This is a genomic window from Mesorhizobium sp. SP-1A, assembly GCF_032460275.1.
GTDB lineage: Bacteria > Pseudomonadota > Alphaproteobacteria > Rhizobiales > Rhizobiaceae > Mesorhizobium.
In genome coordinates this window covers 1-56834 of record NZ_JAVXZD010000010.1, presented here as the reverse complement: position 1 = coordinate 56834, position 56834 = coordinate 1, and the positions used below count along the sequence as shown (strand labels likewise).

The 56834-nt window shown below is 63.2% G+C and carries 56 protein-coding genes and 2 tRNA genes (1 of these 58 running past the window's edge); 28 read left to right on the top strand and 30 right to left on the bottom strand.

Translation table 11 applies throughout. The features are described 5' to 3' along the window. The 8 genes from pdhA to QU595_RS27460 form a co-directional block, all read left to right on the top strand. On the top strand, positions 1–232 hold the end of the coding sequence (gene pdhA, locus QU595_RS27495) for a pyruvate dehydrogenase (acetyl-transferring) E1 component subunit alpha (RefSeq protein ID WP_315928013.1). 809 nt of this gene lie to the left of the window's left edge; only the last 232 of its 1041 coding nucleotides appear in the window; its start codon lies beyond the left edge, outside the window; it ends in the stop codon at positions 230–232. Positions 233–246: 14 nt separating this feature from the next. Continuing rightward, positions 247–1635 carry a pyruvate dehydrogenase complex E1 component subunit beta gene (locus QU595_RS27490; RefSeq protein WP_315928011.1) on the top strand — a complete coding sequence of 463 codons (1389 nt, stop codon included), beginning with the start codon at positions 247–249 and terminating at the stop codon, positions 1633–1635. Between the two features lie 16 nt (positions 1636–1651). After that, a complete protein-coding gene (locus QU595_RS27485) occupies positions 1652–3043 on the top strand; it encodes a pyruvate dehydrogenase complex dihydrolipoamide acetyltransferase (RefSeq protein ID WP_315928009.1) in 1392 nt (463 codons plus the stop codon). Between the two features lie 22 nt (positions 3044–3065). Beyond that, on the top strand, positions 3066–3704 hold the full coding sequence (locus QU595_RS27480; protein ID WP_315928007.1) for an SGNH/GDSL hydrolase family protein: 639 nt from the start codon (positions 3066–3068) through the stop codon (positions 3702–3704). A gap of 14 nt (positions 3705–3718) precedes the next feature. Beyond that, positions 3719–5164, top strand: coding sequence for a dihydrolipoyl dehydrogenase (gene lpdA / locus QU595_RS27475; RefSeq protein ID WP_315928005.1), 1446 nt, complete (start codon positions 3719–3721; stop codon positions 5162–5164). A 69-nt stretch (positions 5165–5233) separates the two neighbouring features. Continuing rightward, on the top strand, positions 5234–5491 hold the full coding sequence (locus QU595_RS27470; RefSeq protein ID WP_315928003.1) for a GlsB/YeaQ/YmgE family stress response membrane protein: 258 nt from the start codon (positions 5234–5236) through the stop codon (positions 5489–5491). Between the two features lie 128 nt (positions 5492–5619). After that, positions 5620–6585, top strand: coding sequence for a lipoyl synthase (gene lipA / locus QU595_RS27465; protein WP_315928001.1), 966 nt, complete (start codon positions 5620–5622; stop codon positions 6583–6585). 12 nt (positions 6586–6597) lie between these two features. Beyond that, positions 6598–7056 carry a type II toxin-antitoxin system RatA family toxin gene (locus tag QU595_RS27460; RefSeq protein WP_315927999.1) on the top strand — a complete coding sequence of 153 codons (459 nt, stop codon included), beginning with the start codon at positions 6598–6600 and terminating at the stop codon, positions 7054–7056. Here the strand turns inward: QU595_RS27460 and QU595_RS27455 are convergent. Next, on the bottom strand, positions 7053–7568 hold the full coding sequence (locus QU595_RS27455) for a CinA family protein (RefSeq protein ID WP_315927997.1): 516 nt from the start codon (positions 7566–7568) through the stop codon (positions 7053–7055). The two genes, QU595_RS27460 and QU595_RS27455, sit on opposite strands and share 4 nt — an antisense overlap. Continuing rightward, positions 7565–8794 (bottom strand): bifunctional 2-C-methyl-D-erythritol 4-phosphate cytidylyltransferase/2-C-methyl-D-erythritol 2,4-cyclodiphosphate synthase, encoded by a 1230-nt coding sequence (locus tag QU595_RS27450; RefSeq protein WP_315927995.1) that lies wholly within the window; start codon positions 8792–8794, stop codon positions 7565–7567. The genes QU595_RS27455 and QU595_RS27450 overlap by 4 nt, the downstream gene beginning before the upstream one ends. A gap of 139 nt (positions 8795–8933) precedes the next feature. Here QU595_RS27450 and dusB point away from each other — a divergent pair, with 139 nt between their 5' ends. The 8 genes from dusB to hflX all read left to right on the top strand — a co-directional run bounded on the left by dusB (position 8934) and on the right by hflX (position 19021). After that, a complete protein-coding gene (dusB, locus tag QU595_RS27445; protein WP_315927993.1) occupies positions 8934–9977 on the top strand; it encodes a tRNA dihydrouridine synthase DusB in 1044 nt (347 codons plus the stop codon). Continuing rightward, on the top strand, positions 9974–11083 hold the full coding sequence (locus QU595_RS27440; RefSeq protein WP_315927991.1) for a nitrogen regulation protein NR(II): 1110 nt from the start codon (positions 9974–9976) through the stop codon (positions 11081–11083). The genes dusB and QU595_RS27440 overlap by 4 nt, the downstream gene beginning before the upstream one ends. Further along, on the top strand, positions 11080–12540 hold the full coding sequence (ntrC, locus tag QU595_RS27435; RefSeq protein ID WP_315927989.1) for a nitrogen regulation protein NR(I): 1461 nt from the start codon (positions 11080–11082) through the stop codon (positions 12538–12540). The genes QU595_RS27440 and ntrC overlap by 4 nt, the downstream gene beginning before the upstream one ends. 192 nt (positions 12541–12732) lie before the next feature. Further along, positions 12733–14943, top strand: coding sequence for a PAS domain-containing sensor histidine kinase (locus tag QU595_RS27430; protein WP_315928137.1), 2211 nt, complete (start codon positions 12733–12735; stop codon positions 14941–14943). Then, complete coding sequence (locus tag QU595_RS27425; RefSeq protein ID WP_315928135.1) at positions 14933–16294, top strand: sigma-54 dependent transcriptional regulator; 1362 nt, start codon at positions 14933–14935, stop codon at positions 16292–16294. Before QU595_RS27430 ends, QU595_RS27425 begins: the two co-directional genes overlap by 11 nt. Positions 16295–16386: 92 nt before the next feature. Next, on the top strand, positions 16387–17250 hold the full coding sequence (locus QU595_RS27420) for a D-amino-acid transaminase (protein WP_315927987.1): 864 nt from the start codon (positions 16387–16389) through the stop codon (positions 17248–17250). Between the two features lie 142 nt (positions 17251–17392). Next, positions 17393–17638: an RNA chaperone Hfq gene (gene hfq, locus QU595_RS27415; RefSeq protein ID WP_315927985.1), complete on the top strand. Its 246-nt coding sequence runs from the start codon at positions 17393–17395 to the stop codon at positions 17636–17638. Beyond that, complete coding sequence (hflX, locus tag QU595_RS27410; protein ID WP_410000584.1) at positions 17639–19021, top strand: GTPase HflX; 1383 nt, start codon at positions 17639–17641, stop codon at positions 19019–19021. Between the two features lie 15 nt (positions 19022–19036). Here the strand turns inward: hflX and mazG are convergent, their stop codons facing one another. Beyond that, positions 19037–19861 (bottom strand): nucleoside triphosphate pyrophosphohydrolase, encoded by an 825-nt coding sequence (gene mazG, locus QU595_RS27405; protein WP_315927983.1) that lies wholly within the window; start codon positions 19859–19861, stop codon positions 19037–19039. An 8-nt stretch (positions 19862–19869) separates the two neighbouring features. Further along, positions 19870–21054, bottom strand: coding sequence for an amino acid aminotransferase (locus QU595_RS27400; protein ID WP_315927981.1), 1185 nt, complete (start codon positions 21052–21054; stop codon positions 19870–19872). 232 nt (positions 21055–21286) lie between these two features. Here QU595_RS27400 and QU595_RS27395 point away from each other — a divergent pair, with 232 nt between their 5' ends. Together QU595_RS27395 and QU595_RS27390 are read left to right on the top strand one after the other, a co-directional pair. Then, positions 21287–21565: a GNAT family N-acetyltransferase gene (locus QU595_RS27395; RefSeq protein ID WP_315927979.1), complete on the top strand. Its 279-nt coding sequence runs from the start codon at positions 21287–21289 to the stop codon at positions 21563–21565. A gap of 57 nt (positions 21566–21622) precedes the next feature. Continuing rightward, the gene (locus tag QU595_RS27390; protein ID WP_315927977.1) at positions 21623–22180 is read left to right on the top strand and encodes an NADPH-dependent FMN reductase; all 558 of its coding nucleotides are present in this window, start codon (positions 21623–21625) and stop codon (positions 22178–22180) included. Positions 22181–22426: 246 nt separating this feature from the next. On the opposite strand, the gene QU595_RS27385 is transcribed toward QU595_RS27390, so the two are convergent. The 9 genes from QU595_RS27385 to QU595_RS27345 all read right to left on the bottom strand — a co-directional run bounded on the left by QU595_RS27385 (position 22427) and on the right by QU595_RS27345 (position 30773). After that, positions 22427–22897, bottom strand: a complete 471-nt coding sequence (locus QU595_RS27385) for a YbaK/EbsC family protein (RefSeq protein ID WP_315927975.1) — start codon at positions 22895–22897, stop codon at positions 22427–22429. 15 nt (positions 22898–22912) lie between these two features. Further along, positions 22913–23731, bottom strand: a complete 819-nt coding sequence (locus QU595_RS27380) for an MBL fold metallo-hydrolase (RefSeq protein ID WP_315927973.1) — start codon at positions 23729–23731, stop codon at positions 22913–22915. 3 nt (positions 23732–23734) lie between these two features. Beyond that, a complete protein-coding gene (locus tag QU595_RS27375; protein WP_315927971.1) occupies positions 23735–24529 on the bottom strand; it encodes a TatD family hydrolase in 795 nt (264 codons plus the stop codon). Next, positions 24529–26082 carry a methionine--tRNA ligase gene (gene metG, locus QU595_RS27370; protein ID WP_315927969.1) on the bottom strand — a complete coding sequence of 518 codons (1554 nt, stop codon included), beginning with the start codon at positions 26080–26082 and terminating at the stop codon, positions 24529–24531. Before metG ends, QU595_RS27375 begins: the two co-directional genes overlap by 1 nt. Before the next feature lie 88 nt (positions 26083–26170). Continuing rightward, complete coding sequence (locus QU595_RS27365; protein WP_315927967.1) at positions 26171–27223, bottom strand: DNA polymerase III subunit delta'; 1053 nt, start codon at positions 27221–27223, stop codon at positions 26171–26173. Continuing rightward, complete coding sequence (tmk, locus tag QU595_RS27360) at positions 27220–27891, bottom strand: dTMP kinase (protein ID WP_315927965.1); 672 nt, start codon at positions 27889–27891, stop codon at positions 27220–27222. Before tmk ends, QU595_RS27365 begins: the two co-directional genes overlap by 4 nt. A gap of 100 nt (positions 27892–27991) precedes the next feature. Further along, complete coding sequence (locus QU595_RS27355) at positions 27992–29155, bottom strand: D-alanyl-D-alanine carboxypeptidase family protein (protein WP_315927963.1); 1164 nt, start codon at positions 29153–29155, stop codon at positions 27992–27994. A gap of 83 nt (positions 29156–29238) precedes the next feature. Next, the gene (locus tag QU595_RS27350) at positions 29239–30462 is read right to left on the bottom strand and encodes a septal ring lytic transglycosylase RlpA family protein (RefSeq protein WP_315927961.1); all 1224 of its coding nucleotides are present in this window, start codon (positions 30460–30462) and stop codon (positions 29239–29241) included. Positions 30463–30685: 223 nt separating this feature from the next. After that, positions 30686–30773: transfer RNA gene (locus QU595_RS27345), tRNA-Ser, on the bottom strand. Positions 30774–30883: 110 nt separating this feature from the next. On the opposite strand from QU595_RS27345, the gene QU595_RS27340 reads away from it, so the two are divergent. From QU595_RS27340 to rimO, 3 genes are all read left to right on the top strand, one after another. Beyond that, positions 30884–31273: a DUF930 domain-containing protein gene (locus tag QU595_RS27340; protein WP_410000583.1), complete on the top strand. Its 390-nt coding sequence runs from the start codon at positions 30884–30886 to the stop codon at positions 31271–31273. Positions 31274–31386: 113 nt separating this feature from the next. Continuing rightward, complete coding sequence (locus QU595_RS27335) at positions 31387–32040, top strand: TerC family protein (RefSeq protein ID WP_315927957.1); 654 nt, start codon at positions 31387–31389, stop codon at positions 32038–32040. A gap of 66 nt (positions 32041–32106) precedes the next feature. After that, positions 32107–33420 (top strand): 30S ribosomal protein S12 methylthiotransferase RimO, encoded by a 1314-nt coding sequence (rimO, locus tag QU595_RS27330; protein ID WP_315927955.1) that lies wholly within the window; start codon positions 32107–32109, stop codon positions 33418–33420. 28 nt (positions 33421–33448) lie between these two features. On the opposite strand, the gene QU595_RS27325 is transcribed toward rimO, so the two are convergent. From QU595_RS27325 to QU595_RS27290, 8 genes are all read right to left on the bottom strand, one after another. Beyond that, positions 33449–34081, bottom strand: a complete 633-nt coding sequence (locus tag QU595_RS27325) for a glutathione S-transferase family protein (RefSeq protein ID WP_315927953.1) — start codon at positions 34079–34081, stop codon at positions 33449–33451. Positions 34082–34227: 146 nt separating this feature from the next. Further along, the gene (locus QU595_RS27320) at positions 34228–35295 is read right to left on the bottom strand and encodes a BMP family ABC transporter substrate-binding protein (RefSeq protein ID WP_315927951.1); all 1068 of its coding nucleotides are present in this window, start codon (positions 35293–35295) and stop codon (positions 34228–34230) included. Between the two features lie 37 nt (positions 35296–35332). Beyond that, complete coding sequence (locus QU595_RS27315) at positions 35333–36307, bottom strand: ABC transporter permease (RefSeq protein ID WP_315927949.1); 975 nt, start codon at positions 36305–36307, stop codon at positions 35333–35335. Continuing rightward, positions 36307–37422 carry an ABC transporter permease gene (locus QU595_RS27310; RefSeq protein ID WP_315928131.1) on the bottom strand — a complete coding sequence of 372 codons (1116 nt, stop codon included), beginning with the start codon at positions 37420–37422 and terminating at the stop codon, positions 36307–36309. Before QU595_RS27310 ends, QU595_RS27315 begins: the two co-directional genes overlap by 1 nt. Further along, a complete protein-coding gene (locus tag QU595_RS27305; RefSeq protein WP_315927947.1) occupies positions 37419–39008 on the bottom strand; it encodes an ABC transporter ATP-binding protein in 1590 nt (529 codons plus the stop codon). Before QU595_RS27305 ends, QU595_RS27310 begins: the two co-directional genes overlap by 4 nt. Before the next feature lie 126 nt (positions 39009–39134). Continuing rightward, a complete protein-coding gene (locus QU595_RS27300; protein WP_315927945.1) occupies positions 39135–40112 on the bottom strand; it encodes a quinone oxidoreductase in 978 nt (325 codons plus the stop codon). Then, positions 40109–40882 (bottom strand): phosphatidylcholine synthase, encoded by a 774-nt coding sequence (gene pcsA / locus QU595_RS27295; protein ID WP_410000586.1) that lies wholly within the window; start codon positions 40880–40882, stop codon positions 40109–40111. The genes QU595_RS27300 and pcsA overlap by 4 nt, the downstream gene beginning before the upstream one ends. Before the next feature lie 38 nt (positions 40883–40920). Then, the gene (locus QU595_RS27290) at positions 40921–41133 is read right to left on the bottom strand and encodes a hypothetical protein (RefSeq protein ID WP_315927941.1); all 213 of its coding nucleotides are present in this window, start codon (positions 41131–41133) and stop codon (positions 40921–40923) included. Between the two features lie 254 nt (positions 41134–41387). Here QU595_RS27290 and QU595_RS27285 point away from each other — a divergent pair, with 254 nt between their 5' ends. After that, positions 41388–42599: a UbiH/UbiF family hydroxylase gene (locus QU595_RS27285; protein WP_315927939.1), complete on the top strand. Its 1212-nt coding sequence runs from the start codon at positions 41388–41390 to the stop codon at positions 42597–42599. On the opposite strand, the gene QU595_RS27280 is transcribed toward QU595_RS27285, so the two are convergent. Beyond that, on the bottom strand, positions 42576–43538 hold the full coding sequence (locus QU595_RS27280; protein ID WP_315927937.1) for an AEC family transporter: 963 nt from the start codon (positions 43536–43538) through the stop codon (positions 42576–42578). The genes QU595_RS27285 and QU595_RS27280 overlap by 24 nt on opposite strands. Before the next feature lie 138 nt (positions 43539–43676). Between QU595_RS27280 and hspQ the strand changes: the two genes are divergently transcribed. Then, positions 43677–44000 carry a heat shock protein HspQ gene (hspQ, locus tag QU595_RS27275; protein WP_315927935.1) on the top strand — a complete coding sequence of 108 codons (324 nt, stop codon included), beginning with the start codon at positions 43677–43679 and terminating at the stop codon, positions 43998–44000. 79 nt (positions 44001–44079) lie between these two features. Here hspQ and aspS read toward each other — a convergent pair whose 3' ends face one another. Then, the gene (gene aspS, locus QU595_RS27270) at positions 44080–45870 is read right to left on the bottom strand and encodes an aspartate--tRNA ligase (RefSeq protein WP_315927934.1); all 1791 of its coding nucleotides are present in this window, start codon (positions 45868–45870) and stop codon (positions 44080–44082) included. 194 nt (positions 45871–46064) lie between these two features. Here aspS and rnd point away from each other — a divergent pair, with 194 nt between their 5' ends. Beyond that, positions 46065–47222 carry a ribonuclease D gene (gene rnd, locus QU595_RS27265; protein ID WP_315927932.1) on the top strand — a complete coding sequence of 386 codons (1158 nt, stop codon included), beginning with the start codon at positions 46065–46067 and terminating at the stop codon, positions 47220–47222. Here the strand turns inward: rnd and QU595_RS27260 are convergent. From QU595_RS27260 to guaB, 3 genes are all read right to left on the bottom strand, one after another. Continuing rightward, positions 47176–47646 (bottom strand): MAPEG family protein, encoded by a 471-nt coding sequence (locus tag QU595_RS27260; protein ID WP_315927930.1) that lies wholly within the window; start codon positions 47644–47646, stop codon positions 47176–47178. The genes rnd and QU595_RS27260 overlap by 47 nt on opposite strands. A gap of 28 nt (positions 47647–47674) precedes the next feature. Beyond that, entirely contained in the window at positions 47675–48190 is a 516-nt protein-coding gene (locus QU595_RS27255) for a hypothetical protein (protein WP_315928129.1), read from the bottom strand. A 79-nt stretch (positions 48191–48269) separates the two neighbouring features. Further along, positions 48270–49772 carry an IMP dehydrogenase gene (guaB, locus tag QU595_RS27250; protein ID WP_315927928.1) on the bottom strand — a complete coding sequence of 501 codons (1503 nt, stop codon included), beginning with the start codon at positions 49770–49772 and terminating at the stop codon, positions 48270–48272. A gap of 253 nt (positions 49773–50025) precedes the next feature. On the opposite strand from guaB, the gene QU595_RS27245 reads away from it, so the two are divergent. After that, the gene (locus QU595_RS27245) at positions 50026–51453 is read left to right on the top strand and encodes an MFS transporter (RefSeq protein ID WP_315927926.1); all 1428 of its coding nucleotides are present in this window, start codon (positions 50026–50028) and stop codon (positions 51451–51453) included. Positions 51454–51465: 12 nt separating this feature from the next. Here QU595_RS27245 and QU595_RS27240 read toward each other — a convergent pair whose 3' ends face one another. Together QU595_RS27240 and QU595_RS27235 are read right to left on the bottom strand one after the other, a co-directional pair. Next, positions 51466–52179: an RlmE family RNA methyltransferase gene (locus QU595_RS27240; RefSeq protein ID WP_315927924.1), complete on the bottom strand. Its 714-nt coding sequence runs from the start codon at positions 52177–52179 to the stop codon at positions 51466–51468. Further along, complete coding sequence (locus QU595_RS27235) at positions 52176–53585, bottom strand: Ppx/GppA phosphatase family protein (RefSeq protein ID WP_315927921.1); 1410 nt, start codon at positions 53583–53585, stop codon at positions 52176–52178. Before QU595_RS27235 ends, QU595_RS27240 begins: the two co-directional genes overlap by 4 nt. Positions 53586–53846: 261 nt before the next feature. Between QU595_RS27235 and QU595_RS27230 the strand changes: the two genes are divergently transcribed. The 3 genes from QU595_RS27230 (at position 53847) to QU595_RS27220 (ending at position 55780) form a co-directional block, all read left to right on the top strand. Then, entirely contained in the window at positions 53847–54779 is a 933-nt protein-coding gene (locus QU595_RS27230) for a lysylphosphatidylglycerol synthase domain-containing protein (protein ID WP_315927919.1), read from the top strand. A 151-nt stretch (positions 54780–54930) separates the two neighbouring features. Continuing rightward, a tRNA-Gln gene (locus QU595_RS27225) sits at positions 54931–55004 on the top strand. Between the two features lie 260 nt (positions 55005–55264). Further along, entirely contained in the window at positions 55265–55780 is a 516-nt protein-coding gene (locus tag QU595_RS27220; RefSeq protein WP_315927917.1) for a hypothetical protein, read from the top strand. Here the strand turns inward: QU595_RS27220 and QU595_RS27215 are convergent. Then, a complete protein-coding gene (locus QU595_RS27215; protein WP_315927915.1) occupies positions 55720–56310 on the bottom strand; it encodes an alpha/beta hydrolase in 591 nt (196 codons plus the stop codon). The genes QU595_RS27220 and QU595_RS27215 overlap by 61 nt on opposite strands. Before the next feature lie 20 nt (positions 56311–56330). Further along, on the bottom strand, positions 56331–56657 hold the full coding sequence (locus tag QU595_RS27210) for a hypothetical protein (RefSeq protein WP_410000582.1): 327 nt from the start codon (positions 56655–56657) through the stop codon (positions 56331–56333). Positions 56658–56834 lie beyond the last annotated feature (177 nt).

Here is a 56834-nt window from a genome sequence, read left to right as displayed (position 1 = left end):
CATGTCCGATCCTGCCAAGTACAGGACGAAGGAGGAGGTGCAGAAGATGCGCTCCGAGCACGATCCGATCGAGCAGGTCAAGGCGCGGCTGATTTCCAAGAAATGGGCCACCGAGGACGAGCTCAAGGAGATCGACAAGCAGGTGCGCGACATCGTGGCCGACTCTGCCGAATTCGCCCAGAACGATCCCGAGCCGGATGCTTCCGAGCTCTGGACCGACGTGCTGATCTGAGGGAGGGCAGGGATATGCCGATCGAAATTCTGATGCCCGCTCTTTCGCCGACGATGGAGGAAGGCAACCTTTCCAAGTGGGTCAAGAAAGAAGGCGACAAGGTCGCGCCGGGCGACGTGATCGCGGAAATCGAGACCGACAAGGCGACAATGGAAGTCGAAGCCATCGACGAAGGCACGCTGGGCAAGATCCTCGTGGCGGAAGGCACGGAAGGCGTGAAGGTGAATACGCCGATCGCCGTGCTGCTGGCGGACGGCGAAAGCGCGTCGGATGTCGGCAAGGCTGCCGCTCCGGCCAAGGCCGAAGGTCCTGGCGCGAAGGCTGAAGCGCCTGAGGCGGCCGCGGCCGAAAGGCCGGCTCCGGTGGCGGCGCAGCCCAAGGCCGAAATCGCGGCCGATCCCGACATTCCTGCCGGCACGGAAATGGTTTCGCTGACCGTGCGCGAGGCCCTGCGCGATGCCATGGCCGAGGAGATGCGCCGCGATCCGGACGTCTTCGTCATGGGCGAGGAGGTTGCCGAGTACCAGGGCGCGTACAAGGTCACCCAGGGCCTGCTGCAGGAGTTCGGCGCCCGCCGGGTGGTGGACACCCCGATCACCGAGCACGGGTTCGCCGGTGTCGGCGTCGGTGCCGCTTTTGCCGGCCTGAAGCCGATTGTGGAGTTCATGACCTTCAATTTCGCCATGCAGGCGATCGATCAGATCGTGAATTCGGCGGCCAAGACGCTCTACATGTCGGGCGGCCAGATGGGCGCTCCGATCGTGTTCCGTGGTCCGAACGGCGCCGCAGCGCGTGTCGCGGCCCAGCACAGCCAGGACTATGCCGCCTGGTACAGCCATATTCCGGGGCTGAAAGTCATCCAGCCCTATACGGCGGCCGACGCCAAGGGACTGCTCAAGGCTGCGATCCGCGACCCGAACCCGGTCATCTTCCTGGAAAACGAGATCCTCTACGGCCAGTCCTTCGACGTGCCGAAGCTGGACGATTTCGTGCTGCCCATCGGCAAGGCGCGCATCCACAAGGCCGGCAAGGACGTCACCGTCGTGTCGTGGGGCATCGGCATGACCTACGCGATCAAGGCCGAGGCCGAGCTGGCCAAGATCGGCATCGACGCCGAAATCATTGATCTGCGGACCATCCGTCCGATGGACCTCGACACGATCATCGCCTCGGTCAGGAAGACCAACAGGCTGGTGACGGTCGAGGAAGGTTACCCGCAATCCTCGGTCGGGGATTTCATCGCCAACCAGGTGTCGCGCCAGGCCTTCGATTTTCTCGACGCGCCGGTCATCACCATCGCCGGCAAGGACGTGCCGATGCCTTACGCGGCCAATCTCGAAAAGCTCGCGCTGCCGAACGTGGACGAGGTGGTCGAGGCCGTCAAAGCCGTTACGTATCGCTGACCAGCGGGAGGACGAAATGCCGATCAACATCACCATGCCGGCCCTTTCGCCCACCATGGAAGAGGGCAACCTCGCCAAATGGCTGGTCAAGGAAGGCGACCATGTTTCGCCCGGCGACGTGATCGCCGAAATCGAGACCGACAAGGCGACCATGGAGGTCGAGGCCGTCGATGAAGGTACGGTTGCCAGGATCGTCGTACCTGCCGGAACCGAGGGCGTGAAGGTCAATGCGCTGATCGCTGTGCTGGCCGGTGAAGGCGAGGATGCAGCGGCTGCCGCAAAATCCGGTGGCGATTCGGCGGCCAAAACAGAAGCGCCGAAGGCAGAGACCGCGAAGCAGGAAACCACGAAAACCGAAGCGGCCGCGCCGAAGGCTGAACCTGCCGCATCGCCGGCTGCCGCACCCAAGCAGCCTGCCGCTTTGAATGGCGCGGCGGTGCCTTCTGCCGGCGGCGAGCGCGTCTTCGCGTCGCCCCTTGCGCGCCGCATCGCCAAGGATGCCGGTGTGGACGTTTCGTCCATCAAAGGCACAGGCCCGCATGGTCGCGTGGTAAAGGCGGATGTCGAGGCGGCGATTGCCGGTGGCGGAGCAAAGACGGCCGCACCTGCGGCCGCTGCGCAGGCAGGGGGAGCGACCCCGGCCGCCGCGCCGAAGCCGATGTCGGACGAGGCGGTGCTGAAGCTGTTCGAGCCCGGCTCCTACGAACTCGTGCCGCACGACAATATGCGCAAGACGATCGCTCGCAGGCTGGTGGAGGCCAAGTCCACCATCCCGCACTTCTATCTCACCATCGACTGCGAGCTGGACGCGCTGCTCAAGCTGCGCACCGAATTGAATGCCGCAGCCCCGGTGAAGAAGACGGAGAAGGGCGAAGCCGCGGCCTACAAGCTTTCCGTCAACGACATGATCATCAAGGCTATGGCGCTCGCGCTGAAGGAAGTGCCGGAAGCCAATGTGTCATGGACAGAAAGCGCCATGGTCAGGCACAGCCATGCCGATGTCGGCGTGGCCGTCTCCATCCCCGGAGGGCTGATCACGCCGATCGTCAGGCGGGCGGACGAAAAGACGCTGTCGGTGATCTCCAACGAGATGAAGGACCTGGCCAAACGTGCGCGCGAGCGCAAGCTGAAGCCGGAGGAGTATCAGGGCGGCACCACCGCGGTGTCGAACCTCGGCATGTTCGGGGTCAAGGACTTCGCCGCGGTCATCAACCCGCCCCATGCGACCATCCTCGCGGTCGGCGCGGGCGAGCAGCGTGCGGTGGTGAAGAACGGCGAGATCAAAATCGCGACGATGATGTCGGTGACGCTGTCGACCGATCACCGCGCCGTGGACGGGGCGCTCGGGGCCGAACTGATCGGCGCCTTCAAGCGCATTGTTGAAAACCCCATGGCCATGCTGGTCTAGCTCAAGGCGCGGCAGGGCCTCGATGAAGACCGTCCTGTGCTATGGCGACTCGCTGACCTGGGGCTACGACACCGCAGGTCCCGGCCGCCATGCGCTCGAGGATCGTTGGCCCAGCGTTCTGCAGGCGAGGCTCGGAGAAGGCGTGCAGGTCATCGCCGAAGGGCTGAACGGGCGCACGACGGCTTTCGACGAATGGCTTTCGGGCGCGGACCGCAACGGCGCGCGCGTCCTGCCGACCATGCTGATGACGCATGCGCCGCTCGACCTGATCGTGATCCTGCTCGGCTCCAACGACATGAAGCCCTGGATTCACGGCAATCCGGCCGCGGCCGCGCGGGGGATCGAACGCCTGGTCGATATCGTCCGCAGCCATGACTATCCGTTCGGCTGGCCGGCGCCGCAAATCCTGATCGTCTCGCCGCCGCCGATCGCGCGCACAGAGAACGTCGAATTCGCCGCCATGTTCGCCGGCGGCACGGAAGGTTCGGCGCAGCTTGCGCCGCTCTATGCCGCGGTCGCGGACCAAGCCGGCTGCGGGTTCTTCGATGCCGGCAGCGCGGTCAGCGTCACGCCCCTGGACGGCGTGCATCTGGATGCGGAAAACACCCGCCGGCTGGGCGAGGCGCTGGCGCCCGTGGTGCGGGTGATGCTGGAACTTTGAACTGGAGAGAAACCGTGGCTGAGAATTACGACGTCATCATTATCGGTTCCGGCCCTGGCGGGTATGTCACGGCGGTGCGCTCGGCGCAGCTCGGTTTCAAGACCGCGATCGTCGAGCGCGAGCATCTGGGCGGCATCTGCCTGAACTGGGGTTGCATCCCGACCAAGGCGCTGCTGCGTTCGGCCGAAATCAAGCACTATGCCGATCATCCCGGCGCCTACGGGCTGAAGATCGACGGTACGGTTTCGGCGGATACCGCCGCCGTGGTCGACCGTTCGCGCAAGGTTTCGCTGCGCCTGAACGGCGGCGTCGGCTTCCTGATGAAGAAGAACAAGGTCGATGTGATCTGGGGCGAGGCGAAGCTCGGCAAGGCCGGCGAGGTCATCGTCGGCAAGACCGCCAAGAAGCCGATGGAGCCGCAGCCGCCGGTGCCCAAGGGCACCAAGGGCGAGGGCACCTATACCGCCAAGCACATCATCGTCGCGACCGGCGCGCGCCCGCGCGTGCTTCCGGGGATCGAACCGGACGGCAAGCTGATCTGGACCTATTTCGAGGCGATGGTGCCGCAGGAGATGCCGAAGTCACTGGTTGTCGTCGGCTCCGGCGCCATCGGCATCGAATTCGCGCATTTCTACCGCACCATGGGCGCGGAAGTCACCGTCGTGGAGGTCCTGCCGCAGATCATGCCCGCGGAGGACGCGGAGGTTTCGAAATTCGCGCAGAAGCAGTTCGAGAAGCAGGGCATGAAGTTCCTGCTCGAAGCCAAGGTCACCAAGGTCGACAAGGGCGCAAACTCGATCACTGCGCATATCGAGAAAAAGGACGGAGCGGTCGAGAAGATCACCGCCGACCGCCTGATTTCGGCCGTCGGCGTGCAGGGCAATATCGAAAATCTCGGACTGGAGACGCTGGGCGTGCGGACCGATCGCGGCTGCATCGCCGTCGATGGCTATGGCCGCACCAACGTGCCGGGCATCTATGCCATCGGCGATGTGGCAGGCCCGCCCATGCTGGCGCACAAAGCCGAGCACGAAGGGGTGATCTGCATCGAGAAGATCGCCAACTTCCCGGGCGTGCACGCATTGGAAAAGCTCAAGGTTCCCGGCTGCACCTATTGCAGCCCGCAGGTGGCTTCGGTCGGCTTGACCGAAGCCAAGGCCAAGGAAACCGGGTACGACATTCGGGTCGGCCGCTTCCAGTTCGGAGCCAACGGCAAGGCGATCGCGCTTGGCGAGGATCAGGGCTTCATCAAGACCATCTTCGACAAGAAGACCGGACAGCTTCTCGGCGCCCATATGGTCGGCGCCGAGGTCACGGAACTCATCCAGGGGTTCGTGCTGGCCATGAACCTGGAAACCACCGAGGAAGAGTTGATGCACACCGTCTTCCCGCATCCGACATTGTCGGAAATGATGAAGGAAAGCGTGCTCGATGCCTATGGCCGCGCGCTGAACGCCTGACCGTGGAACCAGATATCGGTAAGAATCGTTTCAAAATGCGTTTCCATCCAACACAGGAGGAGAGGGCATATGGACGTGAACGGGGTTGGCTGGGTCGCAGCCATTATCGTGGGCGGCTTGGCCGGTTGGTTGGCCGAAATGGTCATGAAGAGCAACATGGGCATCTTCATGAATATCCTGCTCGGCATCGTCGGTGCGATCGTGCTGAACGCCATCCTCGCCGCCTTGAACATCCAGGGTTTCGGGATCGGCTGGGTGGCTTATCTGATCACCGGGTTCATCGGTGCCTGCATATTGATCTTCGTGGGAAGGCTCGTGCGTCGCTAGAGACGCAACTTCCATGCAAAAAGGCCGTGGCGGCTTGCGTTGCCACGGCCTTTTTCTTTGCGCCGAAAAAGCTTAGATGACCACATGAGTGCTGCGCTTCTGCGCGGCACGTAACGGAAGGCAGATACATGGTCACCGTGCTCGATACCGTCGCCAATCCGCCGCGCCCGCGCCATCCTGAAAAGGCGCACCGGCCGGACCAGGAGGTGCTGCGCAAGCCGGAATGGATTCGCGTCAAGGCCCCGGTCTCGAAGGGTTATGCCGAGACACGGGAGATCGTGAAATCCAACCAACTCGTGACGGTGTGCGAGGAAGCCGGCTGCCCGAACATCGGCGAGTGCTGGGACAAGAAGCACGCCACCTTCATGATCATGGGAGAAATCTGCACGCGCGCCTGTGCCTTCTGCAACGTGGCGACGGGCATCCCGCTGCCGCTCGATTCCGGCGAGCCTGAGCGTGTGGCCCATGCGGTGAAGACCATGGGACTGACCCATGTGGTCATCACCTCTGTCGACCGCGACGATCTGGCGGACGGCGGGGCGCGGCATTTTGCCGAAGTCATCCGCGCCATTCGCGCACTTACGCCGTCCACCACCATCGAAATTCTCACCCCGGATTTCCTGCGCAAGGAAGGCGCGCTGGAGACCGTGGTGGCCGCGAGACCCGATGTGTTCAACCACAATCTGGAGACCGTGCCGTCGAACTATCTGACGGTGCGGCCGGGCGCGCGTTATTTCCATTCGATCCGGCTGTTGCAGCGGGTGAAGGAACTCGACCCGTCGATCTTCACCAAATCCGGCATCATGGTGGGGCTGGGCGAAGAGCGCCACGAGGTGCTTCAGCTCATGGACGATCTGCGCTCGGCCAACGTGGATTTCATGACGATAGGACAATATCTCCAGCCGTCGAAGAAGCACCATCCGGTGATACGCTTCGTTACGCCGGAGGAATTCAAGTCCTTCGAAACCATCGGCAAGACCAAGGGCTTCCTCCTGGTGGCGTCCAGCCCGCTGACCAGGTCGTCGCACCACGCCGGCGAAGATTTCGCGCGCCTGCGGGCCGCGCGCGAAGCCCAGCTCGCCAAAGCCGGCTAGACGACTTCCGGCATGCCGAAATTCGAGGCCACACGCCGCGTCGCGCATACGCCTGACGAGATGTTCGCATTGGTCGCGGACATCGAGAATTATCCGCAATTCCTGCCGCTGTGCGAGGCGCTGACGATTCGCTCGCGCAAGGAGAGGGACGGGCGCACGGTGCTGGTGGCCGATATGACCGTCGGCTACAAGGCGATCCGCGAGACGTTCACGACGCAGGTGCTGCTGAAGCCTGAAGACAAGATCATCGATGTCAAATATATCGACGGGCCGTTCAAATACCTGACGAACGAATGGGCTTTCGAGCCGGCGAGCGACGGCTGCTTCGTGCGCTTCTTCATCGATTATGAGTTCAAGAGCCGCATTCTCGGGGTGATGATGGGCTCCATGTTCGACCGCGCCTTCCGCATGTTCTCCGAGGCGTTCGAGAAGCGCGCCGACGTCATCTACGGCAAGCCGGAGATCGGCTAAGCCAGCGCTTTCAGGCCCATCTCGAAAGCATGCTTCACGGTTTCGCGTCGGATGAAGTCGCGGCCTCGATTTTCGAAGACGCGTTTTTCGACGATCACCCGGCTGTCGCTCATCGCCAGTCCGAACCAGACCAGCCCGACCGGCTTTTCGGCGCTGCCGCCATCCGGTCCGGCGACCCCCGTGACCGCTAAGGCGATGCCGGCGTGCGATCGGGCGAGGGCGCCCGCGGCCATCTCTTCCGCAGTCTGCGCGGAGACGGCGCCGAAAGCGTCCAACGTCGCGGCAGAAACGCCCAGCATTTCCATCTTGGCATCGTTGGAATAGGTGACGAAGCCGCGATCGACCATCGAGGACGAGCCCGGAATGTCCGTCATGGCTGCGATGATCAGCCCGCCGGTGCAGCTTTCCGCAGTTGTCGCCAGGATCCTGCGCTGTGCGCATGCCTTGAGAAAGAGATCGGCCAACTCGCCGATCTCGGTTTTCTGCACTTCGCCGGTTCCAGGTTCGTTCATTCCGGCACCTCTCCCGGATAGATGACGCTCGCGGTGGCAATCGCCGCGATGCCCTCCTCGCGCCCGACGAAACCGAGTTTTTCGTTTGTCGTCGCCTTGATGGAAATGCGATCGGGAGCAATGCGCAGCATTTCCGCCAACGCTGCCGTCATCGCCTCGCGATGCGGCCCGACCTTCGGCGCCTCGCAAATCAAAGTGATGTCGGCATTGGCGATGCGCCCGCCGCGCGAGCGCACGAGCCTGGCGGCATGCTCGACGAAGATGCGCGAGGCCGCACCCTTCCACTGCGGGTCGGAGGGCGGAAAGTGCGTGCCGATATCGCCGGCCCCGCAGGTGGCGAGCAAGGCGTCCGTCAAGGCATGTAATCCGACATCGGCATCGGAATGGCCCGACAGCTTCCTGTCGTGCGGAATCCGGACGCCGCAAAGCGTGACATGGTCGCCCGCTTCGAACGCATGGACATCGTATCCATTGCCGGTGCGGATGTCCGGAAAAGTTGAACGAAATGCGTTAAGCCTCTGATCTGCCATAATTATATCTCGTGCCCAGGTGAGCTTTACGTTGTCCGGTGACCCGGGAACCAGCCGCACTGGGATCTGCGCCCATTCGGCGATCGCAGCGTCGTCGGTGAAATCGTGGCGACCGATGGCATGCGCATTCTCATGAGCGGCGAGGATGGGCGCGAACGGGAAACCCTGCGGCGTCTGCGCTACATGCAGACCGGCGCGGGGAACTGTTTCGCTGATCGTGCCGTCATTACCCTCCCGCTTGAGCGTGTCGGTGACAGGCAGGGAGGCGAGGCCGCCCTGCCGTTCGGTCATGGCGGCGATCACCCGGTCGATCAGATCGGGATCGGCGAAGGGCCTGACGGCGTCGTGGATGAGCACATGGGCCGGCCTCATGGCCTGTAGCGCGAGTAGCCCGAGCCGCACGGATTCCTGCCGCGTGGGGCCGCCCGAAACGGTTACGACGCGTTCCGCGTCCGCTCCGGCGGCCTGCTTGAACAGGTGGACGTCATCCGCGTGAATGACGACAACCACGACGTCGATCTTCGGGTGGTTGAGGAAGACGTCCAACGTACGCGACAGGATGGCGCGGCCGCCGATGGGCCGGTATTGCTTCGGACCGTCGCCTTGGCCAGCGCGCTCGCCGCGCCCGGCGGCGACGATTACGGCGGCTACCTTGCCGCCCGCTCCTGTGGCTGTGTCGATGCGCGGTTCCTTCATGCGCAGAGGCTTAGTCGCGGGTGATGCGGAAGGCCAGCCTTTTCCCAAATCCGCCGCAAACTCGGCTTATTCCGCATTGCACAATACCCTGTGTTTGGCTACAGAATGTGCATGATTGAATTTTGCTTGGTTTTTGTGCATGCACGATGAGGTTTCCGGCCTGACATTGCTGGCCGAGCCGCTGCATGTCGGCCCGGTGACGATCCGCAATCGGGTGTTCCTGGCGCCGATGTCCGGCGTTACCGATGAACCGTTTCGCAAACGGGCCTATGCGCACGGCGCGGGGCTTGTGGTGTCGGAAATGGTGGCAAGCGGGGAATTGGCGCGGGGGCGGGCCGGTTTCGACCTGCGCATCCGTCATTCCGGCCTTCCGGTGCATATGGTGCAATTGGCCGGGCGCGAGGCCGTCCACATGGCCGAGGCGGCGCGCATCGCTGCTGGCGAGGGCGCCGACATCATCGACATCAACATGGGCTGCCCGGCCAAGAAGGTGACGGGCGGTTACGCCGGTTCGGCGCTGATGCGCGATCTCGATCATGCGCTGACCTTGATCGAGGCCGTGGTCGGGGCCGTTGAGGTGCCGGTCACCGTCAAGATGCGGCTGGGTTGGGACGAAGAAGCATTAAATGCGCCATTGCTTGCGCGCCACGCGGAACAGGCCGGCGTGAAGATGGTCACCGTTCACGGGCGCACCCGTTGCCAGTTCTACCAGGGCAGGGCCGACTGGCGCGCCATCGCGCGCGTCAAGCAGGCCGTTTCCATCCCGGTGGTGGCCAATGGCGATGTCTGTTCGCCTGCCGACGCCGCCGGCATTCTGGCGCAATCGGGTGCCGATGCAGTGATGGCCGGGCGGTCCCACTATGGCGCGCCCTGGGTGGCGGCGCAGATCGCCGCGACGGCAACCGGCGCGGAAGCCGCCGGCATGCCGAAGACCTCGGCAGCGCTCGCCGATTATGTCGTCGCGCACTACGAAGACATGCTGGCGCTCTACGGCAAGGAAAGCGGTGTTCGGCAGGCGCGCAAGCATCTGGGCTGGTATCTGGATCGCCACGTTGCGAACGTCCCGGGCGAGCTGCGCAAGAGGATCATGACCTCGTTCGATCCGGACGAAGTCGCGGCGGCGCTACGGGAGGCGTTTCGTTACGCGACGCAAGGCGGTGAAAGTTTGCGGAGCGCGGCATGAGCGTGAATTCCCCCCGGATCGCAAATGTCCAGGACGCGGCCCAGATCGTGCTCAACACGATCCGGCGACCGGTCATCATGGTGGGCGCGGACGGGTGCATCAGCTACGCCAATGCCGATGCCGAGGACTTTTTTCGCTCAAGCGCAGCCGTTCTGGCCCGCAGCACGCTCGAAAAGCTCATTCCATTCGGCAGTCCGCTGCTTACGCTCGTTGATCAGGTCCGGGAGCGGTTGACTCCGGTCAACGAGTATCGGGTCGACGTTTCGTCTCCGCGCCTGGGCATCGAGAAGATCGTAGATCTCTATGCGGCGCCGGTTCCGGAGTTCCCGGGCTCGGTGGTGGTAATGTTCCAGGAACGCTCGATGGCCGACAAGATCGATCGGCAAATGACCCATCGAGGGGCTGCGCGCTCCGTGACCGGGCTTGCCGCCATGCTGGCGCACGAGATCAAGAATCCGCTGTCCGGCATCAGGGGGGCGGCGCAGTTGCTCGAACTTTCCGCTTCGGATGAGGATCGCGCGTTGACCCGGCTCATCACAGATGAGACCGACCGCATCGTGGCGCTGGTCGACCGCATGGAAGTGTTCTCCGACGAGAGGCCGATCGACCGTTATCCCGTCAACATCCATGTGGTGCTCGACCATGTGAAGGCCATCGCCCGGAACGGTTTTGCAAGCAGAATCAAAATCCTGGAGGATTATGATCCATCATTGCCTCCAGTCTATGCGAACCGCGACCAACTGATCCAGGTCTTCCTGAACCTGGTAAAGAATGCCGCCGAGGCCATAGGCAGCGACCCGCTCGGGGAAATCGGGCTTTCGACGGCCTTCAAGCCCGGCATTCGCGTTTCGGTGCCCGGAACGTCCGACCGCGTTTCGCTGCCGCTCGAATTTTGCGTGTACGACAACGGCCCCGGCGTGTCGGAAGACATTCAGCCGATCCTGTTCGATCCCTTCATCACAACCAAGCCGAACGGATCGGGGCTGGGGCTCGCGCTGGTTGCCAAGATCGTCGGCGAGCACGGCGGCATCGTCGAATGCGATTCGACCCCGCGTGGGACCACCTTCCGCGTGCTGATGCCGGCTTGGAAGGAGGATCGGGCATGAATCCGCACGGGACCATCCTGGTCGCCGATGACGACGCGGCGATCCGCACGGTGCTCAACCAGGCGCTGTCGCGTGCGGGCCACCAGGTGCGCGTGACCTCCAACGCCTCGACCCTGTGGCGCTGGGTCGCCGCGGGCGAGGGCGACCTGGTCATCACAGACGTGGTGATGCCGGACGAAAACGCCTTCGACATGCTGCCCCGGATCAGAAAGGCGCGCCCGGAGCTGCCTGTGGTGGTGATGAGCGCGCAGAACACGTTCATGACGGCGATACGGGCTTCCGAGGCCGGCGCCTATGAATATCTGCCGAAGCCGTTCGACCTGACCGAACTGCTGAACATCGTCAGCCGGGCGCTGGCGGAGCCGAGACGTCCCAAAAGCGAGGCCCGGCCGGAAGAACAGCCGGAAAACATGCCGCTGGTGGGCCGGTCGGCCGCCATGCAGGATATTTACCGCATGCTGGCGCGCATGATGCAGACCGATCTCACGGTCATGATCAGCGGCGAATCGGGCACCGGCAAGGAACTTGTGGCCAGGGCGCTGCACGAATACGGACGCCGGCGCGGCGGGCCGTTCGTCGCCATCAACATGGCCGCCATACCGCGCGACCTGATCGAATCGGAACTGTTCGGGCACGAGAAGGGGGCTTTCACCGGTGCGCAGAGCCGCTCGACCGGCCGGTTCGAACAGGCAGAAGGCGGCACGCTCTTCCTCGACGAGATCGGCGACATGCCGATGGAGGCGCAGACGCGGCTGCTGCGCGTGCTGCAGCAGGGCGAGTACACGACTGTCGGCGGGCGCACGCCGATCCGCACCGACGTGCGCATCGTAGCGGCCACCAACAAGGATCTGCGGGCGCTGATCAATCAGGGTCTTTTCCGGGAAGACCTGTTCTACCGGCTGAACGTCGTGCCGCTGCGGCTGCCGGGCCTGAGGGAGCGGGCGGAGGATATCCCCGATCTCGTGCGCCATTTCTTCAAGCTGGGCACACGGGAGGGCCTTCAGGCCAAACGTATCGCGCCGGCCGGGATCGAGCTCATGAAGCGCTATCCCTGGCCCGGCAATGTGCGCGAACTGGAGAACCTGATACGGCGCCTGGCCGCGCTCTATCCGCAGGACGAAATCTCGGCAGAGATCATCGAGGCGGAGCTGAAGACGAGCGAAAGCCCGGACGTGCCGGACGCCGCACCGCTCGTTTCGCACGATCTTTCGATCGGACAGGCCGTGGAGCACAATCTGCAGCGCTATTTCGCCTCGTTCGGCGACGAGTTGCCGCCGGCCGGGCTTTACGACCGCATCCTGGCCGAGGTCGAATATCCCTTGGTGCTGGCTTCGTTGACCGCGACTCGCGGCAACCAGATCAAGGCGGCGGAATTGCTTGGCCTTAACCGCAACACGCTGCGCAAGAAGATCCGCGATCTCGGGGTGAATGTGTACAAGGCTTCCCGCCACGGCTGACGCTGCTGGCAGAAATCGTGGTTCATAGCTGTCGAAAGATCTCCGGCGCACTTGCCTTTGTTGCATAATCGCCACAATGCGTTGCATAGATGCGACGCAACCATGGTTCCCAAAGGCGACACAGCGATTCAGAACTTGGCGGCAAAGGTTTCGCTTTTTCGCAGCTCCGGCGTGCAGGACGTGCGCCGGCTCATGGCGCTGCCTGGAATAATCGCGATCGTCGGCGGCTTGCTGGCCGCGGCCATTTCCTTTGCGATTCTGGTCGGCGCCACGCCGATCACGCCCGATCGAACCACCACGCTGGCCCTGATCGGGTTGAATGCGCTTTTCATCGTGCTGCTGGCCATCCTGATCGGTCGCGAGGTGCACCGCATCCTGATGGCGCGTCGGGTCGGCAAGGCCGCATCGCGGCTGCACGTGCGCATCGTCGCCATGTTCGCCCTCGTCGCGGCTATCCCGGCGATCATGGTGGCGATCGTGGCGTCCGTTACGCTGAATGTCGGGCTGGATCGCTGGTTCGAGATCCGCACCAAGACGATCATCAACTCCTCGCTGTCGATCGCCGACGCCTATGTGCAGGAGAACGCGCGCAACCTGCAGGGCACGACCCTGTCGATGGCCTACGATCTCGATAGCGCGCGCACGCTCTATGGCCTGGACCGCACCGGTTTTCTCGACCTGCTCAGCAAGGAAACGGTGGGCAGGGGGCTCGCCCATGCCGCGCTGGTCAAGCCGGATGGTTCCTTCGTGATGAGCGCCAAGACGGATGCCGCCTTCGCCATGCCCGAGCCGCCGGAAGGCTCGGTGCAGGAGGCGGAAAACGGCCGGCCTCTGCTGATAGCGCCGGAAACGCGCAACATCATGGGAGCGATCATCAAGCTCAAGGAACTCGACGGGCTTTTCCTGTACACGATCAAGCTGGTCGATCCAGAGGTCATCAAGGCCCGCCAGATCGTGCGGGCCAATACCGACGAATATCGCGGGCTGGAAGCCAACAGGCGCCCGACCCAGATCGCTTTTGCGCTGCCCTACCTGTCGCTCACGCTCATCATCGTTTTGTCGGCGATCTGGACCGGCATTGCCGTGGCGGACCGGCTCGTGCGGCCGATCCGGCAATTGATCGGCGCCGCGGACGAAGTGGCGACCGGAAATCTGGACGTCTCTGTGCCAGTCCGCCTGTCCGATGGCGATGTCGCCTCGCTCGGCGATACGTTCAACAACATGCTGCTGGAGCTCAAATCCCAACGCAACGAGATCCTGACGGCAAAAGACCTGATCGACGAGCGCCGCCGCTTCTCGGAGGCGGTGCTGGCGGGCGTCACCGCCGGGGTCATCGGCGTCGATCCCGACGGCATCATCACCATCGTCAACCCGTCGGCGGAGGCAATGCTTGCCACCACTTCCGCGGAAGCGGTGGGACAGAACCTTTCCGCGGTGCTGCCCTATGTAGGCCGTGTCTTCGAGATCGGCCGCAAGTCCGGCCGGCCGGCCTATCGGGATCAGGTTACCTTCTATCGTGCCGGCGCGGAACGCACCTTCAATGTGCAGATCACCGTCGAAGCCGACGATGATGACACCGAAGGCAACTCCTACGTGGTGACGGTGGACGACATCACCGATCTGGTGCAGGCGCAGCGCTCGTCGGCATGGGCCGATGTGGCGCGCCGTATCGCGCATGAAATCAAGAACCCGCTCACCCCGATCCAGCTTTCGGCCGAACGCATCAAGCGGCGCTACGGCAAGGTCATTACCGAGGACCGCGAGGTCTTCGACCAGTGCACCGACACCATCATCCGGCAGGTGGGCGACATCGGCCGCATGGTGGACGAATTCTCGTCCTTCGCCCGCATGCCAAAGCCGGAAATGAAGGCCATCGACCTGCGCGATCCGTTGCGCGAGGCGTCCTTCCTGGTCGAGGTCAGCCATCCCGAGATCAGTTTCGAGCGGCTGTTCGGCGACCAGCCGCTGAGGGGAACATTCGATATGCGCCTTCTGGCGCAGGCCTTCGGCAACATCGTCAAGAATGCGGCGGAAGCCATGGAAGGCGTGGAACGCAGCGATGGGTCGCGCCCGGTCATCCGTATCCAGGCCGGACTGGACGACGGCATGATCCGGGTCGACGTGATCGACAACGGCAAGGGCCTGCCGCGGGAAAACCGGCAAAGGCTGCTCGAGCCATATATGACGACGCGCGAGAAGGGCACCGGCCTCGGCCTCGCCATCGTCAAAAAGATCGTGGAAGACCATGGCGGCAGATTGGAGCTCCACGATGCCCCCGCCGACTTCTTCGGCGGACGAGGCGCAATGATAACCCTGATATTGCCGTCCGGCGTGCCTGCGGCGCGCGACAGGGGCGAGGCGGCCAACCCCAGAGAAAATGAAAAGGTCGATGATGGCGTCTGACATCCTTATCGTCGATGACGAGGAAGACATCCGCGAGCTGGTCGCAGGCATTCTGAGCGACGAAGGCCATGAAACCCGTACCGCACACGACGCGGACAGCGCGCTGGCAGCGATCGCGGACCGGGCTCCGCGACTCGTTTTCCTCGACATCTGGCTGCAGGGCTCAAGGCTCGATGGGCTGGCCCTGCTGGACGAAATCAAGACCTTGCATCCCAACCTGCCGGTGGTCATGATTTCCGGTCACGGCAATATCGAAACGGCCGTGTCGGCGATCCGCCGCGGCGCCTACGACTTCATCGAGAAGCCGTTCAAGGCCGATCGGCTAATCCTGGTGGCGGAGCGGGCGCTCGAGACGTCCAAACTCAGGCGCGAGGTTTCCGATCTCAAGCAACGCAGCGGCGAGACCTTCGACCTTATCGGCATGTCTTCGGCGATGAGCCAGTTGCGGCAGACCATCGAACGCGTCGCCCCCACCAACAGCCGCATCATGATCATCGGCCCGTCCGGCTCCGGAAAGGAACTGGTGGCACGGGCCATCCACGCCCTTTCGGCACGCAAGAGCGGACCGTTCGTGACCCTGAGCGCAGCGACGATCACGCCCGAGCGCATGGAAATCGAGCTGTTCGGCACCGAATCCAACGGCACCGAGCGCAAGGTCGGTGCGCTCGAGGAGGCACATCGCGGCATTCTCTACATCGACGAGATCGCCGACATGCCGCGCGAGACGCAGAACAAGATCCTGCGCGTGCTGGTCGAACAGCAGTTCGAGCGGGTAGGGGGCACGAAACGGGTCAAGGTGGACGTGCGCATCATCTCCTCCACCGCGCAGAACCTGGAGGCGATGATTGCGGAAGGCCGCTTCCGGGAAGACCTCTACCACCGGCTTGCCGTGGTGCCGGTGGCGGTTCCGGGTCTTGCCGAGCGGCGCGAGGACATTCCCTACCTGGTCGACAATTTCATGAAGCAGATCGCGCGCCAGGCAGGCATCAAGCCCCGCCGCATCGCCGACGACGCCATGGCGGTGCTGCAGGCGCACAACTGGCCCGGCAACGTGCGCCAGCTTCGCAACAATATCGAGCGGCTGATGATCCTGGCACGCGGCGACGATATCGATGCGCCCATCACCGCGGACCTGCTGCCCTCGGAAATCGGCGACGTAATGCCACGCACGCCCAACCAGTCGGACCAGCACATCATGGCGCTGCCGCTGCGCGAGGCACGCGAGCAGTTCGAGAAGGACTATCTCGTGGCGCAGATCAACCGGTTCGGCGGCAACATCTCCAAGACCGCCGAATTCATCGGCATGGAGCGCTCCGCCTTGCACAGGAAGTTGAAATCATTGGGCGTCTGAGGCCTGCCAGCCGTCCCGGCTGGACCACGCGTTTGTTCATTGCGCGTGGGCCGGAATCACATATGAAATCCAGCGTTTGTTGAGGGGCCCCCATGCCACGCATCGCCTATGTCAACGGCCGGTACGTCGATCACCGGGCTGCAGCCGTCCATATCGAGGACCGCGGCTACCAGTTCGCCGACGGCGTCTACGAGGTCTGCGAGGTGGCGCACGGCCAGATCGTCGATATGCGGCGGCATCTCGACCGGCTGGACCGCTCGCTCAAGGAACTGGGCATCGCATGGCCGATGCAGCGTTCGTCCCTCGTCGTCGTCATGCGGGAAGTCATCCGCCGCAACCGCGTGGCGAACGGGCTGGTCTATCTGCAGGTCACGCGGGGCGTTGCGCCGCGCGACCATGTCTTCCCGCCCGCCGGGACGCGGCCGTCTTTGGTGGTGACGGCCAAGAAGATCGACCCGGCCGCTTCGGCAAGGCGAAGCGAGTCGGGCATAAAGATCATCACCGTGCCCGAAAACCGGTGGGAGAGGGTGGATATCAAAAGCGTCGGGCTTCTGCCGAACGTGCTCGCAAAACAGCAGGCCAAGGAAAACGGCGCGCAGGAGGCGTGGTTCGTCGATCCGGACGGTACGGTCAAGGAGGGCGCCTCCACGAATGCCTGGATCGTCACCAGGGACGGCGTGCTGGTCACGCGTCCGGCCGATCACGGCATCCTGCGCGGAATCACGCGCACGACGTTGCTGGACGTGGCCCGCAAGCACGGCGTGAGGGTCGAGGAGCGCAGCTTTTCCGTAGAAGAAGCCAAGGCCGCGCGCGAGGCGTTCGTCACCTCCGCGACGCAGATCGTTATGCCCGTTGTCGCGATCGACGGCCACGCGATCGCCAACGGCCATCCGGGTTCCATTGCACTTTCGTTAAGGGCGGCATTTTTTGACATTGCGGAAAAAAGTCCGGCCTGATAACCCGCAAGACAGTAGAGTAGTTAATTTATTCTCATTCACCTAGCCGTCGGAGCGGCGAGTTGGCGGCAAGCTTGACATAGCCTGAGTATTTTGGCGCACTGGCTTGTCCACCGAAGGGGATCGGCGAAAGATAAAAACAATGGCAGAGCGTTCGCAAAACCTCCAGGACTTGTTCCTGAATTCTGTTCGCAAGAGCAAGAATCCACTCACCATCTTCCTGATCAATGGCGTGAAATTGACAGGTGTAGTCACTTCGTTTGACAATTTTTGCGTGCTTCTTCGTCGCGACGGCCACTCCCAACTGGTCTACAAGCACGCGATTTCCACGATCATGCCGAGCCAGCCGGTTCAGATGTTCGATGGCGAGGAAGGTCAAGGCGGCTAGTTGGCACGGAACGGCGACGCGGACCGGGGCGACCGCGCAGCGGATTCCGTAGCGAAGCCGGCTGCCGAATCCACTCGTGCTGTGATTGTGGTGCCGGTTCTGCCGGCATCCCAGCGCATCGAGGACGATGCGGGGCGGCCACGCCTGGCCCGTTCGCCGGAAGCCCGGCTCGAGGAGGCGGTGGGCCTTGCCCGCGCCATCGATCTGGACCCGGTCTATACGGCGGTAGTCCCGGTGAACGATCCGCGTCCGGCGACGCTGTTGGGCTCCGGCAAGGTCTCCGAACTCGCAGCTTTGGTGAAGGAACGCGACGCGGAACTCGCGATCGTCGACCATCCGCTCACACCGGTGCAGCAGCGCAACCTCGAGAAGGAACTGAACATCAAGGTGCTCGATCGCACCGGGTTGATTCTCGAGATATTCGGCGAACGGGCGCGCACCAAGGAAGGCGCGCTGCAGGTGGAACTTGCCCACCTCAACTACCAGAAGGGGCGGCTCGTACGCAGTTGGACCCATCTGGAGCGGCAACGCGGCGGAGCTGGCTTCCTCGGCGGCCCGGGCGAGACGCAGATCGAGGCGGACCGCCGCATCCTGCAGGACAAGATCGTCAAGCTGAAGCGCGAGCTGGAAATCGTGCGGCGCACGCGCGACCTGCACAGGGCTAAGCGCAAGAAGGTGCCGTTCCCGGTCGTCGCGATCGTCGGCTACACCAATGCGGGCAAATCCACGCTGTTCAACCGGCTGACCGGGGCTGGGGTGCTGGCGCAGGACATGCTGTTCGCCACGCTCGATCCGACGCTGCGCCGTGTGCGCTTGCCGCATGGAACGCCCATCATCCTGTCGGATACGGTCGGGTTCATTTCCGACCTGCCCACGCATCTGGTGGCCGCTTTCCGCGCCACGCTCGAAGAGGTCGTCGAGGCGGACCTCGTCCTGCATTTGCGCGACATTTCCGATCCCGACACAGCGGCCCAGGCCGAAGATGTGGAGCAGATCCTTGCCGATCTCGGCGTCGATGCGAATGACGACCGGCGCGTCATCGAAGTTTGGAACAAGATAGACCTGCTGGACGACCAGAACCGGACGAGGCTGCTGGAAAGCGACGGCAACAGCCATACGCATGTGGCGGTCTCGGCGGTAACGGGCGAGGGGATCGAGGCACTTCTGGCCCTTATCGAGACGCGCGTGGCCGGCGAGCTTCAGCCTCTGGACGTGACGCTGGAGCCGACGGAACTCGGCCTCATCGACTGGCTGTACCGCAACGGCGACGTTATCGCGCGCACCGACAACGAGGACGGCAGCGTCTCGATCTCGCTGAAGGCGACGCAAAGCGCGCGCGAGGAAATCCAGAACAGGCTGATGCGCGCCAGGAACAAGCGATAGAGGGCACTTTCGCGGTCAGCGGGCCGTTTTCGCCTGTTGCCAGAGCGCTTCCATCTCCTCGAGCGTGGCCTCTTCCAGCGAGCGGCCCGATCCAGCCAGCGCCTGCTCGACATGATGGAAACGGCTCCGGAACTTGTCGTTGGTGCCGGCCAGTGCGGCCTCCGAATCGAGCTTCAGGTGGCGGCCCAGATTGACCAGGGCAAACAGCATATCGCCGAATTCGTCCTTGATAGCCGCCGTGTCGCCACCGGCAAGCGCCTCGCGCAATTCGCCGATCTCTTCCTCGATCTTGTCGAGGATTGGCATTGCCTCGCCCCAATCGAAGCCGACGCGGGCGGCTTTCTCCTGTAATTTCAGGGCGCGGGTCAGAGCGGGCAGGGCGAGCGGAACGCTGTCCAGATAGCCTTTGCCATGATCTTCAGGATCGTGGCCGCGCGCAATGCGGGCAGCGCGCTTTTCGGCTTTCTCCTCGGCCTTGATCTTCTCCCACATGCCCTTGGCCATGCCGGCGCCGCGCGCCTTCTCGTCGCCGAACACGTGGGGATGACGGCGGATCATCTTGGTGGTGATGGCGTCGACGACGTCGCCGAAGGCGAACTCCTGTGCCTCCTCGGCCATTTGCGCGTGGTAGACCACCTGAAGCAGCAGGTCGCCCAGTTCCTCGCGCAAATCGTCGAAGTCGCCGCGCGCAATGGCATCGGCGACCTCATAGGCTTCCTCGATGGTGTAAGGCGCTATCGATGAAAAATTTTGCTCGACATCCCAGGGGCAGCCGGTCGCGGGGTCCCGCAGCGCCGCCATGATCTCGATCAGGCGTGAAATGTCGCTCGAAGGTTTCATTGGCGCAATCAGTCCAGCACGGCAACGATGGCCTTGGCCAGATCGTCAAGCCGGTCTTCGGGAAGCCCTGCGACATTGATGCGGCTGTCGCCAACCATGTAGACACCGTGGTCGTTGCGCAGGCGCTCGACCTGGGCTTCGGTCAGGCCGAGACGCGAGAACATGCCGCGATGGCTGGCGATGAAGTCGAAGCGGTCCGAGTTCGACCGCTGGCGCAGGGCTTCCGCAAATTTCACCCGCAGGCTGAGCATGCGGTTCCGCGTTTCGTCCAGTTCCGCTTCCCAGTCGGCGCGCAATGCAGGGTCTCCAAGCACAATGCGCACGGCGGCCGCACCGTGATCCGGCGGCATGGAATAGAGCGTCCTGGCAGCCGCGAGCATATGGCCCAGGGCAGCATCGGCCTGCGTGCCGTTCGTTCCCATGACCATCGCTGCGCCGACGCGGTCCCGATAAACGGCGAAATTCTTCGAGCAGCTAGCCGCGGCAACCATTTCCGGAACCTTGGCGGCGACGATGCGCAGGCCGGCGGCATCGGCGTCGAGCCCTTCGCCGAAGCCCTGATAGGCGATGTCTATAAAGGGAAGCAGCCGCTTGTCCGCCAGCAGGCCGGCGAGGGCGGTCCACTGCGCCTCGTTCAGATTGGCGCCGGTGGGGTTATGGCAGCAGCCGTGCAGCAAAACGGCATCGCCCGACTCGGCCTTTGCGAGTGCTTCGAGCATGGCCTCGAAGCGCACGGTTCCGGTGTCTGCGTCGAAATAGGGATATTCGCGCACCTTCAGTCCGGTATCGCGCAGGATCGGCACGTGGTTTGCCCAAGTGGGATCGGACACCCAAACGGTTGCTTCGGGACGTGAGCGCTTGATGAGTTCGGCACAAAGCCGGAGCGCGCCGGAACCTCCCGGCGTCTGCGCGGCACGTATACGCGCCGTATCGGCGTTCTCGCCGAAAACGAGACGGATCATGGCCATGTTGAAAGCGGCGTCGCCCACCAGGCCGAGATAGGTCTTGGTTTCCTGCGAGGCAAGCAGGCGCTTTTCCGCCTCGCGCACGGCCCGCATGACGGGCGTCCTACCGTCGCGATCCTTATAGACGCCCACGCCGAGATCGAGCTTTCCCGGCCGTGGATCGGCGCGATAGAGTTCTATCAGGGCAAGGATCTTGTCGGTGGGGGCAGGCGGAAGAGCTTCGAACATCGGCAGTCGTTCCCTGATGTCTTGCAGATTGCGAGTCCGACGGGCAGCGATGTCCGGCCGGCGCGTTTTGATACGCAAACGGGCCGCAATACTCCAGTGTTTTCAGGCCAATCCGGATGCGCCAGGGTCACGATTCGGGCAAGATAACGGGAGATCGAGCCCGCTCGCGCAACGAAGAAGGTCGGTTATAGTGCATGGCACAGGATGAACTCGCCGGGCTTGGAGATTGCGCATGGAAGAAAAGATCGTCGACAATCACTCCATGAATCGCTTCGAACTGCCGGTCGGCGACGCAACGGCCGTTGCGTACTACCGCATCGAGAACGGCCGCGTCGTGCTCGTGCACACGGAAGTGCCGCAGGAGCTTTCAGGGCAGGGCATCGGCACCAGACTTGCGAAAGGGGTGTTCGAAGCAATCCGGGCCAGCGGTCGCCGCGTGATCGCAAAATGTCCGTTCATGGCGGCTTTCGCGAGCAGGCATCCGGAATATCTCGATATGGTGGACGGGTGACCTTTCCAGGGTCGAGGCGGGCGGCAAGAATGTCGCCACGGCGATAGCGGAGGACGAATGACAAGGATAATCGGAATTTCCGGCAGCCTGCGCAGCGGCTCATATAATGCGGCATTGCTGCGCGCTGCGGCGGAACTGGCGCCGCCCGGCACCGAGCTCGTCGTAGAGACCATACGCGGTATACCGCTCTACGATGCCGACCTCGAAGCCCAGCAGGGCATTCCGCCGCGGGTCGCGGAGTTGAAGGAAGAAATCGCGAGGGCCGACGGGCTTTTGCTGGTGACGCCCGAATACAACAATTCCATACCGGGCGTGTTCAAGAACGCCATCGACTGGCTGTCGCGACCCGCTTCGGACATTCCCCGCATATTCGGCAGCAAGCCGGTTGCCGTGATCGGCGCATCGCCGGGCGGTTTCGGCACGCTGCTCAGCCAGAATGCCTGGCTTCCGGTGCTGCGCACCTTGCGGACCGAGCCCTGGTTCGAAGGCCGCTTGCTGGTGTCGAGGGCATCGCATGTGTTCGACGACCACGGAAGGATTACGGACGAGGGTATCCGTGACCAACTCCGCTCGTTCATCGAGGGCTTTGCGGCGTTCTTGAAGGCGAGAGACTGATCGAACATCAGCCCAGGCAGCAGACAGTTCCTTGCAACGATAAGCTACCGATATCGCGAGTCGCAGTCAAAAGTGGAACGCACCCGTACAGGTCGGAGAGTCGCATAAGATAGATTATGGAACTTATACGGACGACAGATTGAGAGAATTGCCGGCGATTGCTTGTGGTTCTACAGGCGCTTGTGCTTTGGCCGCGCGTTTGCCACTTCAGCGTCCCGTAGGGCCAAGGCTCTTTGCGTTCGGGCGTCAACTCGTCAGCGGCGCGACCACCGCCCGGGCGGCATCGACCAAGGCCGCAGGCGCTGCGGCGAAGACCGCATCGTGGGCGCCGGCGGCAGCCCAGACGCGATCGAAACCCAGCAGCGTTTCGTCGGCGAATGCCGGTATCGCAACCAGATGGCCGATTGGCGAAACGCCGCCAATGGCAAAGCCGGTCTCATCGCGGATCTGGCGCGGCTCGGCACGGCTGAGCGCTTCGCCCGCGACACTGGCTGCTTTGTCGATATCCAGACGTTTTGTGCCTGAAATCAGGAACAGATAGAGCTTGCCGCTCGATTCGCCGCGGAAAATCAGCGATTTGACGATCTGCGCTACGCTGCAGCCGCATTGCTGCGCAGCTTCGTCAGCCGTTCGCGTCGAGGCGCCCATGCGCCGAACTTCGATATCCAGACCTGCCTCGGCTGCCGCCCGTGTTACGCGCTCGATGCTGCCTGCCATGAACTATCTCTTGCTTCACTTTGATTCATAAGGGATTTCCAGGATCATCCCGTCATATGCCGGCTCGACATTGGCCGGCGTCTCGGCTATTACCGTGGCATAGTCGAGCGGCACATGCATATGTGTCAGCACCGCCTTTTTCGGTGCCAGCCTTTCGATCCAGCCGAGCGCTTCGCCGAGCGAAAAGTGGCTGGGATGCGTCCGATACTGGAGCGCGTCGATGACGAGGATTTCGAGACCGGCGAGCCGCGCGGCAGTGCCATCCGGAAAGGCGCTGACGTCGGGGCAATAGGCCAGCCCGCCGACGCGGAAACCGAGCGAAATGATGTCGCCGTGAACCTGCGGCAGCGGTTCGAGGGTGAGGGTGCCCCCCTCGCCTTCGACCGTCACCGGCCGATCGTGATCGATGGTGCGCGCCCACAGGATCGGCGGATAGGAGCTGCCGGCCGGGGTTTCGAAGCAATAGCCGAAGGCGGCCTTGAGGCGATCCATCGTCGGCTGGTCTGCATAGATGTCGATCAGGCGTTTTTGCTCGAGCACATAGCCGCGCAGATCGTCGATGCCATGGATATGGTCGGCATGCGGATGCGTGTACACCGCTGCGTCGATGCGTTTGACGCCCGCCATCAGCATTTGCGCACGGAAATCCGGTCCGGTGTCGATCACGACCGTGGTTTTGGCGCCACTGGCGGAAATCCGCTCGACCAGGGCGGCCGAGCGCATGCGGCGGTTCTTCGGATTGGACGGGTCGCAATTGCCCCAGTCGCCAGTGATGCGCGGCGTGCCGGGCGACGAGCCGCAGCCGAGAATGGTGAGGCGCAGCCGGTCAGCCACGGCTCAGGCGCCCCGCGGACTGTTGCGCGGCACCTTCGCGAACAGGCGGAAGAAGTTCTCGGTGGTGATGCCGGCGACCTCTTCCTCGCTCGTTCCGATCGTGTCCGCCAGGATTCTTGCCGTTTCGGTGACGAAGGCCGGCTCGTTGCGTTTGCCACGATGCGGCACCGGGGCGAGATAGGGCGCGTCGGTCTCGACCAGCAGACGCTCGCGCGGCACCTGCTTTGCGATTTCACGCAATTCGGCCGAGTTGCGGAAGGTCAAAATGCCGGAAAACGAGACATAGCCGCCCAGTGCCACGCCGACTTCCGCCAGCCGGCGGCCGGAGGAAAAGCAATGCAGCACGAAGGGGAAAGCGCCCTTCCCTGTTTCCTCTTCAAGAATGGCCGCCATGTCGTCGTCCGCCGAGCGCGCATGGATGACCAGCGGCAGTCCGGTTTCGCGCGCCGCCGCGATGTGCGTGCGGAAGCCCTTCGCCTGCGCCTCGCGCGGCGCATGGTCATAGTGATAGTCGAGCCCGGCTTCTCCGATGGCCACGACCTTCGGATGGGTGGAAAGACGCACCAGTTCCTCGGCGGTCACGTCCAGTTCCTCGGCCGCATTGTGCGGATGCGTGCCAACGGAACAATAAATATCTTCAAAATTTTCTGAGATTTCAATGATCTGCTGGAATTTCCTCACACGCGTCGAGATCGTCACCATGCGTCCGATACCGGCGGCGCGGGCGCGGGCGACGATAGCCTCCCGCTCCTCCGCGAAATCGGGAAAGTCGAGATGGCAATGACTGTCGACCAGCATCAGGCGTTTCCATCCTGCTGCTCGACATAACGCGGAAACACCGGCTGCGGCGCCGGCAGGGGCGTTGCGTATACGAGCGCATGTTTGGCGGAAACATGCTCGAAGTCGCGTTCGTCCGGCGCTGCCGCGAGAATGTCCAGAAGCCTGGAAGCCGAACCGGGGATGAAAGGCTGACAAAGGATGGCGACGCGCCTCACCGTTTCGGCGGTCGTCCACAGCACCGTTTCCATGCGCGCGGGATCACTCTTCTTCAGCGCCCAGGGTTCCTGGGAAGCGAAGTAACGGTTGGCTTCGGCTACTACGCCGAAAATAGCCGCAAGCGCCTGATGGATGGCCTGCTCCCCCATGGCTTTGCGCGCGGTTTCCAGCGCCTCGACGGCCATGTCGAGGATCGCACTGTCGGCCTCGGTCATCTCGCCGCGTTTCGGTACGATGCCGCCGCAATTCTTGGCGATCATGGACAGCGAGCGCTGCGCCAGATTGCCGAGATCGTTGGCAAGATCGGCATTCGTGCGGTTGACGATGGCTTCGTGGCTGTAGCTGCCGTCCTGTCCGAACGGCACCTCGCGCAGGAAGAAATAGCGCACCTGATCGAGTCCATAATGCTCGACCATGGCGAACGGGTCGATGACGTTGCCGACCGACTTCGACATCTTCTCGCCGCGGTTGAACAGAAAGCCGTGCGCGAATACGCGCCGGGGCAGTTCGATGCCGGCCGACATCAGGAATGCCGGCCAGTACACGGCGTGGAAGCGCACGATGTCCTTGCCGATGATGTGCGCATCGGCGGGCCAATAGCTCCAGCGCTCCGCGGCCGTGTCCGGATAGCCGGCGGCGGTGATGTAATTGGTCAGGGCATCGACCCACACATACATGACGTGCTTTTCGTCGCCCGGAACCGGAATGCCCCAGTCGAAGGTGGTGCGCGAGATCGACAAATCCTTCAGGCCCGACCTGACGAAGCTGACCACCTCGTTGCGGCGCTCGGCGGGCATGACGAAATCGGGCTGGCTCTCGTAGAGCGCCAGCAGCCTGTCCTGGTAGGCCGACAGGCGGAAGAAATAGCTTTCTTCCTCGACCCATTCCACCGGCGTTCCCTGCGGACCGTAGCGGACGTTGTCGGCGCGAACCTCGGTCTCCTCCTCGCCGTAATAGGCCTCGTCCCGCACCGAATACCAGCCGGCGTAGCCGCCCTTGTAGATGTCGCCATTGGCGGCCATCGCCTTCCAGATCGCCTGAGAGGCGGCATAGTGGCGGGGTTCCGAGGTGCGGATATAGTCGTCGTTGGACGCGTTCAGCACCTTGGCCATGCGCTGGAATTCGGCGGCATTTCGGTCGGCCAGCTCACGCGGAGAAATGCCTTCCTTGCGCGCGCTCTGCAGCATCTTGATGCCGTGCTCGTCGGTGCCCGTGAGAAAGAACACGTCCTTGCCGTCGAGGCGCTGAAAGCGGGCGAGCGCGTCCGTGGCGATGAGTTCGTAGGCGTGGCCGATATGCGGCTTGCCGTTCGGATAGGCGATGGCCGTGGTGATGTAATATTTTTGGCGGGACATAACGGACCGTGGAAGTCTCAATGAAAATGATATCGCGGGTGGATTATCGCATCGGGACGGCGATTGCCATCCCGGACCACGCGGCGTGTCACATTCGCATCGCAGAATTCAACCGGTCGATCATTGTCAGGGCGTGCTGCTTCTTGTCGAGATTGTAGGTTTCGGTTTCGGATATGGCGTTACGCGCCTCCTGCCAAGCATAGGCCAGCGCCTTCGCCGCGTCGAGTCGGCCGGCGCGGGCCGCGACAGCCGCAGCGTCGGACAGCATATCCAATGCGTTGCGGTTGAAGATGTCGAACTGCACCGTCCGGTCGCGGCCGGAAACCGCTTCCGCAAGCCGGTAAGCCGCAGCGACATCCTGGCCGGATCGCAGCAGCGCTGCCAAGGCCTCGGCGATTTCCAGGCCGCCATATTGCGTGAGCAGTATGGCGTTCCTGACGCTGCCCCCTGCCCGCGCCACCAGGGCGTTTCTGGCGGCCGCGTCTTGAGGCGGCGGCGGTTCGATGCCATCCAGCACCCGCATCAGATCCACGCCGGACAAAGGCGCAAGCCGCACCATCTGGCACCGCGAACGGATCGTCGGCAGCAGGCTGCCCGGTGCGTGCACGATAAGCACGAACAGGGTGCGCTTCGGCGGCTCTTCAAGATTCTTCAGCAACGCGTTGGCAGCGTTGGTATTCATGTCGTCCGCCGGATCGATGATAACCACTCTGTAGGCGCCATCGTGCGAGGTCATGGAGAGAAAGCCGCCGACCTTGCGGATTTCGTCCACCGTCAACATCGTCTTGAACGCCTTGGTCCTGTCGTTGAGCGGCCGTGTCAGATGCAGGACGGAGGGATGCGCGCCCGTGGCTATCTGGCGAAACAGGGAAGAAGCCGGATCGGGAGTTGCGAGCGTCTCCGGCGCCGTATGCGGATCCGGATATTTCAGCAGGTGGTGCGCCAAATGAAAGGCCAGTGTGGCCTTGCCGATGCCCACCGGGCCGCTCAGGATCAATGCGTGCGGCAGCTTGCCAGCCCTGTATGCGGCGGCCAGCATCGCCGCCGTGCCCTCATGGCCGACAAGACGCGGGGTTTCGGCCGGGCTCGGCACGCCGTCCAGCGTGTCGTGCTGCTCGGGGGCCATGCGCTCGAAACTCATGCCGGTGTTGCCTGACGGCCGTTGCGGAGCTTCGTTTCCAGCGCAGCGAAAACGGCCGTTGTGATACGGGCCTCGACCGCTTCGGTATCGCCGGAGGCGTCGATGACCGCACAGCGCTCCGGTTCTGCGGCTGCGATCGCCAGGAACGCCTCGCGGCGGCGCTGGTGGATGGCGAGCGTCTCCTTCTCGTAGCGGTCGGGCCCGTCATCAGCGCCACGACGCGCCGAGGCGCGCTTCAATCCTTCCTCGGCGTCGAGGTCCAGGATCAATGTGAGGTCGGGCACCATGCCGTTCACCGCAACGCGTTCCAGGGCGCGCATGAAGGCCGCATCGAGCCCGCCGGTCACGCCCTGATAGACGCGCGAGGAATCCATGAAGCGGTCGCACAGCACGATGGCGCCGCGAGCGACCGCCGGTCTTATGACCTGTTCGACATGGTCGGAGCGGGCGGCCGCGAAAAGCAATGCCTCCATGCCGGGGCCGAACGGTTCTGCCGCCCCGGACAGCAAGACATGCCGCACCGCCTCCGCGCCGGGAGAGCCGCCCGGCTCACGCGTTTCGAGCACGTCGTATTTCTTGGCGCGCAAACGCTGTGCCAGGCGCTTGATCTGCGTCGACTTTCCGGCCCCTTCCCCGCCCTCGAAGGTTATGAAGAACCCGTTCGCCAAAACCTGAGCCTTTGCTCGCCGTTTTCATTATCGCCGGCTGTCATAATGTCCCCGGCAGAAAAGGTCCACGACCCAGCGGCCGGCCCGGCGATTGCCCGTATCAGCGCAACCAGCCTACGGCCAGTTCTTTCACCGCGTCCAGGGCCCTGCCAGGCAGGGTTCCGACCTCGACCGTCTCGGCCGCATAGAGCGGGGTTTCCTGGCTCAGCGTATCGCCGATCCATACGCGCAGCGACCCGACCCGCTGGCCCTTTTCGACCGGCGCCGGCAGCGGGCCGTCATAGACGATGCGCGCGGTCAGCTTGTCGCGGTTGGTTATGGGCAGGAAAATATCCACCGGGCCCTTTGCCTTCAACGGCACGCCCGAGCGGGTGCCGCCGAAAACCTGCGCCTCCCCGACCACCTCGTCATTGCCGAAGATTTCGGTCTTCTCGAAGGATCGCAGCCCCCATTCAATCAGCTTGCGGGCTTCCTCCGCCCGTTCCTTGTCGCTCGCCAGGCCGCTCATAGCGGCGATCACCCGCTTGCCGCTCTGCGTTGCCGAGCCCACGATACCAAATCCGTTCTGCTCGCTGGCGCCGACCGCAAGTCCGTCGGCGCCGATATCCATGGCCAGCAACGGATTGCGGTTGCGTTGCGTGATCTTGTTCCAGGTGAAGTCCTTCTGGCCATAATTGGCATAGAGATCGGGATAGTCGCGCCAAAGGTGCAGCGCCAGCATCGCGAGTTCCCGTACCGTTGTCTGCTGCCCATCGGCAGGCAGGCCAGTGGCATTCACGAATTTCGACTTTTCGAGCCCGATCTGGCGGGCACGCTCGGTCATCTGAAGCGCGAAATTATCTTCCGATCCGGAAAACCCTTCCGCAAACACGATGCAGCCGTCGTTGGCCGCCTGGATGGTGACGCCCTTGATGAGGTCTTCTAGTCGGATCGCCGACTTCAAGGCGGCAAACATCGTGGACGTGCCCGAGGGCGCGCCGCCCGTGCGCCAGGCGTGCTCGCTCACCACGAAGGTGTCGTCCAGCTTGAGCCGGCCTGTCTTGATGGCGTTGAACGCCATCTCCATGGTCATCAACTTGGCCAGCGATGCGGGCTGGATCAGCTTGTCGGCGTCCTTGGAAAACAGCACGGTGCCGGTTTCGCCATCGATCATGAAGGCTTGCGCGGCCTTGGTCTCGAAGAGCTGGGCGGCTGCCGGAAACACGCAGGAAAGCACCAGAGCCGCGCTGACACATCCGGCAAGAAACGGGCGAAGACTAATCATGGAAAGGACAGCCCGCTCGGCAAATAGGTTTCAAAGCTATCAGGCTTTTGCGGCCGATCAACCGCGATCAGCCGTGGTTTTGCTCAATCCCGTACGGCGATCGCATCCGTGGCGCCATGCGACCATGCCGCCTGCAACATCGTGTCGATGTCGGCGTGCCCGTCCGGATAAAGATTGACCGAGTACCACAGTTTCCCGTCGTGCCTGGTACGTTCGATGCCGACCCGACCGACGTCTCCCAGCACGGCCGCAAGGGTGTTCGCGTCGGCTGCGCTTTCGTAGGTGGCCGCGGCGACATAGTCCTGCGAATAGGTGGCTGCCGCGGCCGGATTCGCCCGTTTCCAGGCATTCGCGATATCGCGCGCCTGCCCTCCCCGGTCGACGGCGTCGAAGACCCGTGCAGCGTTCTGTATGCGCGCGTCGGCATAGGACAGAGACGCCATTGCGAACGGCACGCGCGACGGCTGGCCGCCGATATCGGGACGCTCCTGGACGATCGGGCCGAAATCAGGAAGCGCGGGGCTGTCAAAGGACGGCGCCTGTGCGGACATGACAGGCTGGGGCGCCGAATTCAGATCCGGCGACTGCTGGGGGAACGGCACTGCCGCGGCAGCCGACCCGCTCGGCGTCGAACCGTTCATGGCGATCATGACGCCGGTGGGCAGGCCTACGGACGGATCGAACTTCTTGCCCGGCCGATAGGAAGCCATGAGATACTGGTCGTCGTTGCCGTCTAGCGGTGCGCGGCCGACATACTCGACCTTCACCTGGGCGGTGCCGATATTGGCGTAGTCCAGCATTTCGGCCGCACGGCGGGAAAGATCGATGATGCGTCCCTCGTGGTAGGGGCCGCGATCGTTGACGCGCACGATCACGGAACTGCCGTTCGCCAGATTGGTGACGCGGGCATAGCTCGGCAGAGGCATGGTCGGATGCGCTCCGGTAAGGTGTTCCGTGTCGTAGACCTCGCCATTGGCGGTGAGCCTGCCGTGGAAGGCATCACCATACCAGGATGCAGCGCCTGTCTTGACGTAGCGCTTGTCCTCCTTGGGATAGTACCACTTGCCGCGCACCTGATAAGGCTTGCCGAGCTGATCCCGGCCGCCTCCGCGCGGGATGAAACGGCCGGTGAAGACGCGGGGACTGGCTTTCACGCCATACTCGCTTTCGGCGAAATATTCCTTTGACCGCTTATGGACGGTCGCCTTCGGTTGCGGGGTCGCGCAGGCGGCCAGGAGGCTGGCCGACGCGGCAAGGAGCACGAAACCGGAAGCACGGCGAATACGCAGGCGCGCCGATGTCTGCATCTTCGATTGTCCCCACAGCCCGTTTGCGGCGCCGTTACTCGATACAACTACGAAACCAGGGCAGCCTGCGGCGAACTCCTTCGGCACCCCGAGCCCAGATTTCATCTGCGCAGGAATTGTTTATCAGCGGCTTAATCAATTGTGTCGGCGGGCGGTCGAAATTGTGGCAAAATGCTGTCCGGTTGCCTGGATATCCGACGCAGCTGTAATTCGAGGTGAATGATGGCGGATGGGGTGGGATTCGAACCCACGGAGGCTTGCACCTCGCCGGTTTTCAAGACCGGTGCCTTAAACCGCTCGGCCACCCATCCGGTAGGTGTTCTATGAGCGAAGCCGGCCATCTTTTCAAGCGCCGCTTCCTTTGGGCCGCGGGCGGGTGGAGGGTTGATTTTCCGGTCCGCCTGTGATGGTTTCCCGCCACATGAAAAGACTTTGCCTTGCCGCTTCGGCTCTCCTGGTCCTGGGGGCGCCCGCCGAAGCTTTGGATAGCCGCCTGCGCGCCGGATTGTTGAAGCTCGACCCCGAAACCAGGCTCGAGCAGCGATGCGATGCGGAAGTCCTCGACAGGATCACGCAGGACAACCGCAGTTTCGCCGCTGACCGGGTGGTCGCCTACGCTTTTTCCACGCCGGAAATGAATCAGGATTCCATCAAAAGCGTCGGCGCGGCCTTCCGCAGCAAGGGCGAATGGTATCGGCTGAAGTTCAAATGCGTCACCGCGCCGGACCATATGGAAGTGATAAAGCTTCGCTACAGGATCGGCGACCAGATTCCCAAGGACGACTGGTCCAAATACGATCTCTATCCTTGAACTTGTCGCTGCCTGACCCCTTGCAGGCGTCGCCGCAACGGTCTCCCTCCTTGACGCCTGTCGGGCGGACACGATAGGCGCTTTGTCAGTATCGCAACGCCAGGGCTCGGACGATGGATATCTTCAATGCGGCCGGCATATCCGCCCTTTTGCAGGTCGTGGCGATCGATCTGGTTCTTGCCGGCGATAATGCCATCGTCATCGGGCTGGCGGCCGCAGGTCTCCCGACCAGCCAGCGCCGCAAGGCGATCCTGATCGGCGTCGCCGCCGCTACCGTCCTTCGCATCTGCTTTGCAGCCATTGCCGTCAAGCTGCTCGCCATACTGGGCCTGGTGCTCGTCGGCGGCATCCTGCTTCTCTGGGTGTGCTGGAAAATGTGGCGCGAGCTGCGTACCAGCCACGACGACGAGCGCGAGGCGACAGAGGCGCTTTCATACGCTGACACCGACGGCAAGGCAGCGCGCAAACGGCCGCGCAAGACCCTTGCGCAGGCCTCGATGCAGATCGTCATTGCCGACGTGTCGATGTCGCTGGACAACGTGCTCGCCGTCGCCGGCGCGGCACGTGACCATTTCCCCGTGCTGGTCATAGGCTTGCTGCTGTCGGTCGCCCTCATGGGGCTGGCGGCGAGCTTCATCGCCAAGCTGCTGCACCGGCATCGCTGGATCGCCTATGTCGGCCTGCTGATCATCCTCTATGTCGCGCTCGACATGATCTATCGCGGCGCGACGGAGGTCTGGCCGCACGTCAACGACGCGCTTACCTGAACCCGGAGTAGGCAGGCCGGCGGAAGTGTGATACTGCGCCGCCTTTCGAACTCCCGGAAGATATCCATGCCCGCTCCCCGCGTCAGCTTCGTCAGCCTCGGATGCCCGAAAGCGCTCGTCGATTCCGAGCGCATCATCACCCGTTTGCGGGCCGAGGGATACGAGATCGCGCGTAAGCATGACGGCGCAGACCTTGTCGTGGTCAACACCTGCGGTTTCCTCGATTCCGCCCGCGACGAGTCGCTCGGCGCCATCGGCACGGCGCTGAAGGAGAACGGCAAGGTCATCGTCACCGGCTGCATGGGCGCGACACCGGAGCTGATCCGCGAAAAGCATCCGAACGTGCTGGCGATCACCGGGCCCCAGGCCTATGAAAGCGTGATGGAGGCCGTGCACGAAGCCGCGCCGCCCGCGCACGATCCCTATGTCGATCTGTTGCCGCCGCAAGGCGTCAAGCTGACACCGCGCCACTACGCCTATCTAAAGATTTCAGAAGGTTGCAATAACCGCTGCACCTTCTGCATCATCCCTGCCCTGCGTGGCGATCTGGTGTCGCGGCCGGCAGCGGACGTGCTGCGGGAGGCGGAGAATCTGGCCAAGGCCGGCGTGAAGGAAATCCTCGTCATCTCGCAGGATACCAGCGCCTATGGCGTCGATATCAAGTACCAGACCAGCGTCTGGCAGGAGCGCGAGGTGCGCGCGAAATTCCTCGACCTGGCACAGGAGTTGGGCAAGCTCGGCATCTGGGTGCGGATGCACTATGTGTATCCCTACCCGCATGTCTCGGATGTCATCCCGCTGATGGCCGAGGGCAAGATCCTTCCCTATCTCGACATTCCCTTCCAGCACGCCTCGCCGCAGGTGTTGAAGAACATGCGCCGCCCGGCCCATGGCGAAAAGACACTGGATCGCATTCGGGCCTGGCGCGAGGTTTGCCCGGATCTTGCCGTGCGCTCCACCTTCATTGTCGGGTTTCCCGGCGAAACGGAGGAGGATTTCCAGATGCTGCTGGACTGGCTCGACGAAGCGAAGATCGATCGTGCCGGCTGCTTCAAATACGAGCCCGTCGCGGGTGCCCGTTCGAACGACCTCGGACTGGAAGAGGTGCCGCAGGAAGTCAAGGAGGCGCGCTGGCACCGCTTCATGCAGCGCCAGCAGAAGATTTCAGCCACGCAACTGGCCAAGAAGGTCGGCAAGCGGCTGCCGGTGATCGTCGATGAGGCGCACGGCACTTCCGCCAAGGGCCGGACGAAATACGATGCGCCGGAGATCGACGGTTCTGTCCATATCCAGGCGCGGCGTCCGCTAAGGACCGGCGATATCGTCACCGTGAAGATCGATCGGGCCGACGCCTACGACCTCTACGGGCAGGCAGTCTGACCACCCGCAGGTGGTTTCCGACGCAGTGTTATCTCCTGAACTGGATGGGTGTGACTTGCCTAGCCAGTTCGGCTTCCTTGGCCTGATAGCTGCGATAGGCGGGACGATCGGTGGCGCGCGCCAGATACTGTTCGAAAACGGGAAGTTTTGGCAGTACGTTCAGGATGTTCATGGTGAAATGGATGCCTGAGGCGAGTTGCGTGTCGGCCGCCGTAAAACTGTCGCCGACGGCATAAGGTTCTGCGGCCAGCAATTTTTCGAGATTGGCCACCATGTCTTCGAACAGGCCGAAGGAAAAGCTGTTGCCCGTGTATTCCAGGCCTTGCGCACGTGCGGCGACCGCGGGATCGAATACGGAATCGCAATAGACGAGCCTTGTGAGATAGGCGGCGCGGCGCTTGTCGCCGATGGCCGGGGCGAGCCGTGCTTCCGGAAAGGCATCGGCAAGATAGATGCAGATGGCCGCGCGCTCCGTGACGACGGTGCCGTCATGGTCGATCGCGGGCACTTTCTTGTTCGGCTGGATCGCCCGGTAGCTTTCAGGGACACCGCCCGGGGAACGGGTGTCGACCAACTCGATCTGGTAAGGGCGTCCCAGTTCCTCCAGCAGCCAGAATACGCCGGAAGCCCTGGACCAGGGCAGGCAATAGAATTTGAGCATTCGAGTCTTCTCCGGAGTTTTTCCCGACGGCTTTGGAGCCTGCGACGCCGCCGCGTGCTTTGAATTGGTGCAGTTAAGGTGGGGCCCGTGCGCCAAATAGAAAGGGCGCCGCATGGGCGCCCTTTCCAATTCAGCAAGATGCCTGCTTATTGCGGCAGCTTGTCGTCCACGCCCTTGATGTAGAAGTTCATGCCGAGCAAGGTGGCGTCGTCGGCCACCTCGCCGTCCTTCAGCCACGGCGTGCCGTCCTGCTTGGCGATTGGGCCGGTGAAGGGGTTCCAGCCGCCGGCGATCTTCTTTTCCGTTTCTTCGGCCAGTGCCTTGGTTTCGTCCGACATGTTGGCGAATTCGGCGAGATGGACCGCCTTGTCCTTGATGCCGAGCCACACATTGTCGGGCTTCCAGGAGCCGTCGAGCACAGCCTTGACGCGCTCGACATAATACGGGCCCCAATTGTCGACGATGGCCGTGTACTGGGCCTTGGGCGCGAACTTCATCATGTCCGAAGCCTGGCCGAAGCCGTGCAGCCCGCGTTCCTGCGCGACCTGCAGGGGAGCGGTGGAATCGGTATGCTGGACGATGACGTCCGCGCCCTGGTCGAACAATGCCTTGGCGGCATCGGCTTCCTTGCCCGGATCGAACCAGGAGTTCACCCAGACGATCTTGGCCTTGAAGTCCGGATTCACCGAATGTGCGCCGAGCATGAAGGCATTGATGCCCATCACCACTTCCGGAATCGGGAAGGAGACGATGTAACCGGCGACGCCTTTCTTAGATTCCTTGGCGGCGATCTGGCCGATCACATAACGGCCCTCGTAGAAGCGGGCGTTGTAGATGCCCAGGTTGGCGCCGGTCTTGTAGCCGGTGGCGTGCTCGAACTTCACGTTCGGGAACCGCTTGGCGACCTTCACCTCGGCGTCCATGAAGCCAAAGGAGGTGCCGAAGACGATCTTGCAGCCTTCGCGGGCCAGACGCTCGAAGGCGCGCTCGGCGTCCGGACCTTCGGCGACGTTCTCCAGATAGGCGGTCTGGACCTTGTCGCCGAGTTCCTTCTCGACTTCCAGCCGGCCCTGATCGTGCTGGTAGGAATAGCCGAAGTCGCCGATCGGGCCGACATAGACCCAACAGGCCTTCAGCTTCTCCTGCGCCTCGGCCGTCGCGGCGAGCGAAACCGCGGCAGCCGTGGTCATCAGGGCGATGAGCAGTCTTTTCATGGTAGTTCCTCTCTGTGTTAACCTGAGTTCTTGGTCTTTAGCGGTCCGGCACGAACGGCTGCCCCAGCGAGGCCGGCGTATTCATCATCGTCAGACGCTTGTTGCGCGAGATTAGAACGAGAACGACGACAGTTGCCAGATAGGGCAGCGAAGAAAGAAACTGTGTCGGTACCGATTTGAGAAGCGCTATCGGCTGGTAGACGATCCAGGGCATGCCGGCGAATTGCTGCAGGTCGATCGCCTGCACATGCAACTGGCCGATCCAGATCAGGCCGAAAATGTAGGCGCCGATCAGCACGCGCCATGGGCGCCATGAAGCGAACACCACCAGCGCAAGCGCGATCCAGCCCCGCCCCGCGCTCATGTTCTCGACCCATTGCGGGGTGTAGACGAGCGAGAGATGACCGCCGGCCAGCCCCGCGCACGCGCCGCCGAACATGACGGCGAGGTAGCGGTAGCGGATGACATGAATGCCGAGCGCATGGGCCGAGGTGTGGCTGTCGCCGATCGAGCGCAGGGTGAGGCCGGTGCGGGTGCGAAACAGGAACCACGCCACGCCAATCGTCAGCGCTATCGAGATGTAGAAGACCGGATCCTGGCCGAACAGCAGCTTGCCGACCACGGGCAGGTCCGTGAGCACGGGTATGTAGAGATTGGGCAGCCTTTCGCCGGGCAGCCCGACGAAGCTGGTGCCGATCATTCCCGACAGGCCCAGGCCAAGCAGCGTCAGCGACAAGCCCGTCGCAACCTGGTTCGTGGCGATCGTCAGCGTCAGGAAGGCGAACAGCAGCGAAAACACCGCGCCTACCACGATTGCGGCCAGCAAGCCGATCCATGGAGAGCCGGTGAGATAGCCGACGCCGAAGCCGCCGACGGCGCCCATGATCATCATGCCCTCGACGCCGAGGTTGAGCACGCCCGAGCGCTCGACCACCAGCTCGCCGATCGCCGCGATGAGCAGCGGCGTAGCGGCCGTGGCGACGGTCATCAGAATGTTGATGGCGATATCCATCAGCGTGCCTCCTCCAGTTTCGGGGCCGGTGCGTCGAGTTTGGGAGCACCGAGGCCGATCAGCCGGATGCGGTAGTGAATGAGGGTGTCGCAGCCAAGAACGAAGAACAGCAGCATGCCCTGGAACACTCTCGCCACCTTGTCGGAGATGCCGAGCGCGCTCTGCGCGGCCTCGCCGCCGAGATAGGTCAGCGCGAGGACGAGGCCGGCCGCCACGATGCCGAGCGGGTTGAGGCGGCCGAGGAAGGCCACGATGATGGCGGTGAAGCCGTAGCCGGGCGATATGGACGGCTGCAACTGGCCGATCGCCCCCGATACCTCGCAGATGCCGGCGAGGCCCGCCAGCGCGCCCGACAGCATGAAGGCGAAGAAAACCATGCGGTTGAAGTTGAAGCCGGCGAAGCGCCCCGCCCTTGGGCTGGATCCCAGCACGCGCACCTCGAACCCCTTCAGCATGCGGCTCATGAGAAGCCACACCAGCACCGCGGCCACCAGGGCGAAGACAAAGCCGAGATTGGCTCTGCCGGCAGCCGAATCGAGCATCGGCAATATGGCCGAATCGTTGAACTGCACCGTCTGCGGGAAGTTGAAGCCCTTCGGGTCGCGCCATGGCCCGCGCACCACCCAGTCGAGGAAAAGCTGGGCGACATAGACGAGCATGAGGCTCGTCAGGATTTCGTTGGTGTTGAAGCGGGTCTTGAGGAACGCCGGAATGGCGGCATAGGCGGCGCCGCCGACCATGCCCATGAGCAGCATCAGCGGCAGAACGATCGGGCTCTCATAGGTCGGGTACATGACTGGGATGATCGACCCGACGATCGCGCCGATGATGAACTGGCCTTCCGCGCCGATGTTCCAGATGTTGGCCCGGTAGCAGACCGACAGCCCTACGGCGATGAGGATCAGCGGAGCGGCCTTGATGGCCAATTCATGCAGTTGCCACACCTCGGTGATCGGCGAAATGAAATAGGTGTGGAAGGCCGTGACCGGATTGATGCCGAGCAGCGCGAACAGGATGCCGCCGGCAATCATCGTCAGCGCGAAGGCGATGAACGGTGAGAGGATGGAAAACAGGGCCGAGCGTTGCGGCCGCTTCACGAGTTCGAGGCGCATCAGACCGTCTCCAATCCCTGTTCGCCATGGGCGTGTTCGGCATGGCCGGGCTCCGCGCCACCCATGAGAAGGCCGATCTTCTCGAAAGTCGCCTCGGCGATCGGCATCGGCTTCGACAGTTCGCCGTTGTGCATGACCGCGATGGCGTCGGAAATCTCGAACAGCTCGTCGAGGTCCTGGCTGATGACCAGCACGGCCGAGCCGCTGCGCGCCAGTTCGATCAGCGCCTGGCGGATATGAGCGGCGGCGCCCGCGTCGACGCCCCAGGTCGGCTGGTTCACCACCATCACCGTCGGCTTGCGGTCCAGTTCGCGCCCGACGATGAACTTCTGAAGATTGCCACCCGACAGGGCCGCGGCTTCCGGGTCGGGCGCGCTCTTGCGCACGTCCATAACCTCGATGATGCGCTGCGCTGCCGCGTAGACGGCCGCGCTTTTGACCATGCCCGCGCCGACAAAGGCCTTCCGGTCCGTTCTGTGGCGCGACAGCAGCAGGTTTTCCGACAGTTTCATGCGCGGGGCCGCGCCGTGGCCCAGCCGCTCCTCGGGCACGAAGGCCGCACCCAGCAAGCGGCGGCCGGTGATGTCGAGCGTGCCTGCGTCCCTGCCACGGATCCGGACCGAAGCCGCGTCAGGCTGACGGACCTCTCCCGATACCGCCTCGAAGAATTCCCCCTGCCCGTTGCCGGCAACGCCGGCAATGCCGATCACCTCTCCGGCGCGGACGGTCAGGCTGATGTCCCGCAGCGGAATGGAGAACGGCGTGGCCGGCTTGCGGCTGAGCTTTCGGACCTCGAGCAGCGGCGCGGCGGTCTCGATGCCTTCCACCGGCGCGCGCACCACCGCCTTGACCTCGTTGCCCACCATCATGCGGGCCAGGGACGAGGCGGTTTCCTCGCGCGGATTGCAATGGCCGACCACCTTGCCGTGCCGCAAGACGGTGGCGCGGTCGCACATGCGCTTCACTTCCTCGAGCCGGTGGGAGATGTAGAGGATGGACTTGCCCTCCTGCCGCAGCCTCTCCAGCGTCTCGAACAGCTTGTCGGCCTCCTGCGGCGTCAGCACGGAGGTCGGCTCGTCGAGGATGATCAGTTGCGGCGTCTGGAGCAGGCAGCGGATGATCTCGATGCGCTGGCGTTCGCCAACAGAAAGGTCGCCGACCAGGGATTCGGGATCGAGGGGCAGGCCGTAGCTGTAGGACAGTGCCCGGGCCTTGGCCGCGATGGCGCTGATGGGCGATCCGTCATCAAGCGAAAGCGCGATGTTCTCGGCCGCCGTCAGCGCCTCGAACAGCGAGAAATGCTGGAAGACCATGCCGATGCCGAGCTTCTTGGCGACGCCGGGGCTGGTGATGCGCACCGGCTGGCCATCCCAGAGGATTTCGCCGGAATGGGGCTCCAGCGAACCGAACAGCATCTTAACCAGCGTGGATTTGCCGGCGCCGTTTTCGCCCAGCAAAGCATGAATTTCACCCTTGGCCACGGCAAGGTTGATGTTGTCGCATGCCTTCAGCGTGCCGAATATCTTGGTAAGGCCGCGAACCTCCAGCAGGTTCGCAGAGTCGTGCTGTGTACTCACAGTGCCTCCCATCTGGTATCCCAGACATGTTCTGTGTTCCCGCGGATATGGTAAGCAGCGGCCGCTTCGGCCGCAAAGCTGTGCTCCGTTTGAAAGAGCTTCAATAATTTCAAGGTAAACATGTGGGCATCTATAGCCTCACAGTATAAGGATCGAGGTACCGGTCGTGTGCCTGTTTTCAAGATCCGTGTGCGCCTTGGCAGCTTCTTTCAAGGCGTATTTCTGGTTTATCCTGACCTTTACAGCGCCGGACAGGACGACATCGAACAACGCGGCCGCCGAAGCCTCCAGATCTTCGCGCCGGGCATTATAGGCGAAAAGGCTCGGCCGCGTCGCAAATAATGAGCCTTTCTGCGCCAGCAATCCGATGTTGAAGGGTGGGATGGGCCCGGAAGACTGGCCGAAGCTGACGAACATGCCGAGCGGCCGCAAGCAGTCGAGCGAGCCGGGGAACGTGTCCTTGCCGATGGAATCGTAGACGACATCGCATTTCTTGCCGCCGGTGATCGCGGCAACTTCCTGGACGAAGTCCTGCTTGCGGTAGTCGATGACATGATCGTAGCCGTTGGCATGCGCCAGTTCGATCTTGTCCGGCGAGCCGGCCGTGCCGATCGTGATAGCGCCCAGATGCTTGGCCCATTGGCCGAGGATCAGTCCCACTCCGCCGGCCGCCGCGTGGCAGAGGATGGTGTCGCCTGCCTTCACCTTGAAAGTGCGCCGGAGCAGGTATTCGGCGGTCATGCCCTTCAGCATCATGGCTGCGGCCTGTTCGTCGCTGACGCCGTCCGGCACTTTCACCAGCCGGTCGGCAGCGATCAGACGCGTCTCGGCATAGGCGCCCGTATTGGCCGCATAGGCTACGCGGTCGCCGGGCTTGAGCCAGTCGACCCCTGCCCCGGTTTCCAGAACCACGCCTGCCGCCTCTGCCCCGGGAACGAGCGGAAAGCCATCGGGCGCCGGATACAGCCCTGTACGGTAATACACATCGATGAAGTTGAGGCCGATGGCGGTATGCTTCACGAGGACCTGCCCCTCGCCCGGCCTGCCGGGATCATGATCCTCGAACCGCATGACTTCGGGACCGCCATGGGCGTGTATCAGGATGGCCTTGCTCATGAGGACGACTTTCCGGCACCGAGATTGGGGAAGAACTGCATGATGCCGCCGATGCAGAACAGGTAAAGACCGGTAATCGTTATGCCGATCTTGGTGAAGCGGCTGACGTTTTCGGCCAGCACGCCGATCTGGCTGTAGAATTCCGCCATGGCCGATTCCGCAAGCGCCAGCACCCCGAACGCGCACCACAGCAGCGTGATGGTGAGATTGATCGGGCGCAGCCGCTTCACCCGTACCGGATGCAGGAAATTGATCGGAACGAAGGTCAGCAAGCCGGCGACAACCACTGCCGCGAAAGATATCCATTCGCCGGGCCCGACTACGAAAAGGGTGAACACGACCATGTTCCAGACGACGGGGAAGCCCTTGAAGAAATTCTCCTTCGTCTTCATGCCCGTATCGGCGTAGTAGATCGCGCTCGAGACCACGATGATGGCGGCCGACAGGAACGAAAGCCTCTCTCCCATGAGCCCGAACTGGTAGAGCGCGAAGGCCGGTATCAGCACATAGGTCACATAGTCGATGATGTTGTCGAGCAATTCGCCCGACCAGGTCGGCAAGACTTCCTTCACTTCCAGTTTGCGCGCGATCGGGCCGTCGATGCCGTCGACGAACAGCGCCAGCCCCAACCACCAGAACATCGCCGTCCAGCGTTGCTCGGCGGCTGCGACCAGCGACAGGAACGCCAGGAACGAGCCTGAGGCCGTCAGGAGATGAACGGAAAACGCCCGCGCCTGCGGCCAGGTCACTTTTTTTCGAGGCCGCGGTATGCGCCTGGCGATCTTCTTTGCTGTGTTTGCGCTCTTGCTCACGGGCCCCGCCAATCCAGTTTGCAGATTTCGGCCGAACGGCCGGGTAAATTCCGGTTGCGGCCGAACGCATGCGTCTTGCCACGATCCGACTTCGCCAGGATGACACCGGGCACGATCCACTGTTGCGAATTGCTGATGACCGTGTCGCGATCCCCGCCCTCGCCGGAGAATCCAGGCTCTCCCGCCAAGGGCCAGTTTTGATCGACCATTTCAATCCCCATCGCAGCGAGACCACTGGCAGCACTCCCGCCCTTGTAACCAGTATCGCACCGGTGATGCGGCTGGCAAATCGGCCCTGGCCAGTTTTCCACCAGGCTGAACAGGCCGACAAGCGCGAACGGAAAGGATTATGCTGCTGATCCGCTGGGGTGAAACGCCGCGTTGATCCTGTCGCCTGCAACGCCCTATATGTGGTTGTCCCCAAGCCATTGAGGCGGACTGCCAAGAGGAAGCGAAGGCCGTTTTGAGCAAGCAGGAGCAGGCACGGATTCTTGTCGCCGGAACTGGACCCGCCGGGCTTATCGCGGCGCTGGCGCTCTCAGAGGCCGGATTTGCGGTGACATTGGCCGGACCGGACGTCGCGACGGACGACAGGCGAACCACAGCGCTGATGAATCCTGCGCTCGCGCTGCTCGACCGCGTCGGCGTTCTCGGTGCGGTGAAGCCGAAGGCCGCGCCTTTGCGGGTCATGCGCATCGTCGACGCCACGCAGCGCCTCGTGCGCAGCCCTGTGGTGACGTTCCGGGCGAGCGAGATCGGCGAAGAGCAGTTCGGCATGAACATGCCGAATGCGGTGCTGAACGCGGCTCTGGCCCAGGCCGTAGCCGGAAATTCGCGGATCGAGTGGCGCAAGTCACTTGTCTCGTCATGGAGCCTCGATCCGGACCGGGCGACGGCGAAGCTTGACGACGGCTCCGAAGTTTCCGCCCTGCTTGCGGTGGCGGCGGACGGGCGGCTCTCCCCGGCACGCGAGGCGGCGGGCATCGACACCTCCCGCCGCGCCTATCCGCAGGCGGCGCTGGTCGTAAGCTTCGCCCACCGCAGCGAACATGGCTTCGTCTCCACCGAATTCCACACCGAAACCGGGCCGTTCACCCAGGTTCCCTTGCCGGGCAACCGTTCGAGCCTCGTATGGGTGGTGCGGCCGGAGACGGCGCAGGAGCTGATGGCGCTGAGCGACGACGAACTTTCCTCGCGGATCGAGGAGCGCATGCAGTCCATGCTTGGGCGCGTGGAGGTCGAGCCCGGCAGACAGGTCTATCCGCTGTCCACCTCTACCCCGCGCCGCTTTGCGAAAGGCCGTGTGGCGCTGATCGGCGAGGCTGCGCATGTTTTCCCGCCCATCGGCGCGCAGGGATTGAACCTCGGCGTCAGGGACGTCGCCGATCTGGTCGAAATCGCGGTCATGCATCGCACCGACCCAGGCTCTCCGTCAGCGCTGGCCGCCTATGACCGCAAGCGCCGGCCGGACATCCTGGCGCTCAGCAACGCGGTGAACCTGCTGAACCGCTCGTTGCTTTCCGACATGCTGCCGACGCAGTTGGCGCGCCGCGCGGGCCTAGGCATTCTGGAAGGCTTCGCCCCGCTGCGCGCCTTCTTCATGCGTGAGGGTCTGCGTCCCGGAAGCGGGTTTTCCGCATTCGCGGATGCCTTAAGGGACCATGTTCGCCGTTAGAATGCCGTGCTGGATCAGGTAGAGCAGTCCGGTCACCGTCACGACCGAGGCACAGGTCGTGATCAATATGCTGGCCGAGGCGCGCTCGATCCAGACGCCATATTGCTGGGCGAGGACGAAAACATTCGTCGCCGTCGGCAGGGCTGCCAGAAGAACCGCTGAAAACAGCCAGGTCGGGGGAAAATTGCCGATCCGGCTCAGCACGGCATAGCACAGCAGCGGATGTACGATCAGCTTCAGGACGGCGATGGGCGCGATCTCGTGCGGCACCCGCTTCAGCGGCCTCAGCGCGAGCGTCACCCCCATGGCAAACAGGGCGCAGGGCGCGGCTGCGCCCGAAAGATAGGACAGCAGCCTGTCCACCGGCACGGGCGGACGGAACTGGAAATAGGCTGCCGTGATCCCGGCAGCGGTCGCGACGATGAAGGGGTGCAGCAGAATGCGGCGCACGATTCCCGCCAATAGCTGCGGAAGCGGCCGCTTGTCGCTGCCCGAGAGCGCCATCATCATGGGCGCGACGGTGAAATGCATCATGTTCTCGAAGCAGAAGATCAATGCGACGGGCACAGTCGCCTGCTCGCCGAAGGCCAGCAGCGCAAGCCCGGGTCCCATATAACCGGTGTTGCCGTAAGCGGCCGCCAGGCCCTTCATGGTCGATTCCGCGACATCGCCGCGCGACATCACGAGCGAGCCGGCAAACATGACCGAGAAAATCAGCAGGGTGGAGAACAGCGACCCGGCGACGAAACGCCATTCTGTGAGCTCCTCGAACGGGGTTCTCGCCAAAAGCTGGAAGAACAACGCCGGCAAGGCGACATAGATGATGAAGATGTTCATCCACCCAAGCGCTTCCACGGGTTCGCGGTGGATGCGCGCGACGAGGAAGCCGATGAAGATCAGCCCGAAGAACGGCAGGACAAGGCCGATGACGTTCGTCAACAAAATCTCCGGGCTTGCGAGATTGTCGCCGGTTAATGGCGATGAGCCCGGGCGTCAACCGCCTGCCCGCCCCATTTGGGATTGAACTGGCGCTGCGTCTGCGCCAAATAGAACGAAGTGTTTGAAGTGGTGAGTAAAATGAAAACGGCCAAGTTCTCTATCGGACAGGTGGTGCGCCACCGGCTGTTTCCGTTCCGCGGCATCATTTTCGATGTGGATCCGCAATTCGCCAATACCGACGAGTGGTACGAATCCATTCCGGACGAGGTCCGTCCGCGCAAGGACCAGCCGTTTTATCATCTGTTGGCAGAGAATTCCGAAACCGAATACATCGCTTACGTGTCGGAGCAGAACCTTCTCGAGGACGATTCCGGCGAGCCGGTGCGGCATCCGCAGGTCGGGGAGTTCTTCGAAAGGCGCCCCGACGGCAGTTACGGCCCGAAGCGCCAGTCGCGGCACTGAAAACGGGTTCCGGCAAATGAAAAAGGCCCCGCTGGACGGGGCCTTTTGCGTTTGAAACGAGCAGGTTGAAGGGAAAGGTTCAACCTTCCTTCCTGGGCGCGACGATGCGCAGCGACAGTTCGCGAAGCTGCGTCGGCGTGGCTTCCGCTGGCGCGCCCATCAAGAGGTCTTGCGCCTGCTGGTTCATCGGGAACAGCGTCACCTCGCGCAGGTTCTTGGCGCCGACGAGCAGCATGACCACACGGTCGATGCCGGCCGCCATGCCGCCGTGCGGCGGCGCCCCATACTGGAACGCGCGGTAGAGGCCGCCGAAATTCTGCTCCACCTCTTCCCGCGACTTGCCGGTCAGTTCGAAAGCCTTGACCATGAGTTCCGGAAGCTGGTTGCGGATGGAGCCGGACGCGATCTCGAAGCCGTTGCAGACCATGTCATACTGGTAGGCCTTGATGGTCAGCGGGTCCTGAGTCGCGAGCGCCTCCAGCCCGCCTTGTGGCATCGAGAACGGGTTATGGGCGAAGTCGATCCGCTTCTCGTCCTCCAGCCATTCGTAGAATGGGAAGTCGACGATCCAGCACAGTTCGAAGCGGTCGCGGTCGACCAGATTCAGCTCCTCGCCCGCACGGGTGCGCGCTTCGCCGGCGAATTTGTAGAACTTGGCGGGATCGCCCGCGACGAAGAAGGCGGCGTCGCCATCCGCAAGCCCGAGCTGCTGACGGATCGCCTCGGTACGCTCCTCGCCGATGTTCTTGGCGATGGGGCCCGCGCCTTCGAGCTTTTCGCCTTCCTTGCGCCAGAAGATATAGCCGAGGCCTGGTTGGCCCTCGCCCTGCGCCCAGGAATTCATGCGGTCGCAGAAAGCCCTGGAGCCGCCGGTCCTGGCCGGGATCGCCCAGACCTCGACCTTGGGATCGTTGGCGATCATGTTCGCGAACACCTTGAAGCCGGAACCGGCGAAGTGCTGCGTGACTTCCTGGATCTCGATCGGGTTGCGCAGGTCCGGCTTGTCCGTGCCGTAGGTGCGGATGGCCGTATCGTAAGGAATGCGGCGGAACTTCTGCGTCACCGGCTTGCCTTCGGCGAACTCCTCGAACACGCCGCGCATGACTGGCTCCATCGTATCCCAGACGTCTTCCTGGGTCACGAAGCTCATCTCGAGGTCGAGCTGGTAGAATTCGCCCGGCAGGCGGTCGGCGCGCGGGTCCTCGTCGCGGAAGCAGGGCGCGATCTGGAAATAGCGGTCGAAGCCGGCGACCATCAGGAGCTGCTTGTACTGCTGCGGCGCCTGCGGCAGCGCGAAGAACTTTCCGGGATGGATGCGGCTCGGCACCAGGAAGTCGCGCGCGCCTTCAGGCGAGGATGCCGTCAGGATCGGCGTCGAATATTCGGTGAAGCCCACTTCCTCCATGCGCTTGCGCATCTCGGCGATGATCCTGGTGCGCTGCACGATGTTCCTGTGCAGCGTCTCGCGGCGCAGGTCCAGGAACCGGTATTTCAGGCGGATGTCTTCCGGATAGTCCGGCTCGCCGAACACCGGCAGCGGCAGTTCTTTGGAAGCGGACAAGACTTCCATATCGAGGGCGAAAACCTCGATCTCGCCGGTGGCGAGGTTCGGATTCACCGCCTCCGGGGTGCGCGCCTTGACCTCGCCATCGACGCGGATGACCCATTCGCCGCGCACCGTCTCGGCGATCTTGAAGCAGGGCGAATCCGGATCGGCGACGATCTGGGTCAGGCCGTAATGGTCGCGCAGGTCGATGAACAGCAGCCCGCCGTGATCGCGGACGCGATGCACCCAGCCGGACAGCCGGACGGTCTGGCCGACATCGGCCTTCCTCAATTGAGCGCAGGTATGGCTGCGATAGCGATGCATGTCGAAATTCCGGTCAGAAGTTGGTGAGGCCGGCAATTGGAATCCGCCTCATGAAATCGGCGCGAAAAGCGCATGGGAGGCCGGATTTGTCAAGGCAACGCTTGGCTGAAGCGCCGCAATCGAGCCACCGAGCTTGACGAAATGCTTTGCGGCTGGAATGGAAGAAAGCTTCTCTTTCGGCCAAAGCGATTTTTATGCACGTCATTACCACCCAAAGCGAACTCGAAACCGTTGTCGCAGCGTTCGAAAAATCAGATTTCGTCACCGTCGATACAGAGTTCATCCGCGAAACCACCTTCTGGCCGGTGCTATGCCTGATCCAGATGGCGGCGCCGGGCGTGACGGCCCTGATCGATCCGCTCGCCCCCGGCCTCGATCTCAAGCCGTTCTTCTCGTTGATGGCGGACGAGTCCGTCACCAAGGTTTTCCACGCCGCCCGGCAGGATATCGAGATCATCGTGCATCTGGGCGACCTGATCCCCCATCCGGTGTTCGACACCCAGGTCGCGGCCATGGTCTGCGGCTTCGGCGACAGCGTTTCCTACGACCAGCTCGTGCAGAAGATCACGGGGGCGCGGATCGACAAATCCTCCCGCTTCACCGACTGGCGGCATCGACCGCTGTCCGAAAAACAGCTCGAATACGCGCTGGCGGACGTCACGCATCTGATCGACGTCTATCGCAATCTCAGCGAAGAGCTGAAGCGCGAGAACCGCGCCCACTGGCTGAACGAGGAGATGGGGGTCCTGACCTCCCGCGAAACCTATATCCCTCACCCGGAAGACGCCTGGAAGCGGCTGAAGATGCGCCTGCGCAAGCCGCAGGAACTGGCTGTGGTGCAGGCGGTCGCCGCCTGGCGCGAACGCGAGGCCCGCGAGCGCGACGTGCCGCGCGGACGTGTCCTGAAAGACGACGCGATCTACGAGATCGCCCAGCAGGCGCCGCGCGATGCCGTGGCGCTCGGGCGGCTGCGCACGACGCCGAAGGGGTGGGAACGGTCCGCGACGGCATCATCGCTGCTGGCGGTGGTGAACGCGGCGCTCGAACAGCCCAAGGACAGCATGCCCAAGTTGCCGAAGCCCTTCCAGCCGCCGGAGGGGACGAGCGCTGCGGCCGAGCTGCTCAAGGTCCTGTTGCGGATCGTCGCCGAAAAGGAGGGCGTCGCGCCCAAGATGCTGGCCTCCAGCGACGACATCGACCACATCGCCGCGGAAGGCGAGAAGGCTAACGTGCCTGCCCTGCATGGCTGGCGCCGGGCGGTGTTCGGTGACGCGGCACTGCGCCTTGTCCGCGGTGAACTGGCGATCAAGTTCGACAAGAGGAAGATCGCCTTGTTCGAGGTCGATCGCTGACTTTCGCTATGCCGCGCCGAGAAGGTGCAGCGAAGACCGCCCACATCACCACCAGCACGACGAAGCCTGCCGCGAAGGCCGGGCTGCGATAGCGCAAGTCGTTGCTGGTGACGTGCACATAGGCATGAAAATAGCGCAGCAGGACGAAGAGCCACGCCAGGACCACCGTGAGGTAAGATGCGCCCCTGGTCATGAACAGGGCCAGGCACAGCACATGGAACAGCACCGGCAGCTCGAACTGGTTCACCAGATTGTTGGCCGTGGCGGCGCTGACCTCGGGTTCACGCGTGCGCAGCTTGAACTGGTTCGGAGAGGCGGCGCCCGTCTGCACCGCAATCCGGCGGCGCCAGCCGAGACGCACGTAAACGATGCAGACCAGCAGGACATGGGCGATCATCGGCCACAGGATCGCGGTCTGGTTCATCGGCCTCTCCCCTGCCCGGCTTCCGCCGTCATCGATGCCGCCTGCCCGCCAGGATAAAGGCGGCGATGACAATGAGCGGAACTGCCTCCAGCGCGAACTTCGTCACGATCAGGCCCGAGGCGAGCGACAACGAATCGGGATTGGCCAGGAGAAAATCGGAAAGCAGGCGGACCACGGCCAGGTTCTGTGCGTAGTCGGCCAGCGTGTAAGGCATGACCAGGCCGATTGCCAGCAGGGTCTGGGCGCCTTCGGACAGGCTCGCAAAGCCCGGCAGTCTGCGCCCCGTGACGAGGATGGTGCTGACCAGCGTGGCAGACAGCAGGGCCGGAAACAGCAAGTCGAAGGTCAGGTAGTGCCAGACGATGATGATCTCGCTGCCGCGCCGGCCGAGCGCAGTCAGCCAGGCCATGCCTTCGTCCGGGGTAAAGCCGGTGAAGCGCATGTCGAGCGACGGCAGGCCGCCGCTCAAATCCCTGAAATAGAAGAACTCCAGCAGCGTCATGGCCAGGAAGACGGCGCCGGAGGCGAAGATCAGTGCGACCATGTGGCGGGAAAGCCCGATGACCGGCCCGATGACCGGATCGAGCAGGTTTTCCCGCAGGTTGCGCACGGAGGAGCGGTGCTCAGCTTGCCCCGGGGTAGTTGGGGCTTTCCCGGGTGATCGTGACATCATGGGCATGGCTCTCACGAAGTCCCGCGTTGGAAATGCGCACGAAGGTGGCGCGCTCGCGAAAATCGGCAAGGTCGCGCCCGCCGACATAACCCATAGCGGCTTTCAAGCCGCCTGCAAGCTGGTGCAGCACGCCAGCCACAGGTCCCTTGTAAGGCACCTGACCTTCGATGCCTTCCGGAACCAGCTTCAGCGTGTCGCGCACCTCGGCCTGGAAATACCGGTCGGCAGAGCCGCGCGCCATGGCGCCGACGGAGCCCATGCCGCGATAGGCTTTGAAGGAACGGCCCTGGTGCAGGTAGACCTCGCCCGGACTTTCGTCGGTGCCGGCCAGCAGGGAGCCGATCATGGCCGCGTTGGCACCGGCCGCGAGCGCTTTGGCAAGATCGCCGGAAAACTTTATGCCGCCGTCGGCGATCACCGAGATACCGGACTTCTGCGCCGTATCGACGGCCGCCATGACCGCAGCGAGCTGAGGCACGCCGACACCGGCAACGATTCGGGTCGTGCAGATGGAGCCCGGGCCGATGCCGACCTTGACGGCGTCGGCGCCGGCGTCGATCAACGCCTGCGTGCCATCGCCCGTCGCCACGTTGCCGGCCATGATGCGAACCGAATTCGACAGTTTCTTGGCGCGTGTGACGGCATCGAGCACGCGCTGGGAATGGCCATGGGCGGTGTCGATCACCAGCAGGTCCACGCCTGCGTCGATCAGGCGCTCTGCCCTCTCGAAACCGTCCTCGCCGACGCTGGTTGCCGCAGCGGCGCGCAGGCGCCCGTGCGCGTCCTTGCTGGCATTGGGGTTGAGCTGGGATTTCTCGATGTCCTTGACGGTGATCAGGCCGACGCAATTGCCGCTCTTGTCGACGACAAGGAGCTTTTCGATGCGGTGCTGGTGCAGCAGGCGCTTGGCCTCGCTCTGATCGACGTTCTCCTTCACCGTGATCAGGTTTTCCCGAGTCATCAGCTCGTAGACCTTCTGCGCCGGATCCGAGGCGAAGCGCACATCGCGGTTGGTCAGTATTCCGACGAGCCGCCCGGTCTTCTGACCGCCTGCGCCACCGTTTTCCACGACCGGAATGCCGGAGATGCCGTGGGTCTTCATCAAGGTCAAAGCGTCCGCCAGCGTGGCGTCGGGACCGATCGTGACAGGGTTCACCACCATGCCGGATTCGAATTTCTTGACCTGGCGGACCTGTTCGGCCTGCTCTGCCGGCGAGAAGTTGCGATGAATGACGCCGATGCCGCCCGCCTGGGCCATGGCGATGGCCAGCCGTGCTTCGGTGACCGTATCCATGGCGGCGGAAAGGATCGGAACGTTGAGGTCGATGTCGCCGGCGATGCGTGTGCTGATATCGGTCTCGCCGGGCATGACGTTGGAATGGCCGGGCTGAAGCAGCACGTCGTCAAAAGTCAACGCCAGGGCGCCGGTCTGCGTCTCGATGATCTTGGCCATGCCGTTCCTCGAAAAATAAGGGGACGAACGCCATCGATTGATAGCGCCGACTCGTTTCTTCCCTTTCAGGATGGCGCTGGCTGGTAACACGTCTCGTCGTCGATGGAAAGCGGACAACAGGGAAACGGGGTCAGATGCGCTCTCGCCGGTCGCAGAAAAGTGACGGGGCGAACGCGCGACATTGCAGGTCAGGCATGATACCCGGCGCGACGACATTTTACCCGACTACCTTGCGTTGCAACCGAAATTGTCCGTGAACCGCATCATTCCCTTGATACTGGCCGTCGCACTGTTCATGGAGAACATGGACGGCACGGTTATCGCGACCTCGTTGCCGGCGATCGCGATCGATATCCAGACGAGCCCCATCGCGCTCAAACTGGCGCTTACGGCCTATCTCGTGTCGCTGGCCATCTTCATCCCCGTCAGTGGCTGGATGGCAGATCGGTTCGGCGCCAAGAACGTGTTCCGCGCCGCCATCGCCGTCTTCGTGTTCGGGTCCATCGCGTGTGCGGTTTCGAATTCGCTGCTGGCCTTCGTCGTGTCGCGTTTCCTGCAAGGCATGGGCGGGGCGATGATGACCCCGGTCGGCAGGCTCGTGCTGGTGCGCTCGACGCCGAAGGACGAACTCGTGGCGGCGATGTCGTGGCTGACGGTTCCGGCGCTGGTGGGGCCGCTGGTCGGGCCGCCCGTCGGCGGTTTCATCACGACCTATTTCACATGGCACTGGATTTTCCTGATCAACGTCCCGATCGGCATGATCGGCATCGTGCTGGCGACGCGCTTCCTGCCCGAGTCGGAGCCGGCAAATGTGCCGCCGCTCGATTCCATCGGCTTCGTGCTGTCCGGCGTTGCCGCATCGGGTGTCGTGTTCGGGCTTTCCGTGGTGAGCCTGCCGGCCTTGCCGCCTATTGTGGGGTTCGCCACGGTCGCGGTCGGCGTCCTCTGCGGCGTGCTATATCTCTTCCACGCGCGGCGTGCCCAAAATCCGCTGCTGGCGCTCGATCTGTTCCGCAATCAGGTTTTTCGATCCTCGGTGCTCGGCGGGGGACTGTTCCGCATCGGCATCGGCGCCGTGCCGTTCCTGCTGCCGCTGATGTTCCAACTCGCTTTCGGCCTCACACCGTTCCAGTCCGGCATGATCACCTTCGTGACCGCTATCGGGGCGATGGGCATGAAATTCGTCACGACCTGGATATTCCGCAACTTCGGTTTCCGCAGGGTGTTGATCGCAGGCTCGCTCATGGCTTCCGGCACGATAGCCATCAACGGCTTCTTCACGCCGGAAACGCCTTATGCCGTGATGTTGGCCGTCATCCTGGCGGGGGGCTTCATCCGCTCGATGTTCTTCACCGGCATCAATGCGCTGGCCTATGCCGACGTGTCGCCCGAGGACACCAGCAAGGCGACCCCGATCACGGCGGTGGCCCAGCAACTCTGCATTGCCCTGGGCGTGGCGCTGGCCGGCGGCATCCTGGAAATCCAGGACAAAGTCCATGGCGGGGCGTTGACCCTTACGGATTTCCACATCGCGTTCTATCTGGTCGCGTTCGTATCGGCCTTGTCGGCGATCTCGTTCGTCCGCCTCGCCCCGGATGCCGGCAACGCCGTGTCCGGCTACAAAGGGCGGCCGGCCAAGCGCGTGGAGACGGTCACGTCCGCCTCTTCCTCCGGGCGGTGATGCCGAGCGGGCTCAGTCCTGCGAAGGCTGGCGCCCCTTGAAATCCTTGGCCAGGAGATAAAGCTCCACCGATTCGTCGCGCGACGCCGGCGGCTTCACATGGTGGACGGAACGGAAATTGCGCTTCAACGCGTCGAGCAGGCCCGCTTCCGTGCCGCCCTGGAAGGTCTTTGCGAGGAAGTGGCCGCCGGGCCTCAGCACCGACATGGCGAAATCCGCCGCGACTTCGCACAGATGCATGGTGCGCAGATGGTCGGTGCGCCGGTGCCCGGTGGTCGGCGCCGCCATGTCGGACAACACCACGTCCGGTTCGCCGCCCAGTGCCTGGGTCAGCTTTTCGGGCGCGTCGGGGTCGAGGAAATCCAGCTGCAATATGGTCGCGCCGGGGACGGCGTCCATTTCCAGATAATCGATGCCGACGACATGTGGAGCGTCGAGGCTTGATTTCGTCCGATCCGCGGCGACCTGGCACCATCCACCCGGAGCCGCACCGAGATCTATGACGCGCATGCCGGGCTTCAGCAGATGATGTTTGTCGTCGATCTCGATCAGCTTGTAGGCCGCGCGCGACCGATATCCATCGGCCTTGGAGCGCTGGACATAGGGATCGTTCAAGTGCCGTTCGAGCCAACGGCGCGACGATTCCTTCAGGCCGCTCTTCTTCTTGACCCGCGTTCGCAGCACGCGTGCACCGCCCGGGCCTGACTTGTCCGGCTTTTTCGTCATTGGCGGGCTCCGCTGTCGAACCGGCCACCCGGCCGCCCGGACGTGTGCCACTTCTGCCGCCACGCCCCGTCGTCCGCCATCAGTTCGCTCAATATGCCTTCGCGCAGCCCACGGTCGGCTACCCGCAACCGGTCGGATGGCCACACGCCCCGGATCGCTTCGAGGATCGCGCAGCCGGCGAGGACGAGGTCGGCACGATCCGCCCCGATGCAGGGATTGGCGACACGCTGCTGGAAGTCCCAGCCCAGCAGCTTCTCGATCATGGCATCGACCATGGCGCGGTCCATCCACAGGCCGTCGACCCTGCGCCGGTCGTAGCGTTCGAGTTCCAGATGCACGCCCGCGAGCGTCGTGACCGTGCCGGAGGTTCCAAGCAGGTGGAAGCCCGGTCTGGACACCAGATGGCTCAACCGGTCGCGTCCGTGGAAGGCCGCCAGCCGCGCGGCCACGTCATCGACCATCGCGGCAAAGATCTCTTTCGTGACGGTGCGCCCTCCGAAGCGCTCGGCGAGCGACACCACGCCCACCGGCAACGAGGTCCACGACACGATGTGGTTGGCCAGCCGCTGCGAACGGCGGTCTGTCAGGTCGATCAGGGCGATTTCGGATGAACCGCCGCCGATATCGAAAAGCACCACGCCGCGCGTATCACGCTCGACCAGAGAGCCGCAGCCGGAAACCGCCAGCCGCGCTTCCGTCTGGCGGTCGATGATCTCGAGCTTCAGCCCCGCTTCGCGCTCCACGCGCTCCAGGAATTCGGCGCCGTTCTCGGCCGTGCGGCACGCTTCGGTGGCGATGAGCCGGGCTCGCCTGATCTTGCGGTTGCGCAGCTTGTCGCCGCAGACCTTGAGCGCTTCCAACGCCCGGTCCATGGCCGGGCCGGCCAACCGCCCGCTGGCCGCAAGCCCCTCGCCCAGCCTGACAATGCGCGAGAAGGCATCGATGACGCGGAAGTGCCCGTGGCGGGACGGCACCGCGACCAGCAGCCGGCAATTGTTCGTGCCGAGATCAAGCGCTGCGAACACCGGCAGTTCCTGTCCCGCCTGCCAGTGAGTTCTATTCGGGGCATGCGGGCTCGACGCCGGAACCGGCTGCGGCTGCCTCGGCTCGCTTTTCTGCGCTGGCGGCGACTGCGGAGACGGAACCGTGACGACGATTTCGGCCGGCGCTTTCGGGCTCTGCCCGTCTACCCGCGCGAAGACCTTGCGGCCGCGCTTGCGCTTGCGACGCTTCCTGCCTTTCGGTTTGGGCTGGGTGTCCGATTCCGCTGCCTGCGCACGCGTCGCCGCCGCCCGACGGTTCGGCTGCTGCCGGTCTGCGGGCGGTGTTTGCGACGTCGAAGACGCCGAAACCTCGCCGGACACCCTCGCCCCCGGCGTCTGAACGCCGGCGTTGCGGTCTTCCACTGTCGATCCTTCCAGTGCCGCGCGAACCGTTTGGCGGACGCAGCAGGCGCTACTTTTCCCGTAAGTTGGCGCCAGACTAGCAGCGCAATGGCGGATCACCAAGCGCAAAGCGAAATCACCTGTTCCACTATCAGTGCGCAAGGATTGGGTAGCCGACTTCGATAGGCCATTGCGTTTCGAGAGGGAAACAGGCTCACCTAACATGCCAGCTCATCAACCTGCGCTGGATTCGGGAACGGGTTTGGGAACGGCTGTCGCGGAATGAATTGGAGGCGTTATTTCTGGCCCTTGGTCGGCCTTTCGGCCGTCGCCTTCTCCGTATGGGTGCTTGTGGGCGAGCTGCGCGGCATTTCAGTGGACGACGTCTGGGCCGGGCTGGGTGCGATTCGCCCTCACCGCTGGATGCTGGCGGCGCTCAGCGGGGTTGCCGCCTATGGCGCGCTTGCGGGCTACGACCACATCGCGCTTCTGCATATTCGCAAGCGGGTTTCCTGGCTGTTCGTGACCCTTTGCTCCTTCACCACATATGCGCTGTCGCACAATATCGGCGGGTCGGTTTTCTCCGGCGCCGTCATTCGCTACCGGGCATATGGGACGCGAGGTCTGAGCGGGCAGGACGTGGGCGTGCTTGTCGCCATATGCTGGTTCACCTTCATTCTGTCGACTTTCCTGGTGTCGGGCGTCGTATTGCTGCTCGAACCCAACCTTTTCGACCGCTTCTCCGATATGGGGTTCACCAGCCTGTCTACCGGCGCGGGAATCATCATGCTGCTGCTGGTCGCGGCGTATGTGTTCGGCAGCTGGTTGCATTTCCGTCCCCTCAGGATCGGGACGTTCCAGCTGCACTACCCCCGCCTGCCGATCGTGGCCCGCCAGCTTATCATCGGGCCGATCGAACTTCTGGCGGCTGCCGCGATCCTGTTTTTCGCACTGCCGGTCGAAGGCAATCCCGGCTATCTGGTGGTGCTGGGCGTGTTCATGGTGTCGTTTTCCGCAGCCCAGATTTCCCATGCGCCGGGCGGCCTGGGCGTGCTGGAAGTCGTGTGCCTGGCAGGGCTGTCAGATATGGACCAGGCGGGCGTGGTGGCTGCGCTGCTGGTGTTCCGGCTGATTTACCTGATCGTGCCGCTCATCATCGCCCTGTTCGTGGTGCTGCTGTTCGAGCGCTCTCAGTTCGGCCGAAGAACCGAATGATGACAATGCGTGGATTGAAACGCGGTGCAGGCTTGACTATTTTCCGTTGGCGGCTACAAGGCAGCCGAAACGGGCGCTGCCGGCGGGGTTGCCTGCATGATGCCCGCCAATTGCGGCTTGTTTCGGCACAGCGTCGAATCAGACGCCCTGTTGGGGAATAGGTTAACGGTAGACCAGCGGACTCTGACTCCGTTAGTCCTGGTTCGAATCCAGGTTCCCCAGCCAAACCGCTCCCAGAAATCCTTGAAATCCGCGGGATTCCGGACCTTCCGCAAGGTCGCCGTTCCGCGCTGTATCGGCCTTGTCCAAGTGGTGCCCATAACTGATGCCCACAGGTGGTGTCCATCCGCCCGGGGCCGACGGAGCACGGGCGGATGGGATTGCGCAGGCACCAGGTCGAGAATCTCGTCCTCAGAGGACCGGTCTTCTATTGGCGGGCGCGGATTCCCGTTGGCTTCGCCGCGGCCGGAAGCGCCCGACTTTCATTGAGCCTTAGGCTCTCGGACCGTAAGAAGGCATCCGTGGTGGCGCGGCGGCTTAACGCGCTGCTGCTCCAGATGCAGATGGTGCCGAAAGCGAGAATGGCGACCAAGGAACAGCTCACGAAGATTTTCGCGCTCGAGGTCGAGGCCATGCGCGAGGAGATCGACGCACTCGACCGCGCCGCCAAGCGCAGCGGCTCCCTTCGCGACCCTTCCCAGCGCGAAGCCGACCGGCAGGTCGGCTGGGCTTACCGCCTCCTCGACGCCTACGGAGCAAAGGACGAGCTTTCGTTTGAGGAAGGTGGCGAAGCGCGCGAGGCGCTTATCGAGGCGGGCGCCGAAGCCGACGACATTCCCTTCATCGCAGCGACCTACCGGTCCGAACGACAGGGCTTGCTTTCGGATCGACAGGGCTCGACGCGGAGCCCGTTCCTGCGAGATGTGCTTCACCGCATGGCTCAGGTCGGCCTCGAGGCCGCATCGGCCTTCGAGTCATGCGCGATCTGCGCGAAACGATAGACCGCATCTTCATAGCGGTTGTTGAAACCATGCACGAAAACCAGCACGTCTCGGCTCTTCGGCAGATTGCGCGCCAACCAGTCGGAACCTGCCGCCTGCGTCGGCGCCAGATGACTGACTTCGACGGTCGCAAAGTCAGTGGCAGGGTCGGGCGGAAGCCTCTTCGGCCACTGCACATCGCCCACCTTTCGATGGCTGTCTGGCGGGATCGAGACCTTTATCTCATCGAGTGAAAACGCCTTGTCGCGTTGACCGCTGTAAAGTGTAGCGGGATTTCCCGATGGCTTACGCGTCGTAATGACGAGCAGGTCGGCAATCGAGGTGTCTGGAGCGGAATAGGCGATGGGAACCAACACTTCTTCCGCATGTCCGCACCCCGTCAAGGCAACGGCCAACAGGGAAATGCGGCCGACGGAAACCGGCCTTCGTCCATGAACGACACGAAGCATGCTGATCAATCCAAACTGTGGTCTGCCGGAAGTATCGGAATGGCATGAATGGCTGGAGGAACGGAACCAATACGGTTCCATTCCCTCCTTTCTCTTTCCGATTAGTGGACGTTCACCTGAACGTAGACGCCGCCGCTCCTGGCATAGTAGACGCCACCGCAATTGTAGTAGTAAGCGCCACCATAAAGACCATAAACGCAGCCGGGCGGCAAAACCGTCAGACGAGCTACTGTCCGCCGGGCTGTACGTCGCGCGGTCCGACGGGCTACGCCTGCATAGGAAAGCGGCGTCAGCGGACGGCCGATGACGGCATAGGCCGGCGATACCGGACCGACCGCGCCAAGAAACGGGAGTTCCCAATCGGAGCTGCCCAAGATCGCAAAGCCCATCACTAGCAAAATCGCAACAACCTTCTGCCAGCGTTTCATTGGACATCTCCCACATTGGTCGCGTCGGGAATTTCATCGAGATGAGACAATTGGTGTTGATTGCCACTGAGAACTGACCCGGCATTTCCACCGAGAATTGACCCGCCTATTAGGTATGTTTCGGGTCTGTGGCTTGGGTCAAGTTCCTGCCTTTCTCCTTTTTGCTTTTGGTCTCAT

Coding starts and splice junctions, on each gene's coding strand:
- QU595_RS27365 (WP_315927967.1), bottom strand. CDS start 27,223: ATGAGTTTCGAGCGCATGGCCCCCGAGCAGCACGACACGCTGGACGGC.
- QU595_RS27485 (WP_315928009.1), top strand. CDS start 1,652: ATGCCGATCAACATCACCATGCCGGCCCTTTCGCCCACCATGGAAGAG.
- hfq (WP_315927985.1), top strand. CDS start 17,393: ATGGCAGAGCGTTCGCAAAACCTCCAGGACTTGTTCCTGAATTCTGTT.
- dusB (WP_315927993.1), top strand. CDS start 8,934: ATGCACGATGAGGTTTCCGGCCTGACATTGCTGGCCGAGCCGCTGCAT.
- QU595_RS27290 (WP_315927941.1), bottom strand. CDS start 41,133: ATGGTCGATCAAAACTGGCCCTTGGCGGGAGAGCCTGGATTCTCCGGC.
- ntrC (WP_315927989.1), top strand. CDS start 11,080: ATGAATCCGCACGGGACCATCCTGGTCGCCGATGACGACGCGGCGATC.
- rimO (WP_315927955.1), top strand. CDS start 32,107: ATGCCCGCTCCCCGCGTCAGCTTCGTCAGCCTCGGATGCCCGAAAGCG.
- guaB (WP_315927928.1), bottom strand. CDS start 49,772: ATGGCCAAGATCATCGAGACGCAGACCGGCGCCCTGGCGTTGACTTTT.
- QU595_RS27400 (WP_315927981.1), bottom strand. CDS start 21,054: ATGTTCGAAGCTCTTCCGCCTGCCCCCACCGACAAGATCCTTGCCCTG.
- QU595_RS27430 (WP_315928137.1), top strand. CDS start 12,733: ATGGCGCTGCCTGGAATAATCGCGATCGTCGGCGGCTTGCTGGCCGCG.
- QU595_RS27385 (WP_315927975.1), bottom strand. CDS start 22,897: ATGGCAGGCAGCATCGAGCGCGTAACACGGGCGGCAGCCGAGGCAGGT.
- QU595_RS27390 (WP_315927977.1), top strand. CDS start 21,623: ATGACAAGGATAATCGGAATTTCCGGCAGCCTGCGCAGCGGCTCATAT.
- QU595_RS27480 (WP_315928007.1), top strand. CDS start 3,066: ATGAAGACCGTCCTGTGCTATGGCGACTCGCTGACCTGGGGCTACGAC.
- QU595_RS27425 (WP_315928135.1), top strand. CDS start 14,933: ATGGCGTCTGACATCCTTATCGTCGATGACGAGGAAGACATCCGCGAG.
- lipA (WP_315928001.1), top strand. CDS start 5,620: ATGGTCACCGTGCTCGATACCGTCGCCAATCCGCCGCGCCCGCGCCAT.
- QU595_RS27210 (WP_410000582.1), bottom strand. CDS start 56,657: ATGAAACGCTGGCAGAAGGTTGTTGCGATTTTGCTAGTGATGGGCTTT.
- metG (WP_315927969.1), bottom strand. CDS start 26,082: ATGTCCCGCCAAAAATATTACATCACCACGGCCATCGCCTATCCGAAC.
- mazG (WP_315927983.1), bottom strand. CDS start 19,861: ATGAAACCTTCGAGCGACATTTCACGCCTGATCGAGATCATGGCGGCG.
- QU595_RS27320 (WP_315927951.1), bottom strand. CDS start 35,295: ATGAAAAGACTGCTCATCGCCCTGATGACCACGGCTGCCGCGGTTTCG.
- QU595_RS27355 (WP_315927963.1), bottom strand. CDS start 29,155: ATGATTAGTCTTCGCCCGTTTCTTGCCGGATGTGTCAGCGCGGCTCTG.
- QU595_RS27305 (WP_315927947.1), bottom strand. CDS start 39,008: ATGGGAGGCACTGTGAGTACACAGCACGACTCTGCGAACCTGCTGGAG.
- QU595_RS27450 (WP_315927995.1), bottom strand. CDS start 8,794: ATGAAGGAACCGCGCATCGACACAGCCACAGGAGCGGGCGGCAAGGTA.
- QU595_RS27315 (WP_315927949.1), bottom strand. CDS start 36,307: ATGGATATCGCCATCAACATTCTGATGACCGTCGCCACGGCCGCTACG.
- QU595_RS27300 (WP_315927945.1), bottom strand. CDS start 40,112: ATGAGCAAGGCCATCCTGATACACGCCCATGGCGGTCCCGAAGTCATG.
- QU595_RS27395 (WP_315927979.1), top strand. CDS start 21,287: ATGGAAGAAAAGATCGTCGACAATCACTCCATGAATCGCTTCGAACTG.
- QU595_RS27260 (WP_315927930.1), bottom strand. CDS start 47,646: ATGAACCAGACCGCGATCCTGTGGCCGATGATCGCCCATGTCCTGCTG.
- QU595_RS27340 (WP_410000583.1), top strand. CDS start 30,884: ATGAAAAGACTTTGCCTTGCCGCTTCGGCTCTCCTGGTCCTGGGGGCG.
- QU595_RS27350 (WP_315927961.1), bottom strand. CDS start 30,462: ATGCAGACATCGGCGCGCCTGCGTATTCGCCGTGCTTCCGGTTTCGTG.
- QU595_RS27325 (WP_315927953.1), bottom strand. CDS start 34,081: ATGCTCAAATTCTATTGCCTGCCCTGGTCCAGGGCTTCCGGCGTATTC.
- QU595_RS27255 (WP_315928129.1), bottom strand. CDS start 48,190: ATGGTCGCACTGATCTTCGCCTCCGGCGCCGTCTTCCTGGCCATGACG.
- hspQ (WP_315927935.1), top strand. CDS start 43,677: ATGAAAACGGCCAAGTTCTCTATCGGACAGGTGGTGCGCCACCGGCTG.
- QU595_RS27240 (WP_315927924.1), bottom strand. CDS start 52,179: ATGACGAAAAAGCCGGACAAGTCAGGCCCGGGCGGTGCACGCGTGCTG.
- QU595_RS27455 (WP_315927997.1), bottom strand. CDS start 7,568: ATGAACGAACCTGGAACCGGCGAAGTGCAGAAAACCGAGATCGGCGAG.
- aspS (WP_315927934.1), bottom strand. CDS start 45,870: ATGCATCGCTATCGCAGCCATACCTGCGCTCAATTGAGGAAGGCCGAT.
- QU595_RS27375 (WP_315927971.1), bottom strand. CDS start 24,529: ATGCTGGTCGACAGTCATTGCCATCTCGACTTTCCCGATTTCGCGGAG.
- QU595_RS27490 (WP_315928011.1), top strand. CDS start 247: ATGCCGATCGAAATTCTGATGCCCGCTCTTTCGCCGACGATGGAGGAA.
- QU595_RS27420 (WP_315927987.1), top strand. CDS start 16,387: ATGCCACGCATCGCCTATGTCAACGGCCGGTACGTCGATCACCGGGCT.
- QU595_RS27230 (WP_315927919.1), top strand. CDS start 53,847: ATGAATTGGAGGCGTTATTTCTGGCCCTTGGTCGGCCTTTCGGCCGTC.
- QU595_RS27215 (WP_315927915.1), bottom strand. CDS start 56,310: ATGGAACCGTATTGGTTCCGTTCCTCCAGCCATTCATGCCATTCCGAT.
- QU595_RS27460 (WP_315927999.1), top strand. CDS start 6,598: ATGCCGAAATTCGAGGCCACACGCCGCGTCGCGCATACGCCTGACGAG.
- QU595_RS27470 (WP_315928003.1), top strand. CDS start 5,234: ATGGACGTGAACGGGGTTGGCTGGGTCGCAGCCATTATCGTGGGCGGC.
- rnd (WP_315927932.1), top strand. CDS start 46,065: ATGCACGTCATTACCACCCAAAGCGAACTCGAAACCGTTGTCGCAGCG.
- QU595_RS27440 (WP_315927991.1), top strand. CDS start 9,974: ATGAGCGTGAATTCCCCCCGGATCGCAAATGTCCAGGACGCGGCCCAG.
- QU595_RS27335 (WP_315927957.1), top strand. CDS start 31,387: ATGGATATCTTCAATGCGGCCGGCATATCCGCCCTTTTGCAGGTCGTG.